Origin of the sequence: Hymenobacter crusticola (genome assembly GCF_002154225.1) — a bacterium.
GTDB lineage: Bacteria > Bacteroidota > Bacteroidia > Cytophagales > Hymenobacteraceae > Hymenobacter > Hymenobacter crusticola.
On sequence record NZ_MTSE01000004.1, the window covers coordinates 288030 to 345700 of the forward strand.

Here is a 57671-nt window from a genome sequence, read left to right on the forward strand (position 1 = left end):
GCAAGCCTTTATCAGACATTGTGCAAGCCGGGCATGCCGTAGATTTGCAGAATCCTACGCAACTTTGTGCATCAAACTTTATTGAACTGTGGCTATGAACAAGGAGGATCTGAACCGCGCCCTCGTTACGCTGATTGAGAAAAAGCAGGAGCTGCTAAAGCTGCCCTACAACCACGACAGCTACGATGACATTGAGGAGGAACTACACGATCTAGAAGACGATTTTAACGAAGAATACGGCCCTTATCTGGAGGAAGTGCTGGAAAAAGTACACGCGCAGCTCTGCCCCGATACCGATGTGCTGCTCCCAACAGCTTACTTGCCCAATGACCTAGGGGGTGGTTCCGGTGATACGCTCTCGCACAAGGAAGGCGTGTGGGTCGATTCCGATGAATTCCCTGGTAAAGAAGCTCGCCTCGTGCTCATCCCCAATCCGACGCGCTTAATCCTGTCGGTAGGTAAAAGCGTACGCAAAGAGGTGTGGAAAGCCTAGGTGAAAAACGTTGAGTTATCATATATGATATTCAATGTGTATTCTGTTGGCAGAGTATAATTGAAATTTTGTATGCGTAATTCACTAGTTCACCCTTGCTTTACCGTCGGACGTCAGCAGCAGATTGGAAACAAACTTAGCGGCTCAGCTTTTTTGCTAGCCCTGACCTGCTAGCTGCGGGCTACATCCACAGCTCGACTTTGGCGCAAGTAGCCGATACAGCCAACTTATTCTATGCTGGGCAAGAAGATGTGCTTGCCTTGGAAATAGACGAAGCGCTGCTAAGAGCCCAAGGCATAGCAACAGTACAGCAGTGGGCCGCCGAGCGGGGGCAGGTGTTCTCGCTTATCGCCAGGCTCATTCCCGTAAGTGCCATTGTTCGGGTGTTGTCTGTGCACAAGGACCTAGCAGGATAATTTTGTTTACCGCAGGAGCTAGCATAAGAGGCGGTAATCGGGGATCAACAAAAAAGGCCCCTGCCAGCAACGGCAGGGGCCTTTTTTGTTGATCCCCGAGGATTATATAAACTCAGCTAGTTCGAGCCACCGCTCGCCTTTGGCGTCTAGCTCCGCGTCGGTGCGCTTGAGTTGAGCAGCCCAATCGGCAAGCTGTTGGTGTGTGCCTTGGCCAGTGTTGAGGTGCTCAATAAGCTGCTGCTTGCTGACCTCAAGCCGCTCAATGTCCGCTTCTATCTGCTCATATTCTTTTTTCTCGGCGAAGGTCGCCTTCCGCTTAGCAGGAGCCGGCACCGTAGGGCTAGGTGCAGGAGCCGCCGATGGCGCTACGCCCGCAGCAGCTTTGGCCGTACGGGCAGCTTCTTGCGCGTATTCGGCCGCATTATGCTCTTTCTGCCACTCGCGGTAGTCGGTATAGTTGCCGGGGAAGTTGCGCAGATTGCCACCGGGCTCCAACACAAATACATGCTCTACCAACGCATCCATGAAGTACCGATCGTGCGACACAATAAGCAGACAGCCCGCAAAGTTGAGTAGGAAATCCTCTAGAATATTGAGGGTGATGATATCTAGGTCGTTGGTCGGCTCGTCAAGAATCAAGAAGTTTGGATTCTTAATGAGCACACGCAACAACTGCAAACGTCGCTTCTCCCCGCCACTTAGCTTGCTCACCAAGGTATACTGCTGCGCAGGCGGGAATTGGAAGTGCTGCAAAAACTGCGAAGCCGTCACTACATCGCCATTGGCCATTTCCACGACCTCGGCTACTTCCTTCACAATATCAATAACACGCTGGCTCTCATCAAAAGCTAGCTCGTTTTGCGTGTAATAGCCAAATACGGTGTTCTGCCCCTTATCAACATTGCCGCTATCAGGCGTTAGCTGGCCAGTGAGCATATTCAGCAGCGTTGACTTGCCCGCGCCATTCGGCCCGATCAAGCCGATGCGATCTTTCTTCTTGAACACGTAGCTAAAGTCTTGCAACACTACTTTGTCGCCGAACTGCTTGTGCAGATGCTCTACCTCAATGATTTTGCCGCCCTGGCGTGTCGTCTTTACCGACAGTTCTAGCTGTGGCCCACCGATCTTCGTCTTGGCTTTCTCCTGCGTTTCGTAGAAAGCATCAATGCGCGCTTTCTGCTTAGTGCCCCGCGCCTGTGGTTGGCGGCGCATCCATTCCAGTTCTTTCCGCAACAGGTTGCGCGCTTTTTCTACCTCGGCTACTTCCATTTGCTCGCGCTCCGCTTTCTTCTCTACGAAGTAAGAGTAATTGCCTTGGTAGCGGTGCACTCGTCCCTGATCAAGTTCCACAATTTCATTAGCTACTTTATCCAGGAAGTAGCGGTCGTGGGTTACCATGAGTAGGGTAAGAGAAGGAGAAGCCAGCCGGTTCTCCAGCCACTCAATGGTATCCAGGTCCAAGTGGTTGGTTGGCTCGTCCAGAATCAAAATCTCTGGCTCTTCGATCAGAACACGAGCCAAGGCTACTCGCTTCCGCTGCCCGCCGGAAAGCTTGCTTACCTGCCGGTCGAGCAACTCTCCCAGGATGCCCAGACGACCTAGGATCTGTTTAACTTGTGAGTCATAGTCCCACGCGTTGAGCGCGTCCATGCGCTCCAGCACGCGTTGCAGCTCATCGGGCTTGTGGTTGGGGTCGTTTACTACATGCTCGTAGTCGCGAATAGCAGCTAGCGTATCATTCTGGCTGGCAAAGATGGTTTGCTCAACTGTTAATGATTCGTCAAAAACCGGCTGTTGACCCAAAAAGGCCACGCGAATGTCTTTGCGCACGCTCACCGAACCGGTGTCAGGTTGCTCCTGGCCAGCCAGAATGCGTAGCAGCGTCGTTTTGCCAGCGCCGTTAATGCCTACCAGTGCCACGCGTTGGCCTTGGCTTAAGCCAAAAGCTAGTTCGCGAAACAACCAGCGGTCGGCGTAATTTTTGGATATATTTTCAGCAGAAAGAAGATTCATAAGACAAAGGTAGGCGCTAGGAAACAGAAGCTACGAGCTAGTCCCAAATACTGTAGTAGCAATGGTGCTGAGCCTAGGTAGGTTCCTTGGCGGCTAATTTCTTCTCAGATCACGCGCACTTGATCTACGTTTATGTCATCGCGCAGAATTTCCAGCCCTCGGTAGGCGAGGGGGCGGCCGGTGTTCGTAGTCAGCTCGCCACCGGCTGCGTGTAAGTGCGCTACGTCGAGCACGAGCTGCGTGTATTTACGCTCGCCAAGCTCAATAGCTACGGGCCGGCCACGGCTTACATCGTACGCCGCCAGCGCATAGTCGATTTCTTCCAGGATTTTGCTCATTATGCAAAGAGGATAGATTGGGAGCTAAGATAGAATTTGTTGGCTTATTGTTGCTGTTTGAGAGTTTAGCAAGCAAAAATTGGCGTAGTTGGTGCGCAACTTAAAGTCATGTGCTGATCCACGGCGAAAACTTGCGCCCTCTGTCGCAAATGATGTCAACTGGCTCCTGATCCTAGTACCTTCGCCCGCGTATGGCTCTTTCTTCTTCCGACCTAGCTACCCGACCTATTGGTGTATTCGACAGCGGCATTGGTGGTCTGACCGTCGCGCGGGCCGTCAACCGTGTGTTACCGCACGAACGGTTGATTTATTTTGGAGATACGGCCCACCTTCCCTATGGTGATAAGTCGCAAGCTGCTATTCAAGCCTATAGCATTAAAATATGTGACTTACTGCTGCGCCAGCAATGCAAGGTTATTCTAATTGCCTGCAACTCCGCCTCCGCCGCTGCTTATGAGCTAGTGCGCGAATACGTAGGTAGTAAGGCACGGGTACTAAACGTTATTGATCCAATTGTCGCCCACATTGGCGAAACGTATGCTGGCCGTAGAGTTGGGCTGATTGGAACGAAGCAAACGGTTAACTCCAACGTTTACAAGAAAAAGATCGACGACCTCGATGCTAATGTGCAGCTTCAGTCATTGGCTACCCCGTTGCTGGTGCCTATGATTGAAGAAGGCTTTTTTGAGAATAATATCAGCGACAATATCATCCGGACTTACCTAGCTAATTCGCACCTCGATGGCATTGAGGCTTTAGTGTTAGGCTGCACACATTATCCGCTTATCCAAGAAGAGATAAAAGCCTACTATCAAGGCCAAGTAGCAGTTCTGGATGCTTCTGATGTAGTTGCTCAGCACGTGAAATCGTATGTACAAGCTCATCATATTGCAGCGCCTGTTGCTGCACATCTGCCAGAGCATCTTTTCTACGTCTCAGACTTCACGCGCTCTTTTGAAGAAAGTACCCGAATCTTCTTTGGACAGCAAGTTCGATTGGAACATTACCCGCTTTGGGAGTAGGTACATAGGTACAATAATAAAAGGCTATTGGAGATGACATACAAAACCATGGCTTGTGCTAGGCTGTGAGGCACGTGTGTGCTTTAGCCTAGAGTAGCCTGGTTGTTAACAAATTGGTATGGTTCTTATAAGAGCAAAAACGATGTTGGCTCTACGTTCAATTAATATTACACAATGATTATAATTTTTTTTAATGGAACCAGGTAGTGCTTAGTGTATTTTTAATAAAACATAACTAAATAATTATAAAATAGCACTTGTGTTGTGGCGTTTATATGAAGTGATTTTTCCACTATTGAATGTGTGATAATACTATTTAGGTGAAAAATAGATTTGTCGAGTATATATAATAATTGGCTACAGAGAGCCCTATAATCAACGATATAGAGTAAAAGGTAGATGCCATTTGGCACGAATTGTGGTTGTGTTATGAGAGCTAATGGGCCTCATGTAATTTATTTATATAAAAAAAATTATATTTTGCGCTTGGGGTTGATAATCTTATTTAAACGCCTTGCCATATTGTGTTTCGTTACTAATAGCAATCTGTGATTGTATCTTTAATAAGTAAGATTATTGCATTTTCCCAGTAACTATTCCATTCGTCATCCTCATCCATACCATGAAAAACTCTTACTTAGACGCTGTAGTACGTTGCTTGCGACCTCCTTTGTGGATGAGGACGTTAGTAGTGCCTCTTTTATTTATTTCTCCTCTAGCGTTCGGACAGTCCTTTACCGAAAATATGGGCAGTACCCCTGGTACAGGTGGTTCTGCAGCTAATCCAAACGGGTATAATGCAGGCGGTATAGGCTCGCGTGAAAGCATCAAGCATGCTAGTGACCGTGGTGCCTTTAAGAATAACCGTTATGTTAATGGAGATCCTAAATTGAGTTATTCTGGCTCGGCTGTTGGGGCAGGAACGGCACCAGCAGCGGGTACAAACCCTCCTGCGCTACCGGGTATTTTCTTTGGGCCCCAGGTTGGTGCAGTAGACAACAATGCCTATACATTTCAGATTGAGAAGATAAACACATCTTATCTAACAGACATGCAGCTATCATATAAGCTGTATGCCGCCGCTTCAAACTCAACTATCGCTACTACTCCGTTTATTGTCGAATATAGCGTAGACAATGGTAGTACTTACGCTGTGCTGAGCAACAGTGCAACCGCTAGTACTACTTGGTTGCCTAAGAGTGTTAGTCTTCCGCCAGCTGCAATTTCTAATAGTCTCTACATTCGTTTTCGTAAGCCTGCAGGAACGAACACTGCACGCGAGTTCCGGCTTGACGATGTGGAACTAATGGGCACGTCTGTATTATTAGTGGACCAAGCTAGCCTTGACTTTGGCCCGCTTCCCACAGGACAGACGGCGACGAAGTCTTTTATAGTAAATAGTGGCGAATTAACGGATGACGTAACCGTTACTTTGCCTGCTGGGTCTGCTTATACTGTTAGTAATAATGCTAGCTCTGGATTCTCTAACAGCATTACCTTGTCACCAACTAGTGGTAATATCAATACTACCATTTATGTCCGGTTTGCTCCCACACAAGCACTCAGCTATTCCGAAACAGTAACACTTGAATCTACTGGCGCAAACAGCACCTCCGTTGCGCTCACTGGTTCTGGTACTCCATCAGCCCCGACCCTTGTTGCAGATCCTACGACGTTGAATTTTGGAACCGTTGCAGCTAATGGTTCTGGTCAGACATTGTCGTTCAATGTAACAGGTTACAACCTGACGGCTCCCGTTGCACTTACGGCTAGCAATGCATTCATTCAATTCCGTGACCCAGCTACTAACGCTAACTTTGGCTCAACGCTGACGTTGACTCCCAACTCTTCGAATGGAGGCATATCGAAAACCATTGAGGTACGCACTACCTCTGGCGCACCAGTCGGCGCATTCACAGGTTTTGTAAATTTAGAGAACCTTGCTGACGGCGTATCGGCTAAAGTAACGATCAATGCCACTAACAATGGAGCTGATGCTGAAATTAACCCAGCTGGTACCTCACCAATTAAGTTCTCTACGGTTGCAAATGTAGCTTCTAGCTATCAGTCGTATACAGTAGGTGGTACCAACCTGCAGAGCGATATTACGGTAACTGCCCCTGACTTTTTTCAGGTGTCGCTATCTTCAGATTTCTCTGATATAACAGCCGGTGCCACAGGCAACTCTATCCTGATTCTTCGTCCGCGCGATGGTAGCGGTAATATAACCAGCTCTACTATTACTGGTGTACCGATCTACTTCCGGTATCTACCGAACGATGCGCGTGATATTAACAACGTGAACATCTTCATCACTAGCCAACCTGCTACCACCAAAACCATCCAGGTATCCGGCACCAGCGTCCCCTCAGTGGAGCTGACGAACGCCTTCGCCCCAGCGGCTAATGTGATACTAGGATCTGGACCAACTAGCGGACAAGCGATGACGATTAGTGCTAAACGTGTGCTCAAGCCTATCTCGCTATCAATTGCCACTGACCAAAATCAGTTCAACCCAGGAAAAACGCCTCAGTACGAAGTGTCAGAAGATAACAGCAATTGGGGTAGTACGGTTGTCGTAACCCCTGATGCAAGTAACTATACTGCCACGAAGACGATCTACGTACGCTACAATCCAACATATCTAGGTAAGTCGACTACTTCACTGCTGTACCAGACGAACGATTCTAATATCAAAATTGCACAAACGTTTAGCAGCAACACAGACGGTACCAATAACGGCACTTTGGCTGGGAATGCGCTTGCTACTCAACCAGTTAATGATGTTACATCAGGTATCAGCGTTCAGCGTGACTTATCAGCAGGGTCTGCGGTCGTAAACTTCAACCTCCCAGCTGGTTATAACAGCCAGAGTAATACACAAGGGTACGGTGAAAGTCGCTTGTTAGTAGTAAGTCTGAATTCTAGCATGCCCGCTAGCGCACAACCAGAAGATGGCAAATCTTACGATATCAACAGCGGCGTGTACGGTGGAATGGCCTCGAATCAGCAAGTAGCTTCTGGTTATTATGTCGTATATGGAGGCTCGGCTGCTACCGCTACTGTTACCGGTTTGGATAAAACCAAAACCTATTATTTCTACTCATACGAATTCAACAATCTATTCACATATGTAAGTGGTGGACAACAGTTGACGGTAGGGGTACAAAATGCCGAAAACTACAAAACGCCTTCTATTCCTGTTGCCGGTATTGTATCGCCAGGAGCGCCACTACCAGTTGAACTTATGGCTTTCGGGGCAAAGCTGCAGAAAGGTCGTGTATATGTAACGTGGTCTACCGCTTCCGAAAAAGACAATGAAGGCTTCAACATAGAGCGTAGCCAAGATGGTAAAACGTTCACGAGCATTGCCTATCAAAAAGGACAGGGTACGACAGCCAACAAGACTTCTTATGAGGCTATTGATAATCAACCGCTAATAGGGACTTCCTACTACCGCCTCAAGCAAACTGATTCTGATGGTACTATTTCTTATTCTCCGGTAGCAACCATCCTGAACGGAGCAGGTTCGATGAACGTGAGTGTGTATCCGAACCCAACGCAGGATGTGGTGACGATTAGCCTAGGGCAGTTAGTAGTAGAAGGTGCACAAGCACAAGTAACAAATATGATGGGCCAGGCAATTCGGACTCAGCAGCTAGGTGCTACCGGCGAACTGAATATGCGCGATCTCAAGCCTGGTACTTACTTTATCACAATCAGCGTAGGCGATCAGCGCTTTATGAGCAAGGTGGTAAAAAATTAGCCAGCGTTCTACTTCATAAAAAAGCCTTCTCTATATGAGAAGGCTTTTTTATGAAGTAGAACTATAATATAGAGACATTAATATAATATACTATAATCAGCATGTATTCGCTCAAGACATTTAGTATTCGTCAACACATCAAAGCGATTCGGATACTCTCATCCGTAGTAGCACTAATGTGCTGCACGTATGTTGGGAAAGCTCAGACAGGTGTTACTTGTAGATGGGATGGAGGCGCTAACACAAACAACTACCTAGATGCGGCAAACTGGGAAAATGATCAAGTGCCTACCAGTATTGATAATGCGGTTTTTGATCATTCCTATATCTCCGGAGATTACACTGTATTGTTAAGTACTACGTCGACCAGAGTAGCTGTAAACTCTATTACTATTGCCCCAGGTTATGGTGATAGTATTAGGGTAGAGGTACCTAGTACAAATACCTTAATTGCCACTACATCTCCTGTGCAACCTGCGGCTTTAACCATGACAGGGAATGGCGGAGTAGCACTTGCTATTCACGACAAAGGGGTATTTACAAATGCCTCTGGTGCGAACAATGGAACTGCCGTCGAAATAGCTGGTACTGGGGCGACGCTATTTATTTATAACGGTGGAACCTATCGTCACTACAGTGCAACGGGACATGCTACCACCGTCCAAAACCTTTCAACTATTGCTGGTACCGAAAATGGTAACTGGGTTTTTCGCCGGGGTAGTGGGACCTTATCGTTGTCGAATCGTAGTTATCCAAATCTGATTCTACGCTGCCCATCTACTCAAACAGCAACTAATTATGGTGGCTCTGGGTCAGGTGTCTTAACCGTCCGCGGTAACCTGATCGTAGGGCCGAAAGCAACGTTCGGCCCTACAATGACGGGAGAAATTCGTGTGGCGGGCAATGTTGTTGTGCAAGGTGCCATGCGCTTTGTCCCAGATAATAGTGGTGCTTCCGGTACGGGAACATTAACATTGAACGGGCAAACGGCCCAAGCAATCAATGGTCTGGCTTTCGGTGCGACAACAACTAGCCCTAACTACCTAGGTCCGGGAGTAACATTGAGAATCAATAACACTAGTGCCAGCGGTGTCATATTGCAAGCACCAATGATGGTAAATGGTACACTGGAACTACTTAAAGGATCATTGAATACGGACGGTGTCAACTTACTGACGCTAGCTAACAATGTCCAAGGCGCATCTAGTGCCAGCTTTGTGAATGGGCCGATGGCCCGTACTGTAAGCATACCAGGAAGCGTTGTTTTTCCAGTGGGACGCGCAGCTGCATCAGGTGTAGCATATCGACCAGTAAAGTTAGATATCACCACCCTCGCCGTACCCACTACATTCACGGTAGTGCAGCAGGAAGGAGCTTTCGATGCAACAAACTTAAATGGAGATTTGAAGCGCGTAAGTAAGGTGCGCTCCTTTCAAGTGACACCTACTCCTGTTCCAGCTACTGGCCAATTTGAGGGTACCATCACCCTAAGCTTTGGCTCGGATGATATGGTGACGAATCCAGAATCTAGTTCACTAGTAGTTGCCAAGAACAGCGGAAGCGGCTGGATCAATATTGGACGTTCTACTTATACAGGTGTAGCAAGTAACAACATGAGTGTAGCAGGGACACTTACCTCAGCCCCATTTACCTCATTTAGTCAGTTTACATTGGCTAACACCGAGATAAGTGCTAGTCGCAACCCGCTTCCTGTTACCCTCACTAGCTTCTCTGCTACACAAAAGGCAACGCGTGTACATCTACGCTGGGCGACAGCAACAGAAAAGGACAACAGCTACTTCGATGTACAGCGTAGTATTGATGGTCGCAACTTCGAAACAATAGAGAGAGTACCAGGACAACAGCAGAGTACTCAAGCTACTAGCTATAATAGCTTCGATTCCAGCATTCCGGCTATCACAGGGCCAATCTATTATCGCTTGTGTCAAGTGGATGAGGACAATACGAAAAATTACTCGTCAGTAGTAACTGTGCAGTATAGGAGTAGTGAGATTTCTATCTATCCTAATCCAGCTTGTTCTCAGTTGGCCATAGAGCTGCCAAATAAGGGGAAAGTAACGTACAGCATTACAGATGCCCTAGGGCAGGTAATGGTATCCGGAGAGCTCTTGAATAGCGGTATTCTGAATCTGCAAGATGTACCAGATGGTATTTACTATATAAAACTAAAAACAGATGGTAGCTCTGTAATCCGTAGATTCGTCAAGCGGCAATGATGAGCCATTAGGTGACCTTTAAGTATATCAAAAAAAGCCTCCCCTGTATGATAGGAGAGGCTTTTTTGTAAAAGATAATAGCAGTAATTAAACGGAGAAGCTTTCACCGCAGCCACAAGTGCGGGATGCATTGGGATTGTCAAAGAAGAATCCTTTGCCGTTTAGGCCGTCAGAGAAGTCGAGTTGCGTACCTGCTAGGTACAGGAAGCTTTTCATATCAACAACTACTCGAACGCCTTTGTCCTCGAACTCTTGGTCCATAGGCTTTACTTCGTTGTCGAAATCTAGCTTATAGGAAAGCCCCGAACAGCCACCGCCCGCTACGGACGCCCGCAAACGATACGTAGGATCAAGGTCAGCTTCTCGCATGAGGTGTTCAACCTTCGTCTTGGCTTTGTCAGAAACGGTAATCATGGTTCGTAGAATGAAGGCGACCTTAACTAAAACTTGCCGTCAGGTCGTTGAACAAAGTTATTGAGATTCCTTCTAATTAACCTTGTAGCAAGCAAAAATGTTCAGCGTCGGCTATGTAAAAAACACAATAAACGGAGAAGCCAGCTCAACTCTAGGTACTAGAGCTGAGCTGGCTTCTTTTCGTAATCGCAGCTTAGTGGTGCGATTTAGCTTCTTCGAGAGCAGGCAAACCGTTCTTTACGCGGTAGTCGCTAATAGCCGACTTGATGGCATCCTCAGCTAGTACCGAGCAGTGAATTTTAACAGGAGGAAGAGCTAACTCTTCTACAATCTCCATGTTATCGATGCTTAGAGCTTCGTCGATGGTTTTACCTTTCAACCATTCAGTTGCCAAGGATGATGAGGCGATTGCCGAACCGCAACCGAACGTTTTGAATTTAGCGTCGGTGATAGTATTGGTCGACTCGTCTACCTCAATTTGCAGACGCATTACGTCGCCGCACTCAGGAGCACCTACCAAACCAGTACCTACGTTCTTTTTGCTTTTGTCCAGCGTACCTACGTTACGTGGGTTGCTGTAGTGGTCGATTACTTTATCGGAGTAAGCCATCTTATGGAGTGTTGAAATTTAAATATTGATTTCTGAGTGTCGATGGATGTTGAGTCGAAGAATGCAATAAACGGAAGTGCCTCCTTGAGCACTCAACTATCAACACTCAACGTTTCTTAGTGCTCAGCCCACTCAATAGAGTTAAGGTCGATGCCTTCTTTGAACATCTCCCACAGAGGAGACATCTCGCGAAGCTTTGTTACAGCTTCTTTTACGTGGTTGATGGCGTAATCGATTTGCTCATCAGTAGTGAAGCGGCTTAAACCGAAACGTAAAGAAGAGTGTGCTAGGTCGTCGCTTAGGCCTAAGGCTTTGAGCACGTACGAAGGCTCTAAAGAAGCCGAAGTACAAGCTGAGCCGGACGATACAGCGAGATCTTTCACGCCCATCATTAAGCCTTCGCCTTCAACGTACTTAAAAGAAATGTTTGCAACGTGGGGCAGACGATGCTCCCGCGAGCCGTTCACATAGCTTTCTTCAAGCTCTAATAGCGCAGCTTCCAAACGGTCGCGCATTACTGAGAGGCGTGCCGTATCGGCGGCCATTTCTAGGCGGCACAATTCGCAAGCTTTGCCGAGACCAACGATACCCGGTACGTTCAACGTGCCCGAACGCATGCCGCGCTCGTGACCACCGCCATCCATCTGGGCTGTTACTTTTACACGTGGGCTCTTACGACGTACGTACAATGCACCTATGCCTTTTGGGCCGTACATTTTATGGGCAGTGAAGGCCATCAGGTCAATGCCATCGGCAATTACATCCACAGGGATTTTACCTACGGCTTGCGTACCATCTGTCATAAACAACGCACCATATTTGTGCGCGATAGCTGCGATTTCACGAACCGGCTGCAGGACACCAGTCTCATTGTTGCCGTACATGATGGTGACCAGAATAGTCTCGGGTGTCATGGCGGCTTCCAAGTCAGCTAGGTTGATGAGGCCTTCACCGTCGACAGGTAGGTAAGTTACGCGGCCACCTAGCTTTTCAATGTGCTTGCAAGTGTCAAGCACCGCTTTATGCTCGGTGGTAGCAGTGATGATATGGTTACCCTTCTGCGAGTACATCTCGAACACACCTTTAATACCTAGGTTGTCCGACTCGGTAGCACCCGAGGTAAAGATGATTTCTTTAGGGTCGCAGTTGATCAATTGAGCGATTTGCTCACGGGCATAGTCAACTGCTTCTTCAGCAGCCCAACCAAAAGGGTGATTACGGGAAGCAGCATTGCCGAATACCTCGGTCAGGTACGGCATCATAGCCTCTAATACCCGCGGGTCGAGAGGGGTAGTGGCGTTGTTGTCGAGGTAGATAGGTAGCTTGAGCATGGCTCGGAGTCAGTAAGTCGACGTAAGAATGATTCGAAAGTAGAACACAGAAAGAGCAGAACTGGTTTTACTTTGCTGCTACAAAAGTAGATATATTACAAATAAGCTGCACTACTCTTCTCGCGTCCATCTCACATGTTGACTAACTTAGAACACCTAGGTATTGCCGTTCAAGATCTGAAAGCAGCAACAGCACTATATACTAGCTTATTAGGGATAGCTCCTTATAAGCAGGAACACGTGGCCAGCGAAACGGTAGATACTGTCTTCTTTCGCGTGGGCGGTTCTAAAATAGAGCTGCTGGCCGGCACCGCACCCGAGAGCGCTATTACGAAGTACCTCGAAAAAAAGGGGGAGGGCATTCACCACGTGGCGTTCGAGGTAAACGATATTCGAGCGGAGATGGCGCGGCTGCGGGCGGAAGGGTTTGTGCTGCTAAACGAGGAGCCCAAGCGAGGAGCCGACAATAAATTAGTGTGCTTCGTACATCCTAAAAGCGCCGCAGGCGTGTTAGTAGAGCTGTGTCAGGAAATAATTAACGCTTAGTTTGCCTGCGATTATTTCGGAACATACCACTCCTTTCCACATACCACCTACTATGAGTTCTTTTTTTCGTCAGGAAGTTGATGCTGCCGTTGACGCATTGCTTTTGCAGCAGGTCATTCTGTACCCTACCGATACGGTGTGGGGGCTAGGTTGCGACGCGGAGGTACCCAAGGCTGTCGAGAACCTTTATAAAATAAAAGGTCGCCCAGAAGGTAAGCCTAGCATCGTGCTAGTTGCTGATCTGAAGATGTTGACGCGTTACGTAACAGAAGTGCCGGCAGGGTTAGAAGATGCCATTGCGGCCCAGACGCGGCCTACAACCTACATTCTGCCGGCTGCCCGTTCCCTAGCTCCGCAGCTTGTGGGGCCTGATGGCACCGTTGGATTACGCATCTCGCAGGATGAATTCTGCCATAAACTGGTGTTGCGCTTGGGGCATGGTTTGGTTTCAACCTCGGCTAATTTAAGCGGTGAGCCAACTCCGGCCACGTATGCTGACGTTGATCCGCGTGTTATGCGCAGTGTTGACTATGTAGTGAACTGGCGCCAAGATGATACGACTACGGTAGCGCCTTCGCGCGTAGTTCGCCTGGGGCCTGACGGGCAGTTAGAGGTGGTCCGGGACTAGTTGAGGGTACATTTCTGAATTGGTAGCCCAAAGCGGAAAGGGGAGTTACTACCTTTGCGGGAAGTTTCGACCCTGATCTGCCCATGAAGTCTCCACAACTCCCCGATCTGCCTTTGTTTCAAACCATTGCTGCCGCAGCTGGCGAGCTAGGCTACCCAGCCTACGTAATCGGCGGATTTGTGCGCGACCTAGCTTTGGAAAGGCCCAGCAAAGATGTGGATGTGGTGTGCGTAGGCGATGGAATCGAGCTGGCGCAGGCCGTCGGAAAAAAATTGCCGGGGCGGCCACGCGTCACCGTGTTCAAGAATTTCGGTACGGCCATGTTACCCACGCCGGAGATAGAAATCGAGTTTGTGGGGGCCCGCAAGGAGAGTTACCGCGCCGATTCGCGCAAGCCAGAGGTAGAAGCCGGCACGCTGGAAGAAGACCTAGCTCGCCGCGATTTTACGATCAATGCCCTAGGGCTGAGCTTGAATCCAGAAGATTTTGGGGCTTTGGTCGACCGCTACGATGGGGTAGGAGACCTGAAGCGCAAAACCATTCGTACGCCGCTCGATCCGGATATCACTTTCTCCGACGATCCATTGCGCATGATGCGGGCTGTGCGTTTCGCCACCCAGCTTGACTTTGACATTGAGCCGGACACCTACGACGCTATTGCGCGCAACAAGGACCGCATCAAAATTGTGTCGCAGGAGCGGATTACGGTAGAACTGAACAAGATCATTGAGGCCCCCAAACCTAGCTATGGGTTTAAGCTACTATTTCAAAGTGGTTTGTTGCAACTGATATTCCCCAAAATGGCCCAGCTTCACGGCGTGGAGCGTGTGGGGCAGCATGCTCACAAGGACAACTTCTACCACACGTTGCAAGTGCTCGACAACGTAGCGGCGGCAGGTGGCGACTTATGGCTGCGCTGGGCGGCTATCCTCCACGATATTGCGAAGCCCGCAACGAAGCGCCTTGATCCGAAAGTTGGCTGGACGTTTCATGGCCACGAGGACAAAGGCGCGCGCTGGGTACCGCAGATTTTTGCCGATCTAAAATTATCTCTAGGGGAAGAAATGCGCCAAGTGCAAAAGCTGGTTCGCTTACACTTGCGCCCGATAGCGTTGGTGAAAGAGACCGTCACGGACTCGGCCGTACGTCGCTTACTCTTCGAGGCGGGCGACGACATCGACCGTCTCATGACACTGTGTCGAGCTGATATCACCAGCAAAGACCACCAGCGGGTAGCGCGCTACCTCCGTAACTTTGAGGTAGTGGAGCAGAAGCTGAAGGATGTAGAAGAGAAAGACCACTTGCGCAACTTCCGACCCGTCATCACGGGGGAAGTGATCATGCAGACGTTTGGCTTGAAACCTTCGCGCGAAGTGGGCGAGCTGAAGGATGCCGTGCTGGAAGCTATCCTAGATGGCAAAATCCGAAACGAAATGGAGGAAGCCTTTGCCTTCCTGTTGCAGCTCGGAAAGACGAAAGGACTTCCTCCGGGAGACAGCTCACCACTTGCCTCCCCTGTTTCAGAAGAATAACTAATTGACTAGATAGCTGAGTAATAATTTCATCCTTACTCAGCTACCCAGCCATGCACTTACTCGGTTATGTGTCGTACTCGTGAGGAGCCGGACGTTTCGTTTTTAACTTCGGTGGGGTTGCCAGCATAGTCTACATGGCAGGCGCCGCTCAAGTCGGTACGTAGCTCATTTGCTACTCGCACCCGTGCCCGGCTTACGCCGCTTAGCTCCAGGTTGGCCTTCTCGACTTGTAAATCGAGGGCTTGGATCTGGCAAGCGCCAGAACCTTCGGCGTGAAGTTCACTGGCTTGGCCGCGCAAGTCGGTGCGGCAAGCGCCGCTTAGGTCGAGGTCGAGGCGCGGTACATTGACATCCAAAATAGCGGCGCTAGCACCTGACTGGCCAACACTCAATCCTTCGCTTGTAAAGCCGGCTACATCGGCGCGGCAGGCGCCGCTCAGGTCCAGCGAACGAAGAGTAGGCACCTGAACGCGAATCAGGACAGGGCTGTGCGTGTTTTTGGAGAAGTTGAACCAGGAGCCAGAGTTCCGGTTGCGGATCATCAGCTTGCTGCCGTCCGTATCTACGCGCAGGTCGCGCAGGTCGCGCTCATCACCGGCGGCTTCTACTTTAAACTCGTTGCCCTGCCGCACATATACACGGTAAGCGCCACTCGCTTCGATACGCTCAAAGCCATCTTCGTTGAAAGTCCGGCGCCCTGATCCATAATCGCTCAGCTCGGTGGGGAAGCTAGCCCGGTCGACGTCTACTTTCACGTTTACGTCACCATCCTTATCATCGTCGGTGTCGACACGAACGTGGAAGTCGTCGCCGTTGCCTATATCCACGTGCACATCGTCGCTATTGTTTTCGCCATCCTGCGCAACTCCTAGGTCCTCCGGCGTGCACAGAATACACTCCAGTTGGTTGCCACGCAGGCGGAAACGACGCTTTTCTACATCGCCGGGGCGGTGGTCATTAACGAAGGCTTCATTATCCAGTAGGTCGGCAAAGCCGTTGGACAAACGGTACGTTTTGTCTTTGGGCAGGTGTAGCACCAGCGAGATTTTCTGGTCGCGGAACTTAGCACCAGGAAGGAACCGAACACTCTCATCAAAAGTGAGTACAGAGTCGCGTTGCTGTACGCCGTAGGTTACGCTGTTAGCGGCTGTTTCGATGGCAGCTGTTTCGTTCATGCCATGTGCCGAAACCTCTTGCTCCATTCGAATCACCTCGCCGCTATCGGCGCTGACCACCGTAATGCGGGGCCTAACCATCGTATTATCGAAGTCATGCCTCTGCAGTACGACGGTAGGATAAGCGACAGGCGCAAACTTACGGGCAGTTGTGTAAGAGCCTTCATCCTGGAAGTCGCGGCTAATGCGCACTCCCGCAATACTGGTTCCTACTACACTTAGCAGCCACAAACCTAGCAGCGATAAGCCTGTTGTACGCGTCATTACGGAGCGGCGCAGCAGCAACCCAAGACCGAGCAAAAGCATCGCTAGCGAAGGAATAGCGGCAATAAGATAGAACGCTAAGAGAGACCAAGCCGGTACGCCGTTCGTAAAGAGATAAGCTGGAAAAGGACCCGTGTGAATGAAGCCTTGCGATTCTGGGAGCAACCCTAGCGCTACGCCTAGGGCAATAGTAAAGCCGAGTAGCAGCGAGAAGCCCGTGATGGTAAGCAGGATGCCCACAAGCCACCGGATGGCAGTACCGACGAAAGCAAATAGGGGACCTAGGTTGCGAAACAACTCCTCCAGAAAAGTGCCTACGGGCCGGCTAGAACTAGCTGCGTCGCCGTCGAGGGCATTGTTGCGCAAAGAATTGTCGATGCTGGACAACGTAACAGCGTCACCACGCATGCGCATTTTGTCGGACACCGTTTTCGCTTCGGGCAGCAAGATCCAAAGGATGATGTAGAGCGGGATAGCAAAACCACCGGCGAAGACGAAGGCCACAAACAGGACGCGGATGAGTACCACATCGGTTTTGAAGTAAGCGGCTAAGCCGGCCGAAACCCCACCTACTTTCCCATTATCTGTGTCGCGATAGAGCTTCTTAAAGGTTGGGTCTTCGTTCGTAGGCGGCGTGTCGTAGCGCTTAGGCAGCGCAATCCAGAGCACGATGTAGCTGATGAAGCCTAGTCCCGAAAACTTCTCTCCTAGGTCTTCCAGACGAGTATCATCGAACAGAATAGGAATAGCGACTAACAGCGCCAGGAAGCCCAACCGGAACCATAAGGGGTTGGTGGAGAAGTAACGAGCCAAACCCGCAGCCACCCCGGCAATCTTCCGGTTAGCCATGTCCCGGTACAGCCGTTTCGGCTCAGTAGCTGTAGTAGCAGTCGCGCCGGCCGTAGCCGTGCCGTTCGCCGTGTATTCTGAGTATGTAGCTGCCCCACCCGCCAACGCTTCTTCTTCTTCCTCCGCCTCATCAGCCGATTGGAAGTCACTTACCCGCCCCATTTTAGCTACCATCTCCTGCACATCGTCGAAGGTGATGACCTGCTTGCTAGTGGATACTCGCGCCGAGAATAGCTCGGCAATGCGGCTCTCGATATCGGCCACAATTTCTTCGTGGCCACGGTAGCTGCTGAAGTGCGATCTTACCTCGGCCAGATAGCGGCTGAGCACTTCGTAGCCGTCTTCTTCAATGTGGAAGATCAGGCCTTGGAGGTTGATGCTGATGTTCTTTTTCATCTCAGTGCTGCAATTCAAGATTAACTCGAAAAAAACTGGACCGGGGCACTCAGGCCTGCGGCGGGGCGGAGCCGTTGGCGTGCGGCTTCTGACGAATGATGCGGATGGAGTCTGATACTTCTTCCCACGTCAGGCGGAGTTCGTGCAGAAATTCCTGACCAGTGGGCGTGAGCGTGTAGTACTTGCGGGGCGGGCCGCTCGTGGACTCCTTCCACGTGTAGTCGAGCAGGCCGGCGTTTTTAAGGCGGGTCAACAGCGGGTAGAGGGTGCCCTCTACCACGATCATGCGGGCGGCGGTGAGCTCCTCCAGCATGTCCGACGCATAGACCTCGCCGCGGGCAATGATTTCCAGGATGCAGAACTCCAGAATGCCCTTCCGCATCTGCACTTGGGTGTTCTCTACTTTCATGGCTGAGGCAGAAATCGGTGAAGAATGAGACAAAGATATCAAAAGGTACTATGCAACGCAAGGTACTAAAGCAAAAAAAGTACTGTATGAAATTAGTGTCCTTGTCATGAGTGATGCTAAAGCAAGTCAAATGTCTGATTAATAATAAATTGTGTGCTTGCTGTGATTTTATCTAAATCGCAGCTCAGGCACTTTAATTCTTCTTGCAAAGGGAAAATCTGAAAAATCTAATGGTCTGATTTGTGTTACAGAGGCTACCGTTAAGAACCTAGGACGCACTATAATTAAGTATCTTGCGTTCGACTGCGGATTAACCGTTCGTCTCTTTTCTTATTCTATGCTGCACTTCTCTACTATTGCCAGACTACTTCTAGGAACTAGCTTCACACTTGGCTTGGTAGCTTCCGCTGCTGGGCAGTCGAAGGACGTCACGCCTAAATACAGTAATGAGTTCTTAAACATTGGTGTAGGTGGCCGGGCCCTAGGTATGGGCAAAGTGCAGGCTAGCCTAGCTGCCGACGCAACAGCCGGTTACTGGAATCCGGCTGGTTTGGTCAACCTGAAGAATAAGTATGATGCCGTGCTCATGCACTCCGAGCTGTTTTCCGGCATCGTTAAAAACGACTATGCGGGCTTCGCTATGCCCCTAGATGACAAGACCGCTATTGGAGCAAGCATCGTACGGATAGGTGTCGACGACATTGCCAATACGTTGGAACTCGTCAACTCCTATGGCTATATCGATTACAATAAAATCACCTATTTCTCTGTTGCCGACTACGCCTTGCTGCTTTCTTATGCTCGCAAAATCGGTAATGTAGAAGGGCTATCGATTGGGGTAAATGGCAAGATCATCTACCGCAACGTTGGCGATTTTGCCAATGCGTATGGGTTCGGCATTGATGCCGGTGTGCAATACAACAAAGGCAACTGGCGCCTAGGCTTGCTTGCGCGTGATATCACAACTACGTTCAACGCTTGGCAAATCAATACAGAGGCCTTTAAAAGCTCTGCTAACGTAGGCGTGCCAACTCCTAAAAGCGGTAACGAAATTACGCTGCCCCGCTTCATCTTGGGGGTAGGACGTAGCTTTCAACTCCCTGGACAGTTCACGGCTCTTGCCGCCGCCGATTTCGACATCACCACTGATGGCAAGCGTAACACGTTGGTTTCTTCCAGTTTTGCCAGCATTGATCCGCACGCAGGGGTAGAGCTAGGGTATAATAACCTAGTTTTCTTGCGTGGCGGCGTGAGTAATATTCAGCAGATCGATGCGTCGATCTCCGGCCAAAAGGAGTGGACTGTGCAGCCTAGCCTCGGGGTGGGCGTGATGTTGAGCGACTTACGGCTCGATTTAGCGTTGTCGCGGTTGGCAGTTGAGAAGCTTGGTGGCACAAATGCTAACTCTATTATCGTTTCGCTCGGCTACGGATTCAAATAACGAGCAGCTAGGGTACAACTTTTGATAAGAACACTGCCGAGTTGGGCAGTTGTCTGACCTATCCGTGACCTTCCTATTTCTTACCGGATGCTACAACGTTACCGTTTTCACCACTTACTGAGTTGGTGCTTATTTTTGGGCTTATTTCTATGGTGTGATGGCTCCGCGGTGGCGCAGTCAGGCCCTTATGGCAACGAGTGGATTGTACCAGGTCAGCCATACTACAAAATTAAGGTTGCCCAAAACGGCTTGTATAAGCTTGACTATCAGTACCTGACGCAGGCAGGCTTAAGCAGCGCTGATCCGCGTCGGTTGCAGCTATGGCGACGAGGTAAAGAAGTTGCTATTTATGTTGGCGGTAACCAAACAGCGTTAGACCCAACCACCTTTGTTGAGTTCTACGGGCAGCGCAACGACGGTCAACTCGACCGAGGTATGTACAAAAATGCCAGCGACCAGCCCCACAACTTATACAGCCTTTACACCGACACTGCTGCGTACTTCCTGACTGTAGCGGCCACAGCGCAAGGTAAGCGCATGAGCGAGTCGAACCTAGCTGGTACAGGAACACCGCATCCGTATCGGATGCAGACAAGCCTTAAAATTCAAAAAGATAACTACTCCAATGTCAGTTTGAGTAGTCTCGTTTGGCAAAGCTGGGCTGATCCACAAGAAGGCTTTTTATCTGCGGAGTTAGCGTATGGCAATGTAGGTTATTCATCTGCTGATTCCGTACGTAGCGTGTCGCCTCTGGGTCCGCAACCAAGAGTAGAGATTCTATTGGCAGGGAGTTCAAATGCCAATCACGTGACCAAGGTTTCTACGTTTACTGTATCAGGAGGAACACCACAACTTGATGTGATACAATACTTTGGCTATGTACAAGTCAAACGTACTTACGAGCTACGACGCGATTATATAATAAATCAAAATGATCGGCGAATTGTAATGCGGTTTGATGCGGTTAATCCTACCCCTACTGGTGGCACTCCTGATAGGTATCGTATGGGATATACACGTTTTACTTACCCCCAAACAAACCGCTGGTTTTCTAATCGGCGTAGCATCGCTTTCTCCAATGATTCAACCTTAAGTGAGCAGCCGTACTTCGTTCTTGATACTATTCCAGCTACCACTCATGGGTACGATGTAACAGATGCTTACAACGTGCAGCGCATTGAGGGCCAATCCGTAACCAGTACGAAAAGGGGTTTTGTATTTCCAGCAGCGGTTGGGCGCACGCGTCAATTGCTAGTGGCTGATATGGCTCGGCCCCTGGTACCGCTGCCTGCGCAAAGGATACGCTTTCGAACTATCGCGCCTAGTGCGCACAACTTCCTGATCGTAAGTAATACGGCCTTGATGAAGCCCGTAGGCAGCGTTGCTAATCCAGTGCGTACGTACGCCGACTATCGTGCGTCAGTCGCTGGTGGTCGCTATGATACTTTGGTTGTTACGACGGAGCAGCTCTACAATCAGTTTCACTACGGCGAGAAATCAGCTTTAGCTATCCGGCAGTTTGCCCAATGGATGCTGACAGATAGCCGAGCCAAGAATTTATTATTGCTCGGCAAAGGTTTAATTACGGGAGAGTCGCTTGGTTTATATCATCGCCAAGCTCCTAATACGTGGGCTGTAAAAGACTTAGTGCCAACGAGTACGCGTAGTGCTTCCGACGCCTTCTTCACCGCCGATTGGCAGAAAGATGATTATGTGGCAAAAATGGCTACTGGGCGAATTTCGGCGCAAACGCCCACTGAAGTATTGAATTATTTAAACAAGTTGAAAGAGCACGAAGCTACGGGTATTGCGCCGTGGCGCAAAAATGTGCTACACCTAGCTGGCGGCGAAGATCCTGCTCAGTTTGCTCAGTTTCAGGGCTACTTAAACAATTATAGGTTGCACGTAGAACGGCCACTTTTCGGAGGAAAGGTTGTCAAAACGTACACCCGCTCTACAGTAGGCAGCTACGACAGCTTCCCGGTTAATATCAACATTGCTTCGGAGCTGAACAAGGGGTTGTCATTGATGACGTACTTTGGGCACGGCTCCCTCAACACCTTTGATCTAAACCTAGGTAACGTAAACGACCCGACCAACAACTATAATAACAAGGGCAAGTATCCAATCATGTTCTTTTATGGCTGTGCTGCGGGCAACGCTTTTACCATTGGTGATTCCAATATTTCATTTGGTACGCAATGGACCCTAGCTGCTGACAGAGGCTTAATCGGATTCATGGCTGAATCTAGCTTTGGCTTCGACGGCAACCTAGATACCTACGCCGATTTACTATATAAACTGCTGTTCAACGAACCAGATTGGTACGGCAAGCCAGTTGCTGTTGTGCAAAATGAAGTAGCGCGCCGACTCATGCCGATCTACGTAAGTAGCACTCCTGGTGTCAGCAATGCGGCGGGTATTAACATGCTGATGAGCACCATCTGGCAGGGTGATCCTGCATTGAAACTATATGCACCCGCGAAACCTGATTTAGCAACTGCCGATAGCCTATTGCAAATCAAGCCGATCGGTACGGGGCCCGTGCAGGCTTCGTCAGACAGGTTCAATTTGCTAGTGAAGGTGAAGAATACCGGCAAAGTGACCTATGATTCGGTGCGAATTTCAGTTTCACGCCAAATCACGGGACAAGCACCTCGTTTGATTACACCAAAAGCCTTCCGACAAGCTTGGCGTGATACGACGTATGCTATTGAAATCCCTAATACGGGTGTTGTCTTCGGCGATAATCGATTCGTTGTCAATGTAGATTACAAAAATGAAGTGGATGAACTGGATGAGTCAAACAACCAAGCTAGCATCAACTTCAGCTTTTTGCAGGGGGGCGTAACGGCGCTGAACCCACCCGAGTTCGGAATTGTGGCTTCTAATACTGTGCACTTAGTTGGACAAACTAATGACCTGAAAGGGGGGGCGCGCAAGTTTGATATGGAGCTAGATACAGTGCCAACATTTAACAGTCCATTAGCGCGTCGCACGCAAGTGGATGGCACGTTGCTGGCCGAGTGGCGCCCTACGCTCCCTTCCATTGCTGGGCGCGATAGTGTAGTGTGGTATTGGCGCTTGCGCTTCCAATCACCACAAACTGGCGAAAATCCAGATTGGGCTACCAGTTCTTTCCGGGTGATTACGGGTAGCACTGGTGGTTGGTCGCAGAGCCATCACGGACAGTTTCAGCGCGATGCGCTCACGGATGGGCTTAATGTGGCGGCACCATCAGGCAAGTGGGCCTTCAGTGAAATAACGCAAGGATTGACGTTGCGCACGCAGGGGGGAAGTACTGGAGCAGGGTCCACTTTTCAGAATTCGTATGGCATTACAGTACTCAATAGTAGCAGCCCCTTCGTGAATAACTGCTCGACAGGCTTACCCAATATCTTGGTAGCCGTGTTTAACGGTCGTTCTTTCAAACGAGTGCCGAAATTTGGCAACCGCTACTATATATGTGGGCAGGAAGACCAATTTTTCTACCACTTCGCCAGCAGCAGCTCCGACAATATCAATACATCCGCCGAGCAGAACCAGCTATTAGCATTGCTCAACGAAGTGCCTGAAGGAGCTTACGTAGCCATGGTTTCTATGAACCGGGTAAACTTCTCAACGTTTACGCCCGCGCTGAAAGCTAAACTAGCTAGCCTTGGCTCGCGCCTCATCAATCAGTTGCAGGACGGTGACCCCTTCGCGTTGGTAGGCCAAGTGGGCGCGGGCGCTAACCCCGTACAGGAACTTAGCTACGACGCCAGCAGCACAGTGCCGCGGGCTGAACAGGTGGTTGCACTAAATGCCACCATGCGCACCCAAACCGGAAAAGCAACTATCACCTCCACGCGTATTGGTCCGGCTCAGCAGTGGAACACGCTCTATCACACCGTTCGAACGGAGCCCTCAGATAGCTATACGCTAAGCCTAGTAGGAATTAATGCAGCCGGTACCGAAACGGTGCTAAACGCTAGCGTAACCGATCGAACCTTTGCGCTCAGCAGCATATCAGCCAAAGAATATCCCTACTTGCAACTCGTACTAGAGATGCGCGACACTCTCAACCGGACAGCGCCGCAACTAGAGCAGTGGCTGGTGGCATACCAAGGTGTGCCTGAAGGCGTCGTGCGGCGTGACCTAGTGACGCCAGCAACAGCTTACGACGCTGCCACGCTATTGCAGCAAGCTACCTCCACCGGCTACATTACGCTGCCAGTTACCTTCCAGAACGTGTCCGCCGTGGATTTTGGCACCCCGCTGAAAGCTAGGATTACAGTCCGCGACGGCAAGAATGTGGTACGCACGGATGATGTTACCGCTCCTGCCACGCTCAAGGCCGATGGCTCGTTGGTATTCCCAGTAAAGCTCAATGTGATTGGACTCTCGGGCACCATCACGGGCGAGGTGGACGTAAATCCGCGCTTGCTACCCGAATTAAACTACTTCAACAATCAACTTCCGCTGCCTGCCTTTACAGTACCTGACAACAACGTACCGCCAGTATTGGACGTGGCTTTCGATGGCTTACACATTCTGAACGGGGACATCGTCTCGCCGACGCCCACAATTGTGGTGCAGTTGAAAGACGAAAACCGACTTCAACCAGTCACCAAAGCAAGAAACTTCAACTTGTACCTCACGCGCCCTGGACAGGCTACGCCGGTGCAAGTTGACATGGCAAACTCCAACATTGTTTTCAGCGCCGACTCAGCGAAGGGGATTGCTCGGGTGGAGTACCAGCCGGGAAAAGCAACGCCACTGCTTGACGGGGTGTATACCCTAGAAGCACAAGCCCGCGATGCCAATAACTCAGCAGCTGGCACAGAAAACTACAAGATATCTTTCGAAGTAATCAGTGCTTCGACTATCACAAACGTTTTCCCGTACCCAAACCCTGTTACCAGCAAAGCGAAGTTCGTCTTCACCCTCACGGGCTCCGAACTGCCACGCAACATGAAGATTCAGATCATGACGCTGACGGGCAAAGTAGTGCGCGAGATTCTGATGAATGAGCTAGGTCCTTTGCACATTGGCAACAACATCACTGAGTACGCCTGGAACGGCACTGATGAGTTTGGCGACCAACTCGCTAATGGTACCTACCTCTACCGCGTGGTGATGGATGACCCCACCAGCCAGTTTGGCCACCGCCGCACCGCTGCCGATAAAGCCTTTAAAAAGGATTGGGGCAAACTCGTGCTGCTGCGCTAAAGCATAACGGAGTACGGGAGGAACTGAGTGAAGACGTTTAAGGACGGACTCAGTTTCTCCCGTACTCCATTATGCTTACCTCTTTTGCAGCGTTACAAAGCTGAAGGCGTAAGCGTGTTTTTCGTCGGGCTCGTGGCGCTCACGGGTTGTTTCGCGCCATTCGTTGGAGTTGATTTCAGGGAAGGAGACGTCACCTGCAAACGAGTGATGCACTTCGGTTAGGTAGATTGTGTCGGCGGCAGCTAGGGCCTGGCGGTAGATCTCAGCTCCGCCAATAATAAATACCTGCTCATCCTGCTGGCGCGCGAGCTCTAGCGCCATCGGGACGGAGTAAGCTACCGTGCAGCCTTCGGCTTGCCATTCTGGGTGCCGGGTCACAACAATATTCGTGCGTTTGGGCAGCGGGCGACCAATCGACTCGAATGTACGCCGGCCCATGACAATCGGATGGCCTAGGGTTAGTTCCTTGAAATGGCGTAAGTCAGCGGGCAGGTGCCAGATGAGTTGGTTGTCACGACCAATCACGCCATTGTCAGCAACGGCTACTACAAAAGCAATCATGCAGTGGGAATTTGAAGTGCCGCAGCATTGAAACCGCGCAGAAAATCAGCAACCAGCATCCGCTTTTTGCCTTCTACTTGAACATCGAGTAAGTCTAGTTGGCCAGCCGCCGTTTGCACGCGCAAATACGTGCGACCGTCGGAGTGCCACGTGCCCACTGGACCCGCGCTAGCCTCAGATAGAGCCGCCGCCTTGAACACCTTGAGTGCGCGCCCATCTGGTAGCTGAGTGAAAGCTGTGGGAATAGGCGACAGGCCACGGACCAAGTTAACGAGCGCCGATGCTGGTTGAGCGAAATCCAAGCGGCCAGTTTCTTTTTGAATCTTGGGGGCAGTGCGCAGATCACTGCTGGTAGCTTGCGGTAGGCTAGGGGCAACGCCGGCGGCAATAGCCTGCACTGTGCGCAAAGCTAGGTCTGCACCAGTGGTTTTGAGTTTCTCGTAGAGAGAACCAAAATCGTCATCAGGAGCAATGGGCACCACATCCTGAAAGATTAGATTGCCCGTGTCGATTTCATGTTGTAGAAAGAAGGACGTGACTCCCGTTTCCATTTCGCCGTGAATAAGCGCCCAGTTGATGGGGGCCGCACCTCGGTATTGGGGGAGCAGCGACGCGTGGATATTAATAGAACCTAGCTGTGGCATGTTCCAGACGGCCTCGGGCAGCATGCGAAAGGCTACGACCACCTGCAGATCGGCCGCATAGCTTCTAAGTTCGGCTTGAAACTCGGGAGATTTTAAGTTGGTCGGTTGCAATACTGGCAAGCCGTGCGCTACTGCCGCCTGCTTCACTGCTGAAGCCGCGAGCTGCCGGCCGCGGCCCGCAGGCTTGTCGGGCGCCGTCACGACAGCTGCCACTTGACAGCCCGACCACCTGAGCAAAGATTCCAAAGTAGGCACCGCAAATTCAGGTGTGCCCATAAAAACGATTCGGAGCATAGAAAAGAAGGAATGGCTAGGTGGTTGACTAATTAGTTGCTGCTCAACCATCAAAAATCAGTGTATAGCAAGTATTTCTTACGGGCCTGTTTGAACTGGCTCAACCCTGGTTCCCACGATTGGCGGATTTCCTGTTCTGACTTACCGGCTTCAATCTGTCCGCGTAGGGCCTTGGTACCTGCTAGCCTCTCAAAAAAGTTATTGAAAAACTTGTCTTTAGCCGTCGATTGCTGGTAGTAATTTAGCACGTAGGCTAGGGTGAAACCAGGCTTTTCACCTGCTTGCGGCTTGGTTAAATCCTGGCCATAGCACGGCACATTTACGTGCATCGGTTTGGCTGCTCCCGCTGTGGGCTGAGGCGTAAACCGATAAGGACGTGTGCTAGGTTGGGTGGGGCTGCCAAGCAACTGAAAAGGTGTGTCAGTGCCCCGCCCGACACTTACATCGGTGCCTTCAAACAAGCATAGTGATGGGTAAAGCGCTATAGCACGGTCGTTCGGCAGGTTAGGAGAGGGGCGCACCGGTAGTGAATAACGCGTGGCGTGTGTGTAGCCTTGCATCGGAATTACCGTCAAAGGGCATTGAGCGCCATTAGGCAGCCACTTCTCGCCGTTGATCATGCGAGCAAGCTCCCCCACAGTTAGGCCGTGCACAATCGGCAACGGATCAAGACCGACGAACGACTCTAACCCTGCTTCCCGGATGGGGCCATCCACGTACCACCCATTGGGGTTGGGGCGGTCAAGGACGAGAAGCGGCTTGCGGTTTTCGGCGCAAGCTTCCATCACGTAGTGCAGCGTGCTGATGTACGTATAGAAGCGCGTACCAACATCTTGAATATCGAACACCACGATGTCTACCGCAGCAAGCTGCTCCTTGGATGGTTTTTTGTTGGCGCCGTACAGCGAAAGAACCGGCAGTTTCGTGCGGGCATCAAGCCCATCGTGGATGGTGGCTCCGGCATCGGCGTCGCCGCGGAAGCCGTGTTCGGGCGCAAAAATAGTTTTGACCTGAATGCCTTGCGTAAGCAGCGTATCTACGAGGTGAGAGCGACCTAAGCGTGACGTTTGGTTGACAACCAAGCCTGCCCGTCTGCCCTTTAGCTGAGGTAAATAACGTTCGAGTTGCTCGGCGCCGGTCTGCAAGCTAGGCTTCGGAACGGAAGTTGACGTGGTAGCTAAACGAGCCGTTTGCGGCAGGCGCGTAACCGATGAGGCGCAACGACCGTCGGTAAAAAGTAAGGACAGGCCAAATAGGCCGGTTAAAAGCGGTAAAGACATCTGAAAAGTGAACTGGAAAACTGATTACAGACGTGTAGCTTTACGGCAGTGAATATTGCGCGCTACATATCCCACAAAATTGATGGGGCCGACTCAGGTTCTTTTACCTCGTCGGTCACAAAAATAGCCATAATCAGCGTTGCCCTTGGCGTGGCCGTTATGATTGTGTCGTTTGCCATTCTGGAAGGCTTTCGAAATGAGATACAAAGCAAGATTTTCTCTTTCGGGTCGCACTTGCAAATCAGTAAGTACGACACCAACAACTCGCTCGAAGTAGAGCCCATCGGCGAGCCCCGCCTGGTGTCGGAGCTGCGGCGCTTCCCGCAGGTGAAGGCCATCCAGCCATTTGCGCGCAAAACGGCCATCATTAAAACCCGCGATGAAGTGCTGGGGGTAGTGCTCAAAGGCATCGACGAGAAAACCTCGCCTTCTACGATGCGGCAGAACCTGGTCGCGGGCAAGTTTCTGACTTTCCCTGACACGGCGGCCAGCACCGATGTGCTACTCAGCCGCAAAATTGCGGATAAGCTGCGCCTAAAAATTGGGGATGAGGCGCTGTTCTATTTTATCCAAAATCCACCGAGGGTTCGCAAGTTCCAAGTAAAAGGCATCTACCAAACGGGGCTCGATGAGTTCGACGACGTGTTTGTGTTGGGTGATATCCGGCAGATTCGGCAGTTGAACGCCTGGCCCGATTCGCTGGTGGGCGGGGTAGAGGTGGTGCTGCGTAATTTCAAGCAGCTCGATCCCGTGGCGGAGAGTATGTACGAAAATCTACCTTACGACCTAAAGCTCGACAAGATTACGGAGCAGTACGCCCAGCTTTTCGACTGGCTTCAACTGCTCAATCGCAACGTGGTTATCTTCCTGTTGCTCATCATCTTTGTGGCAACCTTCAACATGGTGGCCACCATTTTTATCATGATCCTGGAGCGCACCAACATGATTGGGGTACTCAAAGCCATCGGTGCCACCGACAATCAGATCCGGAGCATGTTTTTCTTCCGGGGGCTGAGCCTTACGTTACGCGGCATGCTCTATGGCAATTTGGTAGGGCTAGGTTTTTGTGCGATGCAGTACTTCTTTCACCTCATTCCGCTCGACCCCGAGAATTATTATATGGACCGGGTGCCGATCCACTGGGACCCCTTTATCATTGTGGTGCTTAACGTGGCTACGTTCTGCACGTCGCTGCTCGCGGTACTGATTCCAACGTACCTGATTTCGCGCATCAGACCTGTAACGGCCATTAAGTTTGATTAAATCTAAACCACGGATTCGAGCTGATTTTTCGGATGTCACGGATTTTGCGGACGACTTGTCCTTGTTCGCTCCCGTAAGAAATCGTCCGCAAAATCTGTGACATCCGAAAAATCCGTCGAATCCGTGGTTTAGACGAGCCAACGGCTTTGCAAGACTAGGTTCGGATCGGGGCACAGGGCTGCCCACTGCTCTCGCTCGGATGGCAAAGCGACTCCTGGGAAGTCGCCGGAACGGCCTTGCATATCGGTAATGAGCTGGAAGTGCAAGTGGGGCGGCCAATCGCCGTTTTCTGGATAAGGACCAACCGTAGCAAATGCAGCGCCTTTCTCTAGCACCTGGCCGGGGTGCAGCCTGCTATACTCGCGGCGACCTAGGTGCCCATAAAGAGTATAAAATGTTGTGCCTTCTAGGTCGTGTTGTAGAATAACGGTAGGCCCGTAGTCGCCGAAGTGCGCGTTATCGGCTAGGCTATGCACGGTGGCGGCGTAAGGCGCTAGAACGGGCGTGCCAGCAGGCAGCCACACATCTACTCCTAGGTGCAGCGAGCGGGCAGGCACGGTGGGGTCGCCGAACAGTCCAGGACTACGCCGATAGATAACACGGTCCTCCAGATATCCGCCCACGCCGATCTGGGCGTTTTGGGCCGCCAGCATAGCTTGTACCACTTGCTCAAACGAAGCACTATCGCGCAAGTCGGCGGTGGCCAGATCTGGGTTAGTAGCCGAAAAATCAAGACGGCACACGTCGGCGGCGTTCAAATCAACGGGGAGCACAGGACCGAAAACAGCATGGTGCTGTTGGAGCAAAGTAGAAAGCATAAGATCGAGGGCCCAGCGTAAAGCTAGGTCTTGCCCGGAGATGGACGGTAAGTAAACAAAGACGCAAGCTAAGTCGTCCGCAACAAAAGTCCGTACTTTGCTGCTGTGCCGAACCAGCGGCACCCCATCTCGGTTATTCTACTCAACCTAGCTTTTTTGCTTACATGAGCAGCCCTTACCTTACGCTCAACGTCGTCGAGCTTACTCACGAAACCAACGACGCTGTAACTATTCACCTCGAACACCCCGATCGTCAGCCGATTGCCAGCGAGCCGGGGCAGTTTTTAACCCTGATTCTGCCCTGCGGCCCAGGCGGTAAAAAGGAACGCCGGGCCTACTCGCTCAGCAGCACTCCTCACGAAGCGCCGCGCCTATCGGTGACGGTAAAGCGGGTACATGGGGGCTTAGTGAGCAATTATTTGCTTGATACAGTAAAAGTAGGTCAGCAAATGGAAGTGATGGCGCCGCTCGGCAACTTCACTGTGAAGCCTAGCCCTAAAGCAGCGCGTTCGTTGGTGTTAGTAGGAGCAGGGAGCGGTATTACTCCTCTGATGAGCATTCTGAAAGCTGTGTTGCACGAAGAGCCCAATAGCCATGTGCTGCTCGTGTATGGCAACCGTAACGAGCAAGCCGTTATCTTCCGCAGCCAGCTCCAAAAGCTGCAAGAGCAATATCCTAATCGATTTCAGGTAGAGCACGTGTACAGCCAGCCTACCGGCAAAACGGAAAGCAAAAGCACATCTTTCTTTAGCCGCTTCACCTCGTCTAAGCCAGCTACGCCCGACCCGCACCAGCATACAGGGCGGCTCAACCGGACCATGCTGTTGCGTGTTTTGGAGCAGAAACACCAGTTTCCTGCCGAGCAAGCAGAGTACTATCTGTGCGGACCGGAAGGCATGATGACTGAGGCTCGTGCTGCTCTCGATTTGCTGGGCGTGCCAGCCAACCAGATCCGGCGGGAGAGTTTTGTAGCGGCAGCCGAAACCATGGAAGCCGCAGCAGCTCAACCTAATGGCCACGGCGACGTATCAGCAGCGGCGGATGACGGAAAAGTGGTAGCGCGTACCGTGACCATTCAGTACGAAGGCAGCGAGTATGAGATAGAAGTAGGACCTTCCCAAACGATTCTGGAGGCGGCACTCGACCTAGATATTGATTTACCATACTCCTGCCAAGCCGGCTTGTGCACCGCCTGCCGGGGCAAATGCTTGTCGGGAAAGGTGCATTTGGATGAACGTGAGGGTCTTTCTGACTCCGAGTTGAAACAAGGATATGTACTCGTTTGCGTGGGCCACCCCCTAACCGACGACGTTGTAATTGAAATTGATTAGCGTGGCCGCCAGCGCCTAACCAGGCGTGCGGCTGTCGTTTTTGAACCTACGATCCTCTTGTTGTGACCTAGGTTAGTTCCGCGGGAAATTATAGCCGCGCCATCAAAAAGTCCTGACAGGAAAGAAACGTTAGCGTATCTTGTACCCATGATAAATGCCGCCCCTGAACCTCAATTAGCCTCGGCCACGGAAACTCGGCGTCCACCGCGCCAGTATTTGCCCGAGGATTTTACCGTTACTGATTGGGCTACCCTTGAACCTTATTTTCTGGAGCTTCGCGACCGTAACGTCCACTCCTCGGAAGAGCTGGAAAGGTGGCTGCTTGATCGTAGCGAGCTGGAAAGCGTGCTGAGTGAGAACCTAGCTTGGCGCTACATCCAAATGACGTGCGACACCCAAGATGCCGTTCGTGCGGAGGCCTTCCAGTACTTTGTGAGTGAGATAGAGCCCAATGTTGCCCCCTACGACCACGCGCTCAACGAGAAGATGATGAGCTCGGATTACCTAGGGGGGCTGGATCCGGCACGTTACCGTGTGTTTATCCGCTCCGTGCGGCAAGCCCTGGAAATCTACCGGCCCGAGAACATTCCCCTCAAAACGGATATCAGTACCAAACAGCAGCAGTATGCTGCTACGGTAGGCGCCATGACGGTGACCCTCGACGGCGAGGAAATGACTCTGCCTCGGGCGGCCGACCGGCTCAAAAACCCGGACCGGGCGGTGCGGGAAGAAGCGTGGTATGCCGTGCAAAGCCGCCGTCAACAGGATGCGTTGCCTCTCGATCAACTCTTTACCGAACTGATTCAGCTGCGGCACCAAATGGCCTTAAATGCGGACTTTTCTAATTTCCGCGATTATATGTTTGCCGCACTCGGTCGGTTTGACTACACGCCCGAAGATTGCTTCGCTTTTCACCGGGCCATCCGCGAAACGGTGGTACCACTCATCGATGAGCTGGACCTAGAGCGGCGCCAGGACCTAGCATTGCTAGAGCTGCGTCCCTGGGACCTTGATGTGGACGTATCGGGGAAGGCACCGCTGCGGCCCTTCGATACGGGAGAGGAACTGCTGGAGAAAACCATTACCGTTTTCCAGCGTCTCGATCCTTACCTAGGTGATTGCCTCCGCACGATGCGGCAAATGGGTCACCTCGACTTAGAGTCGCGCAAGGGCAAGGCTCCTGGTGGCTACAACTATCCGCTCGACGAAACGGGCGTGCCGTTCATTTTTATGAATGCTACCTCGTCGTTGCGCGATGTGGTAACCATGCTGCACGAAGGTGGCCATGCTGTGCACAGCTTCCTGACGCGTTCTTTGCCGCTTTCTGCCGATAAGCACCCACCGTCAGAAGTTGCCGAGCTAGCTTCCATGAGTATGGAGCTAATGAGCATGGACCATTGGGACCTGTTTTTCAACGACGAAGACGAGTTGCGTCGAGCAAAGAAAACGCACTTGGAAAGCGTGTTAGAAACTTTCCCTTGGGTAGCTACCATCGACAAATTTCAGCATTGGATTTACGAAAATCCGAACCACAGCGTGGAACAGCGCCACAACTGCTGGGTGAAAATTTTTGATGAGTTCAACCAGCGTACAGTAAGCTGGAAAGGCCTAGAGCGCTTCAAACCCTACATGTGGCAAAAGCAGCTTCATCTTTACGAGGTGCCATTCTATTACATTGAGTATGCCATGGCGCAGCTCGGTGCCATTGCCGTATGGCGCAATTTCCGCCAGAATCCGCAGGAAGGTCTTGCAGCTTATAAGCGGGCGTTGGCGCTAGGCTACACGGCTCCAATTGGCGACATCTATGCCGCTGCCGGTATTCGCTTTGATTTCAGCACTAGCTACTTACGTGCCTTGGCTGATTTTGTGCGCGAGGAAATGGCGAAGCTATAAAGCGGACTACAGCCTCAAAACCAAAAGCGGCCCGGAATACTCCGGGCCGCTTTTGGTTTTGAGGCTAGCATACTTGTTAGTATTGCCCCGACGTAGGTTGGATTTCAGTGATGCAGGAGATGTGCACCGGTCGGCCCACTTGGCAGGTAGTAGAGCGGTTTATCTCCTGAAACCGAATCATCACTTGCTGACCTTCGTAGGGTGTGAAACCTTCCCAAACCTGTGCATCCGGCGACAAGCGTACGCCGTTAGGCAGTTCGAGTACAAAACCGCAGCCGTCTAATGCTGTCAGGTCGCGCACGGTGGCGCGTACGTTGCACTCCGGGCCTACAGTGAGCATGCGTGCATCGCGGCAAGCGGGCGCAACTACCATAATCAATCCCAAAACAAGTGCCGTAAGAATTCTTGACGGACGTAAAAAATGCGTTTGGGATGACATAGTGAGGGGAAGGGTAAGCAGCACGGAGGCAACTGGTAATTTGATGGTGCAAAAATGTAGGAATTAAATCAGTTTGTAATTGATTCTGTCCTTGGTAATAGCGCTTTCTTTAGAAGATATAAGTAATGGATGAAAGGTAACACTTTGTCTACCAAAGCACAACAATGGTTTGGTACGGGAGGAGTTACCGGCACGAAGCTATGAAGTAGGCTATTGCTGAAGCTCAAAGAGCGGAAGCGGCTGTAGCTTGCTGTACTTGCCTCCTAGCTTGGAAAGCTGATCTTGGTGCACTTGCAAGTAGTTATTGAACTGCTTAGCCGCCTGGTCGTAGCGCAAACGGTAGCCGACCACTTCACCATCCGAAGACTGGATACCCTCCGTTAGATTGCGTATCAATTCGTTTTGCTGACCACCAGTCGGCTGCGCTATTGGGTAAAGCACATGCAGCAGAGAGTCCTGGGCGGCATCGTAGGCATCGATTTGTGCTGAGCTTGCCATAGTTTGCTGGTTGTAGCGTACATTTTTGAGCCGGTCGTTGGCGCGAGTCAGCTGCTGAAGCTGGGTGCGGTCGATGCCGGGTTGGTTGGCAAGCTCGCGCAGTACTTGCCGTGTTGCGCTGATCTTGGCGTCGTCGCTGGCAATCATTTGTGTCCAACGGGCATCCACAGAGTCGCGTAACACCTCAAGCTGCGCTTTGGCCGCTGCCGGTGACGCTAAATCTACGGTCTTGGGCGACCGATCGGTTTTGCAGGCATCAAGGCTAGCAAGCGCAATAAGGAAGGCAAAGGGAAGAATATTTTTCATGGGAGTAATAACGCGTAAACAAAGTTAATTATTCGAGTAGCGCGAAGCCTCAGCTTCGCGTATCGTTGAGCGATAATTATTGCAGTGGAGCTAGCGCACGTGGTTTAATCACCCAAGAAGCCGAAGCTACGTGCGACACTCTGCGTTGCAACGCCATTGCCCTTACCTTTGTCCCACGCTAATCCGCATTCTCTCATGAGCGACGTAACTCCTTTGGAAACCTTAGGCGAATTTGGTTTGATTCGCCGCCTGCAAAATACCGTTACCCTTCGCCAACCGAGTACTACCCTCGGTATTGGCGACGACGCGGCCATCATCACGCCTGCTCCCGACAACAACATGGTCGTGAGCACCGACTTACTCGTGGAAGGCGTGCACTTCGACCTAACGTTTGCTCCGCTCAAGCACGTGGGCTATAAAGCGGTGGCTGTCAACGTATCAGATATTGCCGCCATGAACGCCCTGCCCACCCAGATTGTAGTGGGCCTAGCCATTGGAGCACGCTACTCAGTAGAGGCTATCGAGGAGCTCTACGAAGGCATGCGCCTAGCGTGCGAAGCTTATAATGTAGACCTTGTGGGGGGCGATACCACCGCCAGCCGAGGTGGTCTCACCATTAGCATCACGGCTATGGGACAAGTACCTAACGGGCAAGCGGTGCGCCGCAGCGGAGCTCAACCCAACGACCTCATCTGCGTGACCGGCGACCTAGGAGGTGCGTTCATGGGGTTGCAAGTGCTAGAGCGCGAAAAGCAAGCCTTCCTCGCCGACCCCGACATGCAGCCCGAACTCGGCAACTACGGCTATGTGGTGCAGCGCCAGCTCCGCCCCGAAGCCCGCATGGATATCGTGCACGAACTGAAGGACCTAGGTATCACGCCTACCAGCATGATCGATATTTCCGATGGGCTAGCTTCCGAGCTGTTGCATCTGTGCGCTGCTTCGGGCGCGGGTGCCCGCATTTTTTCCGAGAACCTGCCCATCGCTAATCCCACGTTGGAAGCAGCTAGCGAGTTTAATCTCGACCCCATCATGTGCATGCTCAATGGTGGCGAAGATTACGAACTGCTCTTCACGGTGCCACTTTCTGACTACGACAAGCTCAAGCACCACCCTGATATTACCATCATCGGCAACATGATGGTGAAGAGCGAAGGGGCGAACCTAGTAACCAAAGCTGGCCAGCCGGTGCCGCTGCAAGCGCAAGGCTTCACTCATTTCTAGACCACGGATTCGAGCGGATTTTTCGGATGCCACGGATTTTGTGGATGGCTTGTTTCTGCACCTACTCTTACCCAGAAGTTATTCTTCAAAAAATAGAAAGCCTTCCCAGCAGTGGGAAGGCTTTCTATTGACTAAAACCTAGGTTATTGATCGTCCACAAAATCCGTGGCATCCGAAAAATCCGCTCGAATCCGTGGTTCAGTCTTCCGGGTAGGGGATGTACACGAAGTTGGTGAACTCCTCATCCAGCACGAAGAGGCAGCAGTACTCATTCGGCTCTTTGTAGGTCTGCTCGAAGGCTTCCACATTTTCCGGTGAAATGATCTGTTGCTGCACGAAGAGCTCGAGGTACGAGGCAAATACATGCCACTCCAGATTTAGCTCATCAGCATTCACCAGCAAGCCACCAAGCGGCACTTCCTGGCGAGCAAACACGAAAATTGGGTACTTGGAAATGTCGCGCTTCCGAATTTGCGACGACGCTTCCATCAGCGTATCAGAAACCGTAGCGAAATCCTTGGTGATGGTACCTAGGTATTTGCCGTTCAATTCGGGGTCGTTGGCGTAGTCCATAGAGGGTAATAAAGAAGAATTAGTTGAATAAATGGGATACCCAATTAATGAATCGGTTCGATAAACGCTTTGTACCCCATAACCCATACTTGTATGGAATTAATTCTTTCAGCCGTTCCACAACTCTAAAATCTTCACAACTAGTCAACAAGGAAGAGTTAAGCTCTTTTGCACAAGCGTCTTCAGTAAGTCCATTCTTGATGAGGTACAAGTTCTGTAAAGCATTATCAATCAAAAAGCAATCTTCATCTTGCAGCAGGCAAGATGTTTCGGCTTTAAGAGTCTGTATCCCTTCGCGACTACGAAGCCAGTTTTCCCAGTTGCCTTTATAGTGCACGTAAAAATCTAGCTTTTCGTGGGTCAGCATGATATATAGGTGTGGACCTTACCGCAACTCTAGCAGTACCACGTTCTCCACATGGTGTGTATGCGGGAACATATCCACCGGCTGCACGCGCGTCACTTGGTACGCTTCATCTAGCAGCTCAAGGTCGCGGGCTTGGGTAGCGGGGTTGCAGCTCACGTACACGATGCGCGGAGCCCGCATTTCGAGCAGGCGTTGCACCACATCCACGTGCATGCCGGCGCGGGGCGGATCGGTAATGACGACGTCGGGGTGGCCATGCGCGGCGATGAACTCGGCCGACAGTACGTCCTTCATATCGCCAGCGTGGAATTCGGTGTTAGTGACGTTGTTGATTTCCGAGTTAACGCGGGCGTCAGCCACGGCTTGCTCCACGTACTCCACGCCTACTACATGCCTAGCTTGGCGGGCCACAAAGTTGGCGATGGTGCCGGCGCCGGTGTACAGGTCATACACCAACTCATTGCCGGTGAGGCCAGCAAAGTCGCGGGCAATTTTGTAGAGCCCGTAAGCGCCTTCCGAGTTGGTTTGGTAGAACGACTTCGGCCCGACGCGGAAGCGCAAGCCTTCCATCTCCTCGTGTATGTACGGCTCGCCTTTGTAGCACACCACCTCTAGGTCGTGGAAGGTTTCGTTGCCCTTGTCGTTGAGCACGTAGTTCAGCGAGGTGATCTGCGGAAACTTCTCATAGATGTAATCGAGTAGCGGCTCAATGGCTTGGTGCTGACGGTAGCATTGCAGTATCACCATCAGGTCGCCGGTGTTGGCGGTGCGGATAATTAGGTTGCGCAGCAACCCCGTTTGCTTTACCAAGTTGCCGAAACGCAGCTCATGCTCACGGGCGTACTCCCGGATGGCTAGCCGGATCCCATTGCTAGGTTCTGGCTGAAGCCAGCAGTGCTCAATGTCAATAATCTTATCGAAGCGGGAGGGCGTGTGGAAACCTAGCACGCGACGGTCGTATTCCTGCGTCTCGTCCTGAATTTGCTCAGCGGTAAGCCAACCCATAAAGCTGAATGTATATTCGAGCTTGTTGCGGTAATAGGTAAGCGCGGGCGAGTGTTTGATCGGCAACACCTCGGGAAGCGCTACTTTACCAATGCGCTCCAACGTGTCTTCCACCTGCTGCTGCTTGTAGTGTAGCTGGGTATCGTAGCCGATATGCTGCCACTTGCAGCCGCCACACACACCAAAGTGTTGGCAGAACGGCTCCACCCGCAGATCAGAGTACTTATGGAAGTGGGTGGGAACGGCTTCTAGGAAGCTCTTCTTGGATTTTGTAATACGCAGGTCGACCACATCGCCAGGCGCGACGCCCGTCACGAAGATGACCATGTTGTTGTGGCGCACGAGGCATTTGCCCTCGGCCACCATGTCGGTTATTTCGACTTCGCGGAGTGCCTCCGCCGGAATTTTTGCTGCTTTGCTCACGAGGCAAAGTTACATCTGAACCACGGATTCGAGCGGATTTTTCGGATGCCACGGATTTTGTGGACAATTCTTTTTCAGTGTTCAGTAGTACTTCGGAAAATAGAAAGGCCTTCCTGGCTATGGAAAGGCTTTTCTATTTTCCGAAGTACGGCTTGCAACTACAAAATCCGTGAAATCCGAAAAATCCGCTCGAATCCGTGGTTCAGGAAGGGCTACCGCACAATCTCGAACCAGCCCTTTTTCTTGGTGCCGTCGGCTAGCTTAAACACGTAGTAGTACACACCCGCCGAAGCTCCCTCGCCGCCCCAAGTGTTGCGGTAGTTGGAAGTCGAGTAAATCTCTTTCCCCCAGCGGTTGAATATGGTGAAGGTGTTGCCGGGATAAAGTTGCACGTTGTCGATGTACACCACGTCGTTCACTCCATCGCCGTTGGGTGTGATGATATTATAGAACGCCAATGGGTTCTCAAATTCCACGCACGCCTCGTTAGAGAGCGAAGGACCTAGGTTCGCGACTGACGAAACAGCCCGGATGCGAAAACATTGGTTGAAGCCTTGCGCGCCGGTGATCAACTCCTGCGTGTACTGCGTGCCGCTAGTCGCAGGCACGGTTTGTACTAATTCTTCCGCGCCTCCATCTACGCGGCGGTAGATAGCATATTGCGTGATGCTAAGACCTAGGTAGGCGTTCCAGCGTAGCGTTACGCGGCCCTCGTCACGCCCGCCTTGGCCTGGCGTAGCTACTGCTTCGAGGCGGACGGTGGTGTGTTCGGTACTGCTGAGTACCGTGCCGCAAGCATTGGTTAGTTGCAGCTGATACTGGTAAGCCTGGGCATCGGCATCAGCGTTGGTATCGGAGAAGGTAGCGGCAGTGTTGGCCACGTTGCCGACGTTCATATAAGCACCGGTGCTGCCTGCATCACGCCGCAGAATGTTGATGCGGTTGCCATTACCAGCGTTGCTAATAGCTGCTAGGTTCAGGTTAATCTTGGTGTCGCTCTGCGCATCTACGGAAGCTAGCTGTAGGTTGAGGCTAACGTTGTCGGGGGTGACGGTAAGCGTGTTAATGGCGCTGTTGCAGCCGAAGCTAGAGGTTTCGGTCACGCTGATCGTCTTAGCTGCTGTGCCGGCAGTGAAGTTTACCACGATGCCGTTAGTGCCTTGGCCGCTTACAACGGTGCCCCCTCCAATGGTCCACTGGAAGGAAGAGCCGGCGAGACCCGTTACGGAGTAGCGCAAGCCGCTCAGGTTTTCCGGGCATACACTGCGCGGACCATTGATGGTCACCGGCGCAGGCGTCGGATCGACAATGAACTGCTTCGTGTAAACTGGTCCCGCACAGCCACTGGCGTTGGTTTCGCGAGCTGTAAGCGTATAAGTTCCTGCCGCAGGCGTCGTGAATATAGCCGTGCTGGTTGTGCTGGCAAGGGCTGTACCGTTCAGCGCAAACTGATACTTGGAGCTAGCTGCGCCGGGCAATGAGAAGCTGATGGTGCCACTGCTCGCGCACACTCGATCTGGACCGCTAAGCGCCAAGTTAGCCGATGGCGAGGGCAACACGTTTACATATAAGGTATCTGACTGCCCTAGGCACCGAATAGCAGCGCTTGGGTTGCTGGTCTCGGTTACGACGATTTTGCCCACGCCTACTTGGTTCCAGCGCACCTGCACCGAAGCTAGGTTAGTGCTCACTTGCGTACCCCCAATAACTTGCCAAGCGTAAGCAGAGCCATTAGTATAGAGCGTTTGGTAAGTAAAGAGCCCATCGGCCTGGCATACGCTAAGCGGGCCGGTTGGCCGTGCGGTAGCAAGCTGCCGATTGATGCGTACCGGCAAAGCAATGGTATCGGAGGAACAACCGAAGGAGTTCAGCGTGAAGGCTTTGACACTAGCGTTAGCATTTGTGTCGCCCCAATTCACCGTGATGGTATTGGTGCCCTGGCCGCTGGCAATACTACCACCCGCTACCACCCACTGATACGCCGTGTTGCGCGGATTGCGGATGCTATACGTTACGCCTTGCACCGTTGGGCACACGGAAGCTGTGCCGTTGATGCTATCCGTCGCCGGCCGCGGATTCACGGTAATACGCACCGTGCTGATAGCGGTGCAGCCACCTGCGGCGGTAGCCGTCACGGTATAAGTTAGCGTAAGGGGGCTGGCTGTGGTGTTTATGGCAGTGAGCAGAGGCTGGGCATCCGTGGCACTGTTCAAGTTGGCAACAGGGCTCCATTGATAGCTTAGTCCTGGTAACGCAGGGGTACCTAGCCTGATGCGCTTATCGGCGCATAATGTAGCGTCGGGCCCGGCATTGGCCACCGCTGCTGCATTCACCGTCACGACTACCTGCCGGGTACCCGTGCATTGGCCGTTCGTAGAGGTTACTGTGTAGGTGGTGGTTTGGGTTGGGCTAACCGTAATGGAGGAGCCGCTAAACGTCTGGCCGCCACCCGTCCATGTGTAGTTGAGCCCGCCCGCAACGGTCAGCGTCGCATCGCTTCCCAAGCAAATAGAAGATGCGCTTGGCGTGATCGTCAACTCAACGGGCCGTACCTCCACCATCCGCGAAACGGAGTCGGAAAGGCACCCTTGCGAGGAGAGGCTACGAACCGTAATGCGCCCGGTCCCGATAGTATTCCAGCGCACCTGCACGGTGTTGCCGGTGCTAGCGCCCTGAATTGCGCCGCCGTATACGCGCCACTGATACGTACCAGCCGAGGCGCCCCCCGCAGTATACGTGTACGCAGCGCTCCGGTCGCAGATGGTGTTATCGCCGGTTAAGCTGGCTGGACTCGCCGCTTTTACTACGGTAACCTGAAACACTTCCGACACACTCTTGGCCCCGCAGGTGACGTCGGTGGCCGTCACGACTACGTCGTAGGGAGCCAAGCGCGCATTTCCGCATTTGGAGTTGAACACGAACTGCCCGTTGACACTGCCGCCCGTTCCAGTGACGGAGGCCGTGCCCGTCACGTTGCCCGGCTGCACGACGCCGGGCTGACCGGCAAAACTCGCATCAAAGCCTCCCGCACCATCCAGCAACACGCTGTTCACGCGCAGAGTTATCGGATTGCCATCAGCATCGGTGGAAGCTAGGTTGAAGTTGACGGATTGTCCTTCTTCAATAGTAAAGGAGCGTGTAGCGAGCGTAGGCGCAGTAAACTTCGGCGTTTGGTTGGGCTGGCACTGCCGGGATACCAGCTGTACCTCGCGGCGTGTGGAGCCGATCAGAACTTCAACACCGTTGATGGTGCGGTATTCTTTCACCTCTACGGCGACTACAAAACGCCCGATAACCGCAGCCTGGTAGCGGCTTAGGCCAGTACTCGCGTTCAGCGAAGCGTAGTTGCCGGGGCCCGATCCAAACGGCGTGGTAGCGCTGTAGCCAGCATTATAGGTCACGGTGTTTGGTAGCGAAAAATTGGTCGGCGAACCAGTTGAGCCGCTGTAAGGTGTGCTAAAAGAATAAATTAGCCGGTCGCCGTCGGGGTCAACCGCGTTGTTTAGGAGCAGGCTCGTATCGCCCTGGCAAATCACCACCACGGCCGTGTCGGAGAAAGTAGGCGAGGAGTTCGGCAGCAGGGGTGGGGCCATCTCCACATAGATGGTCTGATTTTGCTGATCGGGATTTCGCAGGTTTGCAATGTCAGCGTTGCGGGTGCCGTCGCTATACACAGCGTAGTAGCCCTGAAAGGACAGGGGCAAATCGATGTCTGCTTCGTAGCGGCACAGACGTACCTTAGGTTGAGCGCTGCCTGAGGTAGTACAGCCGCCGGGCGTGGGGGGCGTGATAGCAGGGTTGGCTACGCGTGGCAGCCGGAAAGTACCGTTCGGTTGCAGCTCGTTTTGGGTAATGCTTACGCCGCAGCCCGTTTGTATTGACGTGTACACGGGATTGCCTTGGCCGCTGTTGATGCGGTTGCCGGAGGCTTTGTCGTAGAGGCTAACGAAAATATTGCTCCGTCCGTCAGGCACGTTGGAGAGGTTCGTGCCCGGCGTACAATCCGAATTGATATAGATTAAAGCCGTAATCCGATAGCGGTACAGTGTATTATTTGCCGGGCTAACCCCTAGGTAGCGGTAGCTGATGTCGCCCCCGATAAGATGAGAAGCGGCAGCGGGTACCACTTGCACAATCAGTAAGACCAACCACGCCACCAAACTGCGCAGTAGAAGTTTTTGCATAGAAATAAACAAGTAAGAAACTAAGAAGAGCACAGACCGCGTCGCAGGATGAGTCTGGGCGTAAGCAAAGAAATGGTTAATCGCGCATTATGCGGCGCACGGCCGTGTGCCCGCGGCTGTCCTGCAGGTGAATCAGGTAAAGGCCCCGCGGCAAAGCAGAAAGATCTAGTTCCGCGTCGCGGGCGGGGGTAAGCTGAAGAGTTGTGTTGAGTACGCGGGCACCTAGCACATTTTTCACCGTGGTAGTGTAGAAACCGGCAGCACTCGCCTCGGCTAGGTGCAAGTGCAGCATTCCGTCGGTGCTAGGGTTGGGGAAAAGCGTGAGAGCAGGTAAGCTGCTCGCTTCCGTAGTGGCCGTGGTGGTACTAAGCACCACTGAGTAGTCTTCGGTTTCCGCGTTGGGCTGGCTGGTCAAGCACGCATTCGGCGCATTTGTATTGAGCCGGGCCACCACGCGCATGCGTAGTAGGTTGCCAGTAAGGTTTGGTACGGTGAACGTGCCGCTGAAAGCTCCCGTGGTGTTAACGTCGGCGATGCGCTCAGCGTTAGAAAAGATGCCATCCTGGTCCCAGTCAATCCACACGGAGGTAGTGTGAAAATTGGTGAGGTTTGTGGCAACGGTTAGCGTGTAGCTCTGGTTACGCACTAAGGTAATTGTGCGGTTGAGGTAATTACCGTAGCCGCCAGCATCGGCACCCGAGATGCTGGTAAACGGCAAGGGCAAAGCAGCGCCTGCTAGGCTCACGCTAGTTATCCAAAATGCATTGTTTGTACCATTAGAAGCACAATACGACACACACGGAACACTGATTACTATATAATTAGCAGTCTGAGTGGTGTTGGTGCCGTAGGCATTCGTGGCCTTCAACGATACCGTATAGCTACCCGAAGCGGTGTACGTGTGCGAGGGATTTTGCTGGGTGCTGGTGGTGCCATCCCCAAAAGACCACAGCCAAGCAGTGGGTACGTTCTGGCTCTGGTCGGTGAACTGGACTGGGTTTTGGCAACCTCCTAGCACGTAGTTAGAAGTAAAAGCGGCTGTCGGCGGTTGCGTGCTAGGCAGTACAGTTACGGTGTAATCTTCTGCTTGCCCGTATTGTAAGTTGGTGCAAGGCCCAAAGTTGGCGTTTACATAATCCGACGACACGCGCAGGCGCAACGGCTGATTTTTCACGGCCGTGCTCGGTATAGTGTACGTGCCAGTTGGGTTTGCGCGGTTTAGTGCTTGAAAGATTAGCTCCGTCACCGGATCGAAGCTGCCGTCATTGTTTAGGTCTAGCCATACACGGGTATCCTGGGCATTGCCGGTACCCGTTGTGATGCTAAGTGGGTATGATCGACCTTCGGTAAGCTGCACTTTGCCCGAGCAGGTAAAGTCCTCGTACCCCGCTTGCCCAGTCGCGGAGGCTTTGGTCAGCGAACCTAGGGTAAACTGGGTGATGCCGTAGTTGCAGCAATAATCGGTGGTGATAGGCGTGCAGCTAGCCGCTTTGGGCAGCACGTTGTCGTAGGAGATGTAGTTGCTGCGCGTGCGCGTGTTTGCACCGATGGCATTAGTTGCCGTGAGCGTAACGGTGAACGTGCCCGGCGTGGTGTAGCAGTGCTGAGGGTTTTGCTGGGTGCTAGTGGTGCCATCGCCGAAGTCCCATAGCCAAGCAGTAGGCCCGTTTAGGCTCTGGTCAGTAAACTGCACGCACCCTGAGCAGGTAAGAGGTTGAGCTGCCATGAACTCAGCCGTGGGAGCTAGGGGACTGGCGCTTAATGTTACGCTGTAATCTTCCGTTTGGGAGTATTGCGGGGTAGAGCAAGGCGTGGGTACTGGCGAATAGACATAATCGGCTGCTACCCGCAGCCGCAGCCGGACACCGGTAACGGCGGTGGCGGGTAGCGTAATGGTGCCGGTGTGCTGGCCTGTCCCGGTATTACTGTAAATGAGCTCCGAAGTAGCGTTGAGGCTCCCGTCGTTATTTAGATCGAGCCACGCCTGCACGGTTTCGGGGGCGGAGGCGTTGGTTTGTACCGTAAAGGGGACGGTGGTACCTAGGGTCAAGTTGGCGTTCTGCGTACAAGCGTAGTCCTTATAGCCATCGGCCACGCCGGTTGTCGTATTATTAATAGTACCTAGCGTAACGTTGAAGATTCCCATACCAACTGGGTAGTTGGTGCTCGGCGCCGAGCCAGGCGTGCAGGTACTAGTAGCAGGAGGGCACGTTTGCGCCTGGCTTACGAAGGATACAACTAGTAATAGCAACGAGAATGAATAAGCTGACGCACTGCGCCCAATGCGTAAAAATGGAAGCATAGAAACTGCGGTAGGTGTGTAGAAATAACTGCCTAAATGTACTCACTTAATTGTATACTGTAAGAGGTATATACTTCATTTAACTGCTTATCTACTTGCAGCAAAGTGCTGCTCTACCACAGAAAAGCGGCTACTTTTGTCAGTAAAAGGAGAGTAGCTTTTTCTCCTACAAAGGCATTTATGAAAGGGAAAGTAGTACTAATAACCGGCGGAACTTCGGGCATAGGCCGGGCGAGTGCTGTCGCGTTTGGGCAGGCCGGGGCGCAAGTAGTTATCACGGGTCGGGATGCCGCACGCCTGCGTGAAACTGCCCAGCAGCTCACCGACCTAGGTATTCAGCACCATACCGTGCGCGCCGATGTGGGCCTGGTGACCGACTCCGAGCGGGCTGTTGCCGAAACCATTGCCACTTTCGGCCGCCTCGACGTGCTGATCAATAACGCGGGTATTTCGATGCGGGCGTTGTTTCAGGACGCCGACCTCGATGTAATTCAGCGGCTCATGCAGACCAACTTCTTCGGGACGGTATACACCACCAAGTTTGCGTTGCCCTACATCCAAGCCAGCAAAGGCTCTATTGTGGGCATCTCTAGTATTGCAGGCTATCGTGGTTTGCCAGGACGTACGGGCTACTCTGCTTCCAAATTCGCCATGAATGGCTTCCTAGAAGCGTTGCGCACTGAGCTATTGCCCCAAGGCGTGCATGTGCTAGTTGCCTGCCCTGGCTTCACGGCTTCCAACATCCGCCAAACGGCCCTTGCCGCCGATGGCTCCGCGCAAGGAGAGTCGCCGCGCGACGAGGGGCAGATGATGAGCAGCGAAGAGGTAGCGCAGCATCTGGTGAGTGCCGTGCAGCAGCGCCGCCGCGACTTAGTACTCACCAGTCAAGGCAAGCTGACCGTATTTCTGAATAAACTGCTGCCTGGTCTCACGGATAAGCTGGTCCTGAATCACTTCCGCAAAGAAGAGAAAGACTTTAAAGTGTAGATACGACAAAAGAATAGCTACTAGCAACGGCTCCGGGCCCGCACTTCTGTGTGTGGACCTGGAGCTGTTGCACTTTCATGAGCTAGGCTAGCTACTGTTGCTACAAGCAGTTAGCTTACTTAATAAGTAGTAAGTCGGAGCGGCGGATATAAGCAGCCTGCCCACGCCATTCTACTTGGTACCAGATATCCTGGCGTCCGCGCACAATTAGCCGGTCGCCGGCGGCGGCAGTGGTCAGCCACGCGGCGCCAGCACCAGGCCCCGTCATCAGCGCTGCGTGAGAGCTAGCCACAATTCCGGTCTGGTTTGGGCTCAGTACATTCAGAAACGCCATGACCAGACCTAGGTAGCAAGCATAGGCAAGCCACCAGCCCCGCGTTACTGAGCGCCGCCGGATCAGCAAGAGCGTGCCGCTAATAACCGCCGCTATCAGTAACAGCTGCAACAAACGGTAATAATACCGTCGGAACGTAATAATCAGGCTCTGTCGCCACGAATCCGGGTAGCCGGTTACGCGCTGGTTTTGGGCTAGCTCGGCTATCTTATGCCAAGTAGCGTGGCGTGGCTGACGTGTCTGGGCTAGGTTTAAGTAGTACAGGGCTGCCGGGTAATGTCCCAGCCCTTCCTGTACGTATGCCATGCGGAGCAAAAGTTGAGGCGAAGCCTGTCGCTCCTGCCGAAAAATTTGCCGGTAGAGAGGATAAGCTTGTTCATAAGCACCCGCTTTGAACAAAGAATCTGCTCGAAAAAGTATTTTGCTAACTTTTTGAGCTAGAATGATTTGGTGAGAAAACGTCCAAAACAATAGAAAAAAACACGTTTTTTTTATCAAGATGCTTGCAGGTTAAATGATGACCCCCTACTTTTGTGCCCACAATAAAGGAACACGCTTCCACAACACAAATAAACGATTCTGTAGCTCAGCTGGTAGAGCAATACACTTTTAATGTATGGGTCCTGGGTTCGAATCCCAGCGGGATCACAAAGGGTAGTCAGTAATGACTACCCTTTTTAGTTTTTCAGGGGTAGGTAAGCTGTGGGCACGGTGAATGAAAGCGAGTTTGGTGCTAGGTTCAGCACAGAAACGCCAGAGTTCTGATAATTTACGGCTGCGAAGAGCACCCCTTAGCCGTATTGTTGAGTCTTTCAGGGAAGTTGCGCTTGCATGTGGTTCATGCCTGGTGCACCGTTGGGCTGCATCTTTACCTATACTCTTCTTCCATGGTTGCTCGTCGTTTTGGGTTTGCTGTTAGGTTATCCCCCTCGTTTCGCCGTGTCGGCCTAGGTTCTAGCTTGCTGCTGGGCAGCTTGGGAGCTTATGCGGACGCCCCCAGCGCCGTCGATCTGCGTTGCGAATACCTAGTGAACCCACTAGGCTTGGATGCTGCCCACCCCCGATTGACATGGCGGCTGCAGGATACAAGCCGCGGTGCTAGCCAGAAAGCCTACCAAATAGTGGTAGGCACCGATTCGCTACGTGTTAGCCAAGGCAAAGGAACTGTGTGGAACCCTGGGAAAACGGCTTCCGACCAGCAACGGATTACCTATGCTGGTGCGGCGCTACGTCCGTTTACCAAGTATTTCTGGCGGGTGCAAGTATGGGATGGTGCCAGCGCGCCAGTAAGCCGGGTAGCTAGCTTCGAGACAGGACTGATGACCATGAAGAACTGGCAGGGCACTTGGATCAGCGATACGCGTGACGTAGCGCTGCGGCCCGCGCCTTACTTCCGCAAAGGGTTTGGGGTAGCCAAAAAGATCAAGTCGGCGCGAGCGTACATCGCCGCAGCAGGCTTATATGAGCTGTTTTTGAATGGCCAACGCATCGGCAACCATCGCCTCGACCCGTTGTACACGCGCTTCGACCGGCGGACGTTGTACGTGACCTACGACGTGACTTCCTACCTGAAAGCTGGCCAGAATGCCGTTGGGGTGCTCTTGGGCAATGGGTGGTACAATCACCAGTCGACGGCGGTCTGGTACTTTCACGAAGCTCCCTGGCGCAACCGGCCCACGTTCTGCCTCGACTTGCGCGTAACCTACACCGATGGCTCGGTGGAAACCATCACGTCGGGTAGTGACTGGAAAACGAGTTTAGGCCCTATCGTATTCAACAGTATCTACACGGCCGAGCACTACGATGCCCGCTTGGAGCAGCCTGGCTGGAGCACCGCTGCCTTTAATGATGCTCAGTGGAAGCCTGTGATGAACCGGGCGGCACCGTCGCAAAATATTGTGGCGCAAGCCGTGCATCCCATTCGGAACGTTGAAACGATACCTGCTAAAACGATTAAGAAGCTCAATGACACAACGTATGTGTTCGACCTAGGTCGTAACATTGCCGGAGTGAGTCAGATTCGAGTGCAGGGCACTGGTGGCACGGTGCTGCGGTTGAAGCATGGTGAGCGGGTATATCCCGACGGCCACGTGGATCAATCCAATATCGACGTGCACTACCGCCCCACCGACAAACGTGACCCGTTTCAGACGGACGTTTTTACGCTCAGCGGTAAAGGGGAAGAAACCTTTAAGCCAGCCTTCAACTACAAAGGTTTTCAATACGTGGAAGTGACGAGTAGCCGACCAGTAGTGCTAACGACCACTAGTTTGACCGGTTATTTCATGCACAACGATGTGCCAGCCGTGGGGGCGGTAACTTCTTCTAACCCGACGCTGAACAAAATCTGGCAGGCCACTAACAACTCGTATCTGTCGAACTTCTTCGGCTACCCTACCGACTGTCCGCAACGGGAGAAAAACGGCTGGACTGGCGACGCCCACATTGCCGTAGAAACCGGCTTATACAACTTCGACGGCATCACCGTGTACGAAAAGTGGCTGGCTGACCACCGCGACGAGCAACAGCCCAACGGGGTACTGCCCTCCATTATTCCCTCCAACGGCTGGGGCTACGAATGGGGCAACGGCCCTGACTGGACTAGCACAATTGCGCTCATTCCCTGGAATATTTACCTGTTCTACGGTGACACCAAGCTGCTGGCCGACTGCTACGGCAATATCAAGCGCTACGTCGACCACATCAACGAGCAAAGTCCGTCGGGCCTCACTAGCTGGGGGCTAGGTGACTGGGTGCCAGTGAAATCGAAGTCGCCAGTGGAGCTGACTTCGTCTACCTACTACTACACCGATGCGCTTATTCTGGCCAAAGCCGCGAAGTTGTTGGGCAAGTCCGCGGACCACACTTACTACGCTGCCTTAGCCGAGAAAATCAGGAATGCCATTAATGCCAAGTACCTGAACCGTGAAACGGCGCAGTACGGCAATGGCGTGCAAACTGAATTAAGTGTGCCGCTGTACTGGGGTGTGGTGCCGCCCGAACTGAAAAGCAGAGTAGCCGATAACCTAGCCCGCCGCGTGGCCGCCGACAACTACCACCTTGATGTCGGGCTGCTCGGTACCAAAGCCATCCTGAATGCGCTCAGCGAAAATGGTCACGCGGACCTAGCTTACCGGGTGGCTTCCCAAGAAACGTTTCCCTCGTGGGGTTGGTGGATTGTTAATGGGGCCACAACGCTCTATGAAAACTGGCCCATTGATGCCAAGAGCGACATTTCCATGAACCACATCATGTTCGGTGAAATCGGGGCCTGGCTGTACAAAGGCCTTGGTGGCATTCGGCCCGATCCACTCCAGCCCGGTTTCAAAAACACTTTGCTGGCACCGCACTTTGTGGCGGGGCTCGACCATTTTGAGGCAAGCCACGCTAGCCCGTACGGGCTTATCAAATCGGCGTGGCAGAAAACCGCGACGGGCATTTCCTACGCCGTGACTGTACCGCCCAACGCCACGGCAACTTTAGTTTTGCCGCTTAGCCAAGGGCAGCGAGTGTACGAAGGTGGTAAGCAGCTAGACCTAGGTTCGCCCTACATTCACCTCGTCAAATCGACGCCAGGCTTCAAGGAATATCACCTTGCCGCTGGCACCTACCAACTCGCCATTCGGTGAGCAATAGGTCAACTTAGCCGAAGGCTTATCCTGAAAGCGGTTGCCATTTCTTCGAACAGTCGAAATGACGTATTCTTTATTAGCACAGCCTAACCAGATAGGCGCTTAGCGGTTAGCCGCAGACGTACCACCCAGTTTACGCTTATACTTCATGGAATACATCGAGTCTCACTACCCAGCTCAGTTTAAGCGTTATTGCAAGACGCTGACGTTGCAAGACGATGCCGCACTAGTTGAGCAATACAAGCAGGCGCACGGACCAAAGGCCGTTTGGCCGGAAATAAACCAAGGCATGCGCGAAGTAGGTATCCTGAAAATGGAAATCTACTTGTTGGGTCGGCAACTCTTCATGATTATGGATACTACAGCTGACTTCGACCACGACCAAGCCATGGCGGAGCTAGCATCCAAACCCCGGCAGTCCGAGTGGGAAACGTACGTTTCGCAGTTTCAGAAAACGACGGCCTCGAGCACAGCCAACGAAAAGTGGCAGCTTATGGAGCGCATCTACGAGCTCAGCTGACCTAGCTATCTTCTTGCTTTCTTCCTGCTTTCTTCCTACGCTGCCTTTGGATTCTACCACGTGGCATATTTGTACTTTTGTATGAGTGTTGCCGCACACATCAGGTGAGTTGGCGCGCACATTTTTGAATTTTCTAATTGATTCTTTAAATACTTTAGTACTTTAGGCCCACGTCTCCACCGGAGTTGCAGCGGGTAAAGGCCGGGCAACGGGTACAAGCTGCTAGCTCCTCAGCAGCTCGAAAGGCACTTGTCTTTGCGCGCCTATTTCGCCTGTCAGCGCCACTTCTGGCCAAGTCCGAATTGCTACGAAGAAGGACGCCGGTACTGTCCGTAGTTGATTTGGGCTAAGTCAGCGCCAACGAATTCACCTAACGTTTTGAAGTAGAGTGAAAGAGTACACAACTAACTATCTGAGCAAGGGAAAAGGGAAGAGCTTCGTATCGCTTCTGGTAACCAGCATCCTGCTAACAACGCCGCTGCTGAGTATTGCTCAGATCTATACCGACAAGAACTACGTGAGGATTGCTGCCGGTAGTTCCGAAGCCGCTATCGTCCGCAAAGCCGCTGCTGTAACGCCTTCGCCCCGGCAGCTACGGTGGCAGCAGCTAGAGCTCACGGGCTTCATTCACTTCGGAATGAACACCTTTACCAACAAAGAGTGGGGTGATGGCACCGAAAGCCCGCAGTTGTTCAACCCTACGGCGCTCGATGCGAAGCAATGGGTGCAGGCCTGCAAGGAAGGTGGAATCAAGCAGGTAATCATCACGGCCAAGCACCACGATGGCTTTTGCTTGTGGCCTTCCGCCTACACGGAGCACTCGGTGAAGAACAGCCCATGGAAAAAAGGCAAAGGCGACGTGGTAAAGGAAGTGGCCGACGCCTGCCACGCCTACGGCCTAGGTTTCGGCGTATACCTGTCGCCCTGGGATAGAAACTCCAAGTTCTTCGGCGATTCCGCCAAGTACAATACCTATTTCGTGAATCAACTCACGGAGCTGCTTTCCAACTATGGCCGCGTTGATGAGGTGTGGTTCGACGGCGCTAACGGCGAAGGCCCCACTGGCAAGAAACAAGTGTACGACTTCAACCGCTGGTACACGCTCATCCGCAAGCTGCAGCCCACGGCTACTATTTCCGTGATGGGCCCCGACGTGCGGTGGGTGGGTACCGAATCGGGCTACGGCCGCGAAACGGAGTGGAGCGTGGTGCCGATGGAGGCGCAAAGCCAGGATAAGGTGGCCGCCAACTCCCAGCAAGAAGCAGCCTTCGCGCCCAAAAACATGATGGAAGACGACCTAGGTAGTCGGGCCAAAATTAAGAATGCGCAGAGCTTGGTCTGGTATCCGGCGGAAATCGATGTGTCCATCCGGCCGGGCTGGTTCCACCACCCAGCCGAGGATGACAAAGTCAAAACCCCGGCGCAGCTGCTGGATATTTACAACAGTTCGGTGGGCCGGAACGGCGTGTTGCTCCTAAACATTCCGCCCGACAAAAGGGGCTTGATCAGCCAACAGGATATTGCCAGCCTGAAAGCATGGAAAGCTGCCATCGACAAAACGTACGCGAAGAACCTGCTGAAAACGGCCAAGGTAAGCGGCGCCAATGCTAGCCAGACCAAAGCCCTGCTGGACGACAAATACACTACCTACTGGAGTACCGGCGGCAACGACACAACGGCCACCATCGATTTCACGCTTTCCTCCCCCCAGGATTTTGACGTGCTCCAATTGCAGGAAAATATTGCTGTTGGGCAGCGCATCGAAAAGTTTGTGTTCGAATACAAAAGCGGTGAGGAGTGGCGAACGGTCGTGGCCGGTACCACGGTAGGCTTCAAGCGCATACTGAAGTTTGAGCCGCTTCAGGCACAGTACCTCCGCCTTCGCATCACCTCGTCTAGGCTGAACCCTACGCTTTCGTCAATGGGGCTGTACAAGCAGGCGGAACCGGCTGGCAATAAGTAACAGGCTGTATTTCAGGAAATAGAATATGGATTTGAAGAAGGTTACGCTCGCATTATTACTGCTCACTGCGGCTAGCTCCCTCCCGTTGCGGGCGCAGGAGCAGGGCATTCACCAGCAATCAACCGAATACGAAGCGCCCACGGACCCACTTGTGCAAAAGAAGCTGGACAAATGGCGCGACCAAAAGTTCGGGTTGATTCTGCACTGGGGCTTGTACGCGGTGCCAGGCATCATCGAGTCGTGGCAGATCTGCTCCGAAGACTGGATTGAGCGGGACAGCACCATTGCCTACGAGGACTACAAAAAGTGGTATTGGGGCCTGAGCAAAGACTTCAATCCGGTGAAATTCAACCCAGAGCAGTGGGCGAGCGTGGCAAAAAAAGCGGGCATGCGCTATTTGGTGTTCACCACCAAGCACCACGACGGCTTCAACATGTTCGACACGAAGCAGACGGATTTCAAAATCACCAACGGCCCCTTTAAGAACAACCCCAAGGCGGACGTAGCCAAGTACGTGTTTGATGCTTTTCGCAAGGAAGGCTTCATGATTGGGGCGTATTTCTCGAAGCCCGACTGGCACTCGCAGAACTTCTGGTGGTCGAAGTATGCCACGCCCAACCGCAACGTCAACTACGACATCAAAAAGTACCCGTGGCGGTGGAATCAGTACAAAGAGTTTACCTACAACCAGATCAGTGAGTTGATGCACAACTACGGGTCCATGGATATTCTGTGGCTCGACGGCGGCTGGGTGCGGCCCAAAGAAACCGTGAATGATGAAGTGCGCTCTTGGGGCGCCGCCATTCCCGAGTTCAGCCAGGATGTGAACATGCCCCGCATTGCTACCATGGCGCGGCAGGCCCAGCCCGGCCTTATCATGGTAGACCGCACCGTGCACGGCCCTTACGAAAACTACCAGACTCCCGAGCAGAAGGTACCCGACCACAAACTCGACAACCCCTGGGAAAGCTGCCTGACCCTAGCTAATAACTGGGGCTACGTGCCAAACGACAAGTATAAGTCGCCCACGAAGGTGATTCATTCGCTGGTGGAAGTGGTGGCGAAAGGTGGCAGCTTGTTGCTAGGTGTTGGCCCCAAGCCGGATGGCACCCTCGACAACGAAGCCGTAACGCGCCTCACGGCTATTGGGAAGTGGCTGGAGGTGAACGGCGACGCCATTTATAACACCCGCGCCACCGACCGCTTCCAGGATGGCAGTACGTACTTTACGCAGGGTAAAAAGGGTACGCGCTACGCCATTGCCTGCTTGCCCGAAGACAAAGCCGCCCCAACCACGGTAGAATGGACCGGGAACACCCCGAGAAAAGGCAGCAAAATGACGTTGCTCCAAACCGGCAAAACGGTGCAGTGGACCAAGGAAGGCGACAAAGTAAAAGTGACCTTGCCATCGTCGCTGGCCAAACAAGCGGGTGCGTATCCGGCCTTGGCTTTTGCCTTTGCAGCTGAGTAAAAAAGCAGTCTGAATCAATAACGGACAAACAACATGACCTTTCGACCAGCGGGAGAAAGGACCATCCAAGATTACTATCGTTCATGGTACACCCTACACTGGGCCGTTGGCTGACGTGTCTGCTGCTGGTAGCTAGCTTGTCGGCCCAGGCGCAGAAGAAGCACACGTTTGAAATAAAAGACGGGCAGTTTCTCTACGACGGGAAGGCCACCCAGCTTCATTCCGGCGAGATGCACTACGCCCGCATTCCAAGGGAGTACTGGCGGCACCGGTTGAAGATGCTAAAGGCCATGGGCTTGAATACGGTAGCGACCTACGTGTTCTGGAACTACCACAACACGGCGCCGGGCGTGTGGGATTTCAAAACCGGTAACCGCAACCTAGCCGAATACCTGAAGACTGCCCAGGAAGAAGGGCTGTTCGTCATCCTGCGGCCGGGACCTTACGCCTGTGCAGAGTGGGAATTTGGCGGTTATCCGTGGTGGTTGCAGAAAAACAAAAACCTTGTGATTCGAGCCAACAACCAACCCTTTCTCGACTCCTGCAAAGTATACATCGATAAGCTAGCTCAGCAGGTGAAGGGTATGCAGGTGAGTAAGGGCGGCCCCATTATTATGACGCAGGTAGAAAACGAGTTTGGCTCGTACGTAGACCAGCGCAAAGACATTCCACTGGAGGAGCACCGCAAGTACAACGCTGCTATCAAGCGGCTACTGACGGAAGCCGGTTTCGAAGGACCATTTTTCACCTCCGACGCTGCGGTGTTCTTTGAAGGCGGTGCCACGGCCGGAGCGCTGCCAACGGCCAACGGGGAGGGCAACGTGGAAAACCTGAAAAAAGCCGTAAACCAATATAACGGTGGCAAAGGCCCTTACATGGTGGCCGAATACTACCCCGGCTGGCTTGACCATTGGGCCGAGCCCTTCACCCGCGTACCTACTGAGCAGGTGACGAAGCAGATTGAAATGTATTTGCAAAACGGTGTCAACTTCAACTTCTACATGGTGCACGGCGGCACCAACTTCGGTTTCACCTCCGGCGCCAACTACAACGAAGAGCACGAAATTCAGCCTGACATCACGAGCTACGACTACGACGCGCCCATCAGCGAGCCGGGCTGGGCGACGCCCAAGTACACCGCCGTGCGGGAGCTGATGAAGAAGTACGTCAAATACCCCATGCCGGCAGTACCGGCCCAGATACCAGTTATTACGTTGCCGGCCATTGCGCTCAGCAAAACCGTTGATCTGTTTGACTTAAAGAAAGACATCAAGCCAGTGGCGAACGATACGCCGCTTTCCTTTGAGGACTTAAATCAAGGGCACGGCTATGTACTCTACAGCAAGCGCTTCACCCAGCCGACTCAGGGTAAGTTGCAGGTGAAAGGCTTGCGCGACTTTGCCACGGTATATGTGAACGGCAAGAAGGCAGGGGAGCTGAACCGGCAGGACAACAAGTATGAAATGGACATCACCATTCCATTCAACGCGACGCTGGAGCTGCTAGTGGAAAACATGGGCCGCATCAACTACGGCGCCGACATTGTGCACAACACCAAAGGCATCATCTCGCCGGTGCTCATCAATGGCTCCGAGGTGGTGGGTGATTGGAACATGTATAAGCTGCCCTTCGACAAAGTGCCCGACCTAGCTAAGTACACTGCCAAGAACAAAGAAGGCAAGCCTACGCTGTACGCCGGCTCTTTCGAGGCGAAACAAACGGGCGACGTCTTCCTCGACATGCGCGGCTGGGGCAAAGGCATCGTGTTCGTGAATGGGCACCACCTAGGGCGGTACTGGAAAGCCGGTCCGCAGCAGACGTTGTACTTGCCCGGTTGCTGGCTGAACAAAGGCAAAAATGACGTAGTGATTTTGGAGCAGCAAAACGACGTGCTGCAAAAAGAGCTTAAAACGACGGATAAGCCGATTTTGGAAGAAGTTCAGTAACCTGGTGTCGTGCATGAGGCGCCGCCAAAACGCGCCGTACGACACGTCCCTTGCCATTTGCCGCCAACGAACGAGTCGTTCAGCTACGAATGTACCGTGGCATATTCCCACATTCTATATTCCGCATGATTAAGCATTTTACGCTCAGCTTGTGTTTGTTAGGCGCCACTGCCACCTACGCCCAAAAAGCCAAACCCGTCTACAAAGACAGCAAAGTCCCAACCGACGCGAGGGTGAAGGACCTACTCGGACGCATGACGGTGGAAGAAAAGGTAGGCCAACTCTCGACTATCCTAGGGTGGGAGATGTACCAGAAAGACGGCCAGAAAGTAGGTATTAGCGCCGCGTACAAAAAAGCCGTAGACGAGCGCCACATCGGCGGGCTGTGGGCCACCCTCCGTGCCGACCCCTGGACGAAGAAGACCCTGGCCAACGGACTTAATCCTGCCCAAGCGGCCGAGGCTTCAAACGCCTTGCAGAAGTATGCCGTGGAGCATACCCGGCTCGGGATTCCAATGTTTCTGGCGGAAGAATGCCCGCACGGCCACATGGCCATCGGCGCCACGGTGTTCCCCACGTCTATCGGGCAGAGTAGCACCTGGGACCCAGCTTTGCTTCAGCGCATGGCTTCGGCTATTGCCACCGAAGTCAGGGTGCAAGGCGGCCACATCGGCTACGGCCCCGTGCTAGACCTAGCCCGCGAGCCGCGCTGGTCGCGGGTAGAAGAAACATACGGCGAAGACCCCGTGCTCACCAGCCAAATGGGCGTAGCGATGGTGAAAGGCTTGCAGGGCGCTAGCTTGAAAAGTGGCGTCAATGTCATTTCCACCCTGAAGCACTTTGCCGCTTACGGCGTGCCCGAAGGTGGCCACAACGGCGGCAGCATCAGCACCGGGTACCGGGAGTTGTACCAAAGCTTTTTGCCGCCCGTACATGCTGCCGTAAAGGCTGGGATTTTGTCCATCATGACCTCCTATAACTCCATTGATGGCGTGCCGTGTTCTTCCAACGAGTTCCTGCTCACCGATTTGCTGCGCAAGCAATGGGGCTTTCAGGGCTTCACCGTGTCCGACCTAGGTAGCATCAGCGGCATCCTGACCAGTCACCACGTAGCGGCCACCCCGCCCGAAGCCGCTGCCCTGGCTATCAACGCCGGCCTCGATGACGACCTAAGCGGCTACGGTTACGACAAGGAACTACTCGCGGCGTTCAACCAAAAGCTCGTTTCCACCGAAATCCTGGACCGCGCCGTGGGTCGTGTGTTGCGTCTGAAGTTCGAAATGGGACTGTTTGAAAACCCGTACGTTGACACCAAGAAAGCCGCAAAACAGGTGAAGAGCCCGGCTAACGTAGAGCTAGCTCGCCAGGTAGCGCGGGAGTCGGTGGTGCTGCTGAAGAACGAGAAAGACGTGCTGCCGCTTTCTAAGTCATTAAAAAGCATTGCCGTAATCGGACCAAACGCCGATAACATTTACAACCAGCTCGGTGATTACACCGCGCCCCAGCCCGAAAGCAACATCGTGACGGTGCTGGAAGGCATCAAGGGCAAAGTGGCGGCGGGTACGAAGGTGACCTACGTGAAGGGCTGCGCCATTCGAGATACCACGCAGGTGGACCTTGCCGCCGCGGTAGCGGCTGCCCGCAGTGCTGAAGTCGCGGTAATAGTGCTCGGCGGCTCCAGCGCCCGCGATTTTAAAACGGAATACCAAAGCACTGGCGCCGCTAATGTGACAGCTAGCAACACCCAAGCCATCAGCGACATGGAGAGTGGCGAAGGCTACGACCGCGCCACCCTCGACTTGCTGGGCAAGCAGCAAGAGCTACTGCAAGCCGTCGTAAAAACCGGTACGCCGGTAGTGGTAGTGCTCATCAAAGGCCGGCCGCTAAACCTGAATTGGATGGCCGCCCACGTGCCCGCCGTGCTCGACGCGTGGTACCCCGGCCAGGAAGGCGGCAATGCCATTGCCGATGTGCTATTTGGTGACTACAACCCCGCCGGCCGCTTAACGATTTCAATCCCGAAATCGGTCGGGCAGCTGCCCGTATACTACAATGCCAAGCGCCCCGAACGGCGCGACTACGTGGAAATGGATGCCAAGCCGCTCTATAGTTTTGGTTATGGCTTGAGCTACAGTAAGTTTGAGTACACAGACTTGCAGGTGAACACCACTGAAAGCAACGGCGCCGTGCAAGCTAGCGTGCGGTTCAAGGTGAAGAACACCAGCGCACGCGACGGCGACGAGGTGGCCCAACTCTACCTCAGCGACGATGCTAGCTCGGTGGTGACGCCCGTGAAGCAGTTGAAGAAGTTTCAGCGAC

40 protein-coding genes and 1 tRNA gene (1 of these 41 only partly in view) are annotated in these 57671 nt (G+C 52.6%); 22 read left to right on the forward strand and 19 right to left on the reverse strand.

Features of this window, described 5'->3' with window-relative positions:
• Positions 1-94: 94 nt before the first annotated feature.
• Both BXP70_RS10430 and BXP70_RS10435 read left to right on the forward strand, forming a co-directional pair.
• Complete coding sequence (locus BXP70_RS10430; protein WP_086594006.1) at positions 95-493, forward strand: hypothetical protein; 399 nt, start codon at positions 95-97, stop codon at positions 491-493.
• Positions 494-660: 167 nt separating this feature from the next.
• The gene (locus BXP70_RS10435) at positions 661-909 is read left to right on the forward strand and encodes a DUF952 domain-containing protein (protein ID WP_086594007.1); all 249 of its coding nucleotides are present in this window, start codon (positions 661-663) and stop codon (positions 907-909) included.
• A gap of 102 nt (positions 910-1011) precedes the next feature.
• Here the strand turns inward: BXP70_RS10435 and BXP70_RS10440 are convergent, their stop codons facing one another.
• On the reverse strand, positions 1012-2922 hold the full coding sequence (locus tag BXP70_RS10440; protein WP_086594008.1) for an ABC-F family ATP-binding cassette domain-containing protein: 1911 nt from the start codon (positions 2920-2922) through the stop codon (positions 1012-1014).
• A gap of 104 nt (positions 2923-3026) precedes the next feature.
• Positions 3027-3260 (reverse strand): hypothetical protein, encoded by a 234-nt coding sequence (locus tag BXP70_RS10445; protein ID WP_086594009.1) that lies wholly within the window; start codon positions 3258-3260, stop codon positions 3027-3029.
• 191 nt (positions 3261-3451) lie between these two features.
• Between BXP70_RS10445 and murI the strand changes: the two genes are divergently transcribed.
• From murI to BXP70_RS10460, 3 genes are all read left to right on the forward strand, one after another.
• Entirely contained in the window at positions 3452-4282 is an 831-nt protein-coding gene (gene murI, locus BXP70_RS10450; RefSeq protein ID WP_086594010.1) for a glutamate racemase, read from the forward strand.
• Positions 4283-4904: 622 nt separating this feature from the next.
• Positions 4905-8048, forward strand: coding sequence for a T9SS type A sorting domain-containing protein (locus BXP70_RS10455; RefSeq protein WP_143436449.1), 3144 nt, complete (start codon positions 4905-4907; stop codon positions 8046-8048).
• A gap of 101 nt (positions 8049-8149) precedes the next feature.
• Complete coding sequence (locus BXP70_RS10460; RefSeq protein WP_086594012.1) at positions 8150-10285, forward strand: T9SS type A sorting domain-containing protein; 2136 nt, start codon at positions 8150-8152, stop codon at positions 10283-10285.
• Between the two features lie 87 nt (positions 10286-10372).
• Here the strand turns inward: BXP70_RS10460 and BXP70_RS10465 are convergent, their stop codons facing one another.
• The 3 genes from BXP70_RS10465 to BXP70_RS10475 form a co-directional block, all read right to left on the reverse strand.
• A complete protein-coding gene (locus tag BXP70_RS10465; RefSeq protein WP_086594013.1) occupies positions 10373-10699 on the reverse strand; it encodes a HesB/IscA family protein in 327 nt (108 codons plus the stop codon).
• A gap of 193 nt (positions 10700-10892) precedes the next feature.
• Entirely contained in the window at positions 10893-11309 is a 417-nt protein-coding gene (gene iscU, locus BXP70_RS10470; protein ID WP_086594014.1) for a Fe-S cluster assembly scaffold IscU, read from the reverse strand.
• A gap of 116 nt (positions 11310-11425) precedes the next feature.
• On the reverse strand, positions 11426-12640 hold the full coding sequence (locus BXP70_RS10475) for an IscS subfamily cysteine desulfurase (protein ID WP_086594015.1): 1215 nt from the start codon (positions 12638-12640) through the stop codon (positions 11426-11428).
• Positions 12641-12775: 135 nt separating this feature from the next.
• Here BXP70_RS10475 and mce point away from each other — a divergent pair, with 135 nt between their 5' ends.
• The 3 genes from mce (at position 12776) to BXP70_RS10490 (ending at position 15346) form a co-directional block, all read left to right on the forward strand.
• A complete protein-coding gene (mce, locus tag BXP70_RS10480; protein WP_179197658.1) occupies positions 12776-13186 on the forward strand; it encodes a methylmalonyl-CoA epimerase in 411 nt (136 codons plus the stop codon).
• A gap of 52 nt (positions 13187-13238) precedes the next feature.
• The gene (locus BXP70_RS10485; RefSeq protein ID WP_086594016.1) at positions 13239-13814 is read left to right on the forward strand and encodes an L-threonylcarbamoyladenylate synthase; all 576 of its coding nucleotides are present in this window, start codon (positions 13239-13241) and stop codon (positions 13812-13814) included.
• Positions 13815-13897: 83 nt separating this feature from the next.
• A complete protein-coding gene (locus tag BXP70_RS10490; RefSeq protein WP_086594017.1) occupies positions 13898-15346 on the forward strand; it encodes a CCA tRNA nucleotidyltransferase in 1449 nt (482 codons plus the stop codon).
• 59 nt (positions 15347-15405) lie between these two features.
• On the opposite strand, the gene BXP70_RS10495 is transcribed toward BXP70_RS10490, so the two are convergent.
• Both BXP70_RS10495 and BXP70_RS10500 read right to left on the reverse strand, forming a co-directional pair.
• The gene (locus tag BXP70_RS10495) at positions 15406-18033 is read right to left on the reverse strand and encodes a PspC domain-containing protein (RefSeq protein ID WP_086594018.1); all 2628 of its coding nucleotides are present in this window, start codon (positions 18031-18033) and stop codon (positions 15406-15408) included.
• Positions 18034-18082: 49 nt separating this feature from the next.
• Positions 18083-18442 carry a PadR family transcriptional regulator gene (locus tag BXP70_RS10500; RefSeq protein WP_086594019.1) on the reverse strand — a complete coding sequence of 120 codons (360 nt, stop codon included), beginning with the start codon at positions 18440-18442 and terminating at the stop codon, positions 18083-18085.
• A gap of 337 nt (positions 18443-18779) precedes the next feature.
• On the opposite strand from BXP70_RS10500, the gene BXP70_RS10505 reads away from it, so the two are divergent.
• Both BXP70_RS10505 and porU2 read left to right on the forward strand, forming a co-directional pair.
• Positions 18780-19883, forward strand: a complete 1104-nt coding sequence (locus tag BXP70_RS10505; RefSeq protein WP_086594020.1) for a putative type IX sorting system protein PorV2 — start codon at positions 18780-18782, stop codon at positions 19881-19883.
• Between the two features lie 87 nt (positions 19884-19970).
• Positions 19971-25094 carry a putative type IX secretion system sortase PorU2 gene (gene porU2, locus BXP70_RS10510; protein WP_086594021.1) on the forward strand — a complete coding sequence of 1708 codons (5124 nt, stop codon included), beginning with the start codon at positions 19971-19973 and terminating at the stop codon, positions 25092-25094.
• Between the two features lie 75 nt (positions 25095-25169).
• Here porU2 and BXP70_RS10515 read toward each other — a convergent pair whose 3' ends face one another.
• Genes BXP70_RS10515 through BXP70_RS10525 form a run of 3 tightly spaced genes read right to left on the reverse strand, consistent with a single transcriptional unit; the run spans position 25170 to position 27873 of the window.
• Positions 25170-25655 (reverse strand): dihydrofolate reductase, encoded by a 486-nt coding sequence (locus BXP70_RS10515; protein WP_086594022.1) that lies wholly within the window; start codon positions 25653-25655, stop codon positions 25170-25172.
• Positions 25652-26593: a methionyl-tRNA formyltransferase gene (fmt, locus tag BXP70_RS10520; RefSeq protein WP_179197659.1), complete on the reverse strand. Its 942-nt coding sequence runs from the start codon at positions 26591-26593 to the stop codon at positions 25652-25654. The genes BXP70_RS10515 and fmt overlap by 4 nt, the downstream gene beginning before the upstream one ends.
• A 50-nt stretch (positions 26594-26643) precedes the next feature.
• The gene (locus BXP70_RS10525) at positions 26644-27873 is read right to left on the reverse strand and encodes an exo-beta-N-acetylmuramidase NamZ family protein (protein ID WP_086594024.1); all 1230 of its coding nucleotides are present in this window, start codon (positions 27871-27873) and stop codon (positions 26644-26646) included.
• Positions 27874-27921: 48 nt separating this feature from the next.
• On the opposite strand from BXP70_RS10525, the gene BXP70_RS10530 reads away from it, so the two are divergent.
• Complete coding sequence (locus BXP70_RS10530) at positions 27922-29136, forward strand: ABC transporter permease (protein WP_086594025.1); 1215 nt, start codon at positions 27922-27924, stop codon at positions 29134-29136.
• Positions 29137-29264: 128 nt separating this feature from the next.
• Here BXP70_RS10530 and BXP70_RS10535 read toward each other — a convergent pair whose 3' ends face one another.
• Positions 29265-29954: a peptidoglycan DD-metalloendopeptidase family protein gene (locus BXP70_RS10535; protein WP_086594026.1), complete on the reverse strand. Its 690-nt coding sequence runs from the start codon at positions 29952-29954 to the stop codon at positions 29265-29267.
• A 164-nt stretch (positions 29955-30118) separates the two neighbouring features.
• On the opposite strand from BXP70_RS10535, the gene BXP70_RS10540 reads away from it, so the two are divergent.
• Positions 30119-31285, forward strand: a complete 1167-nt coding sequence (locus tag BXP70_RS10540; RefSeq protein ID WP_086594027.1) for a ferredoxin--NADP reductase — start codon at positions 30119-30121, stop codon at positions 31283-31285.
• Positions 31286-31432: 147 nt separating this feature from the next.
• Complete coding sequence (locus BXP70_RS10545) at positions 31433-33178, forward strand: M3 family oligoendopeptidase (RefSeq protein ID WP_086594028.1); 1746 nt, start codon at positions 31433-31435, stop codon at positions 33176-33178.
• A gap of 76 nt (positions 33179-33254) precedes the next feature.
• Here BXP70_RS10545 and BXP70_RS10550 read toward each other — a convergent pair whose 3' ends face one another.
• Positions 33255-33551 (reverse strand): hypothetical protein, encoded by a 297-nt coding sequence (locus BXP70_RS10550; RefSeq protein ID WP_086594029.1) that lies wholly within the window; start codon positions 33549-33551, stop codon positions 33255-33257.
• A gap of 276 nt (positions 33552-33827) precedes the next feature.
• Entirely contained in the window at positions 33828-34421 is a 594-nt protein-coding gene (locus tag BXP70_RS10555; RefSeq protein WP_086594030.1) for a hypothetical protein, read from the reverse strand.
• A gap of 195 nt (positions 34422-34616) precedes the next feature.
• On the opposite strand from BXP70_RS10555, the gene thiL reads away from it, so the two are divergent.
• Positions 34617-35645, forward strand: a complete 1029-nt coding sequence (gene thiL / locus BXP70_RS10560) for a thiamine-phosphate kinase (RefSeq protein WP_086594031.1) — start codon at positions 34617-34619, stop codon at positions 35643-35645.
• Positions 35646-35843: 198 nt separating this feature from the next.
• Here thiL and BXP70_RS10565 read toward each other — a convergent pair whose 3' ends face one another.
• From BXP70_RS10565 to BXP70_RS30925, 5 genes are all read right to left on the reverse strand, one after another.
• On the reverse strand, positions 35844-36218 hold the full coding sequence (locus BXP70_RS10565; RefSeq protein WP_086594032.1) for a hypothetical protein: 375 nt from the start codon (positions 36216-36218) through the stop codon (positions 35844-35846).
• A 19-nt stretch (positions 36219-36237) separates the two neighbouring features.
• Positions 36238-36585 (reverse strand): hypothetical protein, encoded by a 348-nt coding sequence (locus BXP70_RS10570; protein ID WP_086594033.1) that lies wholly within the window; start codon positions 36583-36585, stop codon positions 36238-36240.
• Positions 36586-36603: 18 nt separating this feature from the next.
• Positions 36604-38013 carry a 23S rRNA (uracil(1939)-C(5))-methyltransferase RlmD gene (gene rlmD, locus BXP70_RS10575; protein WP_262490754.1) on the reverse strand — a complete coding sequence of 470 codons (1410 nt, stop codon included), beginning with the start codon at positions 38011-38013 and terminating at the stop codon, positions 36604-36606.
• A 212-nt stretch (positions 38014-38225) separates the two neighbouring features.
• On the reverse strand, positions 38226-42197 hold the full coding sequence (locus BXP70_RS10580) for a T9SS type B sorting domain-containing protein (RefSeq protein ID WP_086594035.1): 3972 nt from the start codon (positions 42195-42197) through the stop codon (positions 38226-38228).
• A gap of 76 nt (positions 42198-42273) precedes the next feature.
• On the reverse strand, positions 42274-44499 hold the full coding sequence (locus BXP70_RS30925) for a GEVED domain-containing protein (protein ID WP_086594036.1): 2226 nt from the start codon (positions 44497-44499) through the stop codon (positions 42274-42276).
• A 180-nt stretch (positions 44500-44679) separates the two neighbouring features.
• Here BXP70_RS30925 and BXP70_RS10590 point away from each other — a divergent pair, with 180 nt between their 5' ends.
• Positions 44680-45486 (forward strand): SDR family oxidoreductase, encoded by an 807-nt coding sequence (locus BXP70_RS10590; RefSeq protein ID WP_086594037.1) that lies wholly within the window; start codon positions 44680-44682, stop codon positions 45484-45486.
• A 115-nt stretch (positions 45487-45601) separates the two neighbouring features.
• Here BXP70_RS10590 and BXP70_RS10595 read toward each other — a convergent pair whose 3' ends face one another.
• Positions 45602-46126: an SH3 domain-containing protein gene (locus BXP70_RS10595; protein ID WP_143436450.1), complete on the reverse strand. Its 525-nt coding sequence runs from the start codon at positions 46124-46126 to the stop codon at positions 45602-45604.
• A 269-nt stretch (positions 46127-46395) separates the two neighbouring features.
• On the opposite strand from BXP70_RS10595, the gene BXP70_RS10600 reads away from it, so the two are divergent.
• The 7 genes from BXP70_RS10600 to BXP70_RS10630 all read left to right on the forward strand — a co-directional run.
• Positions 46396-46468, forward strand: a tRNA-Lys gene (locus BXP70_RS10600).
• A gap of 239 nt (positions 46469-46707) precedes the next feature.
• Positions 46708-49449, forward strand: coding sequence for an alpha-L-rhamnosidase (locus tag BXP70_RS10605; RefSeq protein WP_086594039.1), 2742 nt, complete (start codon positions 46708-46710; stop codon positions 49447-49449).
• Positions 49450-49600: 151 nt separating this feature from the next.
• Positions 49601-49972: an L-rhamnose mutarotase gene (locus BXP70_RS10610; protein ID WP_086594040.1), complete on the forward strand. Its 372-nt coding sequence runs from the start codon at positions 49601-49603 to the stop codon at positions 49970-49972.
• A gap of 388 nt (positions 49973-50360) precedes the next feature.
• Positions 50361-51935, forward strand: a complete 1575-nt coding sequence (locus BXP70_RS10615; RefSeq protein WP_218779773.1) for an alpha-L-fucosidase — start codon at positions 50361-50363, stop codon at positions 51933-51935.
• 25 nt (positions 51936-51960) lie between these two features.
• Complete coding sequence (locus BXP70_RS10620) at positions 51961-53406, forward strand: alpha-L-fucosidase (RefSeq protein ID WP_086594041.1); 1446 nt, start codon at positions 51961-51963, stop codon at positions 53404-53406.
• Between the two features lie 83 nt (positions 53407-53489).
• A complete protein-coding gene (locus BXP70_RS10625; protein WP_086594042.1) occupies positions 53490-55352 on the forward strand; it encodes a beta-galactosidase in 1863 nt (620 codons plus the stop codon).
• Positions 55353-55477: 125 nt separating this feature from the next.
• Positions 55478-57671 carry the 5' portion of a glycoside hydrolase family 3 N-terminal domain-containing protein gene (locus BXP70_RS10630; RefSeq protein ID WP_086594043.1) on the forward strand. Its footprint extends 200 nt past the window's final position, so only the first 2194 of its 2394 coding nucleotides appear in the window; it begins with the start codon at positions 55478-55480; the stop codon falls past the right edge of the window.

Bases quoted from the DNA above. Each gene is read 5' to 3' on its own strand.
- BXP70_RS10430 (WP_086594006.1), top strand. From the start codon at position 95: ATGAACAAGGAGGATCTGAACCGCGCCCTCGTTACGCTGATTGAGAAA.
- BXP70_RS10440 (WP_086594008.1), bottom strand. From the start codon at position 2,922: ATGAATCTTCTTTCTGCTGAAAATATATCCAAAAATTACGCCGACCGC.
- BXP70_RS10445 (WP_086594009.1), bottom strand. From the start codon at position 3,260: ATGAGCAAAATCCTGGAAGAAATCGACTATGCGCTGGCGGCGTACGAT.
- murI (WP_086594010.1), top strand. From the start codon at position 3,452: ATGGCTCTTTCTTCTTCCGACCTAGCTACCCGACCTATTGGTGTATTC.
- BXP70_RS10455 (WP_143436449.1), top strand. From the start codon at position 4,905: ATGAAAAACTCTTACTTAGACGCTGTAGTACGTTGCTTGCGACCTCCT.
- BXP70_RS10460 (WP_086594012.1), top strand. From the start codon at position 8,150: ATGTATTCGCTCAAGACATTTAGTATTCGTCAACACATCAAAGCGATT.
- BXP70_RS10465 (WP_086594013.1), bottom strand. From the start codon at position 10,699: ATGATTACCGTTTCTGACAAAGCCAAGACGAAGGTTGAACACCTCATG.
- iscU (WP_086594014.1), bottom strand. From the start codon at position 11,309: ATGGCTTACTCCGATAAAGTAATCGACCACTACAGCAACCCACGTAAC.
- BXP70_RS10475 (WP_086594015.1), bottom strand. From the start codon at position 12,640: ATGCTCAAGCTACCTATCTACCTCGACAACAACGCCACTACCCCTCTC.
- mce (WP_179197658.1), top strand. From the start codon at position 12,776: ATGTTGACTAACTTAGAACACCTAGGTATTGCCGTTCAAGATCTGAAA.
- BXP70_RS10485 (WP_086594016.1), top strand. From the start codon at position 13,239: ATGAGTTCTTTTTTTCGTCAGGAAGTTGATGCTGCCGTTGACGCATTG.
- BXP70_RS10490 (WP_086594017.1), top strand. From the start codon at position 13,898: ATGAAGTCTCCACAACTCCCCGATCTGCCTTTGTTTCAAACCATTGCT.
- BXP70_RS10495 (WP_086594018.1), bottom strand. From the start codon at position 18,033: ATGAAAAAGAACATCAGCATCAACCTCCAAGGCCTGATCTTCCACATT.
- BXP70_RS10500 (WP_086594019.1), bottom strand. From the start codon at position 18,442: ATGAAAGTAGAGAACACCCAAGTGCAGATGCGGAAGGGCATTCTGGAG.
- BXP70_RS10505 (WP_086594020.1), top strand. From the start codon at position 18,780: ATGCTGCACTTCTCTACTATTGCCAGACTACTTCTAGGAACTAGCTTC.
- porU2 (WP_086594021.1), top strand. From the start codon at position 19,971: ATGCTACAACGTTACCGTTTTCACCACTTACTGAGTTGGTGCTTATTT.
- BXP70_RS10515 (WP_086594022.1), bottom strand. From the start codon at position 25,655: ATGATTGCTTTTGTAGTAGCCGTTGCTGACAATGGCGTGATTGGTCGT.
- fmt (WP_179197659.1), bottom strand. From the start codon at position 26,593: ATGCTCCGAATCGTTTTTATGGGCACACCTGAATTTGCGGTGCCTACT.
- BXP70_RS10525 (WP_086594024.1), bottom strand. From the start codon at position 27,873: ATGTCTTTACCGCTTTTAACCGGCCTATTTGGCCTGTCCTTACTTTTT.
- BXP70_RS10535 (WP_086594026.1), bottom strand. From the start codon at position 29,954: ATGCTTTCTACTTTGCTCCAACAGCACCATGCTGTTTTCGGTCCTGTG.
- BXP70_RS10540 (WP_086594027.1), top strand. From the start codon at position 30,119: ATGAGCAGCCCTTACCTTACGCTCAACGTCGTCGAGCTTACTCACGAA.
- BXP70_RS10545 (WP_086594028.1), top strand. From the start codon at position 31,433: ATGATAAATGCCGCCCCTGAACCTCAATTAGCCTCGGCCACGGAAACT.
- BXP70_RS10550 (WP_086594029.1), bottom strand. From the start codon at position 33,551: ATGGTAGTTGCGCCCGCTTGCCGCGATGCACGCATGCTCACTGTAGGC.
- BXP70_RS10555 (WP_086594030.1), bottom strand. From the start codon at position 34,421: ATGAAAAATATTCTTCCCTTTGCCTTCCTTATTGCGCTTGCTAGCCTT.
- thiL (WP_086594031.1), top strand. From the start codon at position 34,617: ATGAGCGACGTAACTCCTTTGGAAACCTTAGGCGAATTTGGTTTGATT.
- BXP70_RS10565 (WP_086594032.1), bottom strand. From the start codon at position 36,218: ATGGACTACGCCAACGACCCCGAATTGAACGGCAAATACCTAGGTACC.
- BXP70_RS10570 (WP_086594033.1), bottom strand. From the start codon at position 36,585: ATGCTGACCCACGAAAAGCTAGATTTTTACGTGCACTATAAAGGCAAC.
- BXP70_RS10580 (WP_086594035.1), bottom strand. From the start codon at position 42,197: ATGCAAAAACTTCTACTGCGCAGTTTGGTGGCGTGGTTGGTCTTACTG.
- BXP70_RS30925 (WP_086594036.1), bottom strand. From the start codon at position 44,499: ATGCTTCCATTTTTACGCATTGGGCGCAGTGCGTCAGCTTATTCATTC.
- BXP70_RS10590 (WP_086594037.1), top strand. From the start codon at position 44,680: ATGAAAGGGAAAGTAGTACTAATAACCGGCGGAACTTCGGGCATAGGC.
- BXP70_RS10595 (WP_143436450.1), bottom strand. From the start codon at position 46,126: ATGGCATACGTACAGGAAGGGCTGGGACATTACCCGGCAGCCCTGTAC.
- BXP70_RS10605 (WP_086594039.1), top strand. From the start codon at position 46,708: ATGGTTGCTCGTCGTTTTGGGTTTGCTGTTAGGTTATCCCCCTCGTTT.
- BXP70_RS10610 (WP_086594040.1), top strand. From the start codon at position 49,601: ATGGAATACATCGAGTCTCACTACCCAGCTCAGTTTAAGCGTTATTGC.
- BXP70_RS10620 (WP_086594041.1), top strand. From the start codon at position 51,961: ATGGATTTGAAGAAGGTTACGCTCGCATTATTACTGCTCACTGCGGCT.
- BXP70_RS10625 (WP_086594042.1), top strand. From the start codon at position 53,490: ATGGTACACCCTACACTGGGCCGTTGGCTGACGTGTCTGCTGCTGGTA.